The sequence below is a fragment of the Nocardia sp. NPDC057668 genome (genome assembly GCF_042799795.1).
GTDB lineage: Bacteria > Actinomycetota > Actinomycetes > Mycobacteriales > Mycobacteriaceae > Nocardia.
This window is the reverse complement of sequence record NZ_JBHVIC010000009.1, coordinates 57,672-115,342: the sequence shown is the minus strand read 5'-3', so window position 1 is coordinate 115,342 and position 57,671 is coordinate 57,672. Positions and strand designations below refer to the sequence as shown.

The following is a 57,671-nucleotide window of genomic DNA, read 5'->3' as shown; positions in this document are numbered from 1 at the left end:
ATTCGGTGCGCCCGCCGAGCCGAACCCCCAGCGCCCCGGCCATACTCGCCTCGGCGACACCGGCATTGGGGCTCGGATGCTTGCCCGCGTCCCGCCGCCAGGCTCGCCACGCGTCGCGCGGCCGCCCGCCGATCACCGGCGCGAGCGCCACGGTCAGCAGTCCTGCCACCCGAGCCGCCCCGAGGTTGGCCACGTCGTCGGTGCGCGCGGCCGCCCACCCGAATCGTGAGTACCGCTCGTTGCGGTAGCCCACCATCGCGTCGAGCGTGTTGATCGCCCGGTACGCCAACAGCCCAGGAGCCCCCGCGACCGCACCCCAGAACAGGGGCGCGACGGTCGCATCGGAGGTGTTCTCCGCGATGGATTCGAGCGCTGCCCGCGCCAGCCCGTCGGCGTCCAGCAGCTCCGGATCCCGCCCGCACAACGACGGCAGCAGCGCCCGCGCCCCCTCGATGTCCCCGCCCTCGAGCAGGTCCGCCATCTCCCGCCCGGTCTTCGCCAAGGTCGTCCCGCCCAGCACGGTCCAGGTGGCGGCCGCGGTCACCAGCACCTGCCCGAAGGCCCGCGCCCCGGCGACCTCGCCGCGCCCGCGTCGTCCCCCGCCGGCCACCCGACGCGCGCCCGCACCGATCCCGGCCGCCCCGCCCACCAACACCAGTTCGTGCACCACGCCCGCCCACCGCCCGTCGCGGTAGGTCACCCGTTCCAACCGGCTCGCGACGTTCCCGAAGCCCGCCACCGGATGCCCTCGCCGCGGATCTCCCAACGCACGATCGACCGCGAACCCGAGCACCATCCCAGCCGCAACGGCAGACCCCATACGCACCCGCCGAGGCTAATCCACTGCTCCGAACCACTCCCGCGCAAGGCTCAGAGCGGACTTCGCCCCACCCGTCCTCCCCATCCCGCCGTGGCATGGTGGCTTCGTGACCGACGACATTTCTTCGCCCGGCCCGGAAGATCGTGCGCGCGAACGTCAACTGCTCGCCGACCTGACCGCAACCGTCGCGGCGTTGCGCGCACGCAGCGGAAGCTACTGCGAGGACGGATTGCTGCGCTACTTCGAACCCGCCCTGGCCGCACTCGAAGAGGTGCTCGAGCGGGACCGCCCCATCGACGAGCGGTCAGCCGTTCTCGCCAGAATCCGGAACCCGTTCGGCGGCGGCATGGGCAGCCCCATCAACGACTGCACGTTCCCCGCGGAGCTCGACGACCTGCTGCGAAAGATCCGGGCCAACTACGACATCTACCGCTGAGGCGCACGTCGTCCGCTGAACCTTCGCGGCGAGTGGGTGGGCCGGGACGGAGTGTTCGGACTGGTGAGCCTGCGGGTCGGGCCACGCGTGTGGTCTCGGGCGAGACCGCCCGATGTCAGTTGCGGGTGCCGCCGTAGCGGTCGGCGAGGCGGGCCTCGTTCGTTTGAGGTTTGGGCGAAGCGGCCGGTGCGGCGGGCTCGGTGGCCGGTGCGGCGGTGGGTGCCGTTGCCGCCGGGGCGGATTCGCCGCGTTCACGGCGGCGGGCGCGCATCTCGGCGTAGACGAAGTAGCCGAGGCCGAGGGGGGCCATCACGCCGAAGGCCAGCCATTGCAGGCCGTAGGAGAGGTAGGGGCCGTCCTCGAGCTGGGGCAGGGCCACGGGGGTGAAGACGCCGGGCTGGTTCTCGTCGAGCTGGAGGTAGCCGGGGCGGCCGGTGGTGGGGACCGTGGTCAGGGGCAGGTTCAGGAACGTCGAGAGCTGGGTGGTGTCGATCGAATAGACCTGGCGGTAGCCGTCTTCGGTCATGGGCGGCTTGTCGGCGGGGACCCCTTCGGAGGCGCGGACGCGGGCTTCGAGGGTCTGCTCACCGGCGGGGGGCTCGGGAACCCGGGGCGCGCGCGTGCCGTCGACGGCCGCGATCAGGCCGCGATCGATCAGCAGGGTGCGGCCGTCGTCGAGGCGGAACGGCGTCAGCACCGCGAACGCCGGCGCCGAGGACAGGTGGCGCAGGCGGACCAGCACCGTGGACTCGGGCACGTAGGTTCCGGTCGCGGTGACCCGGCGCCACTCGGTTTCGGACCCGGAGCCGTCGAGCATGCCGCGCACGTCGACCGGCGCGGCATCGACCGAATCCTCGATGCGCTGATTGCGTTCGGCGGTCGAGGTGTTCTTGCCCAGCTGCCAGGGCGCGAGCACGGTGAAACACAGGTAGGCGAACCCCGCCACGACCACCGCCAGAATCAGCCAGCTGGGCCGGAGCAGGAAGGTCAGCCGGCGCAGGGCCGCGGACTTCGAGGAGCTCATACGTCCGCACCCAGCTGCGCGCGCACCCAGTCCAGCAGGCCGGGCACCGCCGCCTCGATCTGCTCGCGAACGAGCTCGAAATCGGATCGGTCGCCGTAGTACGGATCCGGGACGTCGGGCCCGTCCGCGTCCGGGTCGAAACTCCGCAGCAGCCGCCGTCGCTCGGCGGGCACCCCGAGACGCGCCAGCGCCCGCTCGTGCCCGGTGTCCAGCGCGATGAGCAGATCCGCGTCCAGGTGGTCGTCCCCGATCACCGCGGCCACGTGCCCGATCGGATAACCGTGCGCCCGCAGTTCGTCCGTGGTCCGGTAGTCGGCGTCGTCCCCGACGTGCCAGCTCCCGGTCCCGGCACTGCTGACCCGGACCCGATCGCCGAGCCCCGCGCGCTCGAGGTGCGCGGCGAAGATCTTCTCGGCCATCGGCGACCGGCAGATATTGCCCGTGCAGATCATCGACACATGCAGCTCGCCCACGACAGCCATTGTGTCCGGTAGCCCTCGAGCCCGGCCACGTAGGGTGTTCGCTGTGCCGGAGACCAGCGGTGTGGACCATACGAAATTGCGGCATCACGGCGATGCCGAGGTACACGCGGGCATGGTGGACTTCGCGGTCAACGTGCAGGGCAGCGGGCCGCCGGAGTGGTTGCGGGCGCGGCTGGCGGCGCGGCTGAGCGAGCTCGGGAAGTATCCGGACGCGGGGGAGGAGCTCGCCGCACGGCACGCGGTCGCGGTCCGGCACGGCCGCCGGCCCGAGGACGTGCTGTTGCTCGCGGGGGCGGCCGAGGGGTTCGCGCTGCTGCCGCGGCTGGGCGCGCGGCAGGCCGCGGTGATCCACCCGTCCTTCACCGAACCGGAGCTCGCGCTGCGCGAAGCCGGGGTTCCCGTCGAACGGGTCGTGCTCGAACCGCCCTACGTCCTGGATCCCGCGCTGGTGCCGGAGTCCGCGGACCTGGTCGTGGTCGGCAACCCCACCAACCCCACCTCGGTGCTGCACCCGGCCGGGACACTGCTGGCGCTGCGGCGTCCCGGTCGCATCGTGGTCGTCGACGAGGCGTTCGCCGACGCGATCCCCGGTGAACCGGAATCGCTCGCCGCGCTGGACGCCCCCGACGTACTGGTGCTGCGCAGCCTCACCAAGACCTGGGCGCTGGCCGGCCTGCGCTGCGGCTACCTGCTCGGCGATCCGGAGCTGCTCGCCCGCCTGAATCACGGTCGCCCGCACTGGCCGCTGGGCACCCTGCAACTGGAAGCCATCATCGCCACCAGCGGCGTGGCCGCGGTCGCCGAATCCCAGCGTAAGGCGCACGACATCGCCGCCGACCGCGCCGCCATGATCCCGCGCCTGCGCGCACTCGGCGTCGAGGTGCACGAGCCCGCCGCGGGCCCATTCCTGCTGATCCGCGTCCCCGACGCCGAACTCTTACGAAAACAGCTCGCCGACAAGGGAATCGCGGTCCGGCGCGGTGATACCTTCCCTGGATTGGAATCGGGATTCCTGCGGCTGGCCGTGCGCCCCGCAGCGGAGGTCGATCTGCTGATCGCGGCCGTGGAAGAACTGGGATTGTGACGGTGCCTGTGGCGGAGGAGGTTCGGTTGTGGTGACTGTGCGATTGGCCGATGTCGTGGCGGCGCTGGACGCGGCGTACCCGCCGCGCCTGGCCGAGTCCTGGGATTCGGTCGGCCTGGTCAGCGGGGATCCGGCGGACGAAGTGGGCCGGGTGCTGTTCGCCGTCGACGCCACCGCCGCGGTGGTGGATCAGGCCATCGCCTGGGGCGCACAGGCATTGGTCGTGCATCACCCGCTGCTGCTGCGCGGGGTCGACACGGTCGCGGCCAGCACCCCCAAGGGCGCGCTGGTGCACCGGTTGATTCGCGCGGGCTGCGCGCTGTTCACCGCGCACACCAACGCCGATTCCGCCGATCCGGGCGTCTCCGATGCCCTGGCCGCGGCCGTCGGGATCACGGTGACCGGCCCGCTGGAGCCGAAACCGGTTGCCGCCCTGGACAAGTGGTCGGTATCCGTCCCGCGCGCGCACACCGAGGCCGTCCTCGCCGCGCTGTTCGCCGCGGGCGCCGGCGCCACCGGCAACTACGGTGACAGCGCGTGGCTGGCCCCGGGCGTCGGCCAGTTCCGCCCCCTGGACGGCGCGAATCCCGCGCTGGGATCCATCGGCGAACTCGAGACCGTGGACGAGGATCGCATCGACGTCGTTGCCCCGCCGGCCAAGCGGGCCGCGGTCCTGGCCGCGCTGCTCGCGGCGCACCCGTACGAGGAACCCGCGTATCACGTCACCGAACGCGCGAAGTTGCCCTCCACGCTGGGCATCGGCCGCGTCGGCGAGCTCGAGGCCCCGGAAACCCTGCGCGAGTTCACCGCTCGCGTGCGCGCCGGACTGCCCGCCACCACCTGGGGCGTGCGCGCGGCCGGCGATCCGGACCGCCTGATCCGCACGGTCGCCGTCTGCGGCGGCGCGGGCGACTCGTTCCTGAACACCGTCGCGAAACTGGGCGTCGACGCCTACGTCACCTCGGACCTGCGCCACCACCCCGCCGACGAACACCTGCGCGCGGGCGGCCCCGCCCTGATCGACGCCGCCCACTGGGCCACCGAATTCCCCTGGTGCGCACAGGCGGCAGGCGTCGTGCGCGCGGCGCTGCCGAGCGTGGAGACCAAGGTGTCCGACATCCGCACGGACCCATGGAGTTTGGGCGCGGCCGACTGCTGAGCGCGACCGTCCCGAATTCCTTACGCCCCGGTGACTTCGATCGTCGGCTCGTGGGTGACGGGGAAGTTCACCGAGTTGGCGATGAAGCACTTCTCGTGTGCGACCGCATGCAGGGCAACGGCCTTGTCCACCATGCTCGCGTCCCGGACGGTGACCTTCGGCCGCAGCGTGACGTGCTGGAACCGCACGTCATCCATCACCCCGACGGCCGTGTCGTGATACCTCGTCACCACCACCCCCGCCTCCGCGCACAGGTGCAGGAACCAGAGCATGTGACAGTCCGACAGCGACGCGACCAGCAGCTGCTCCGGATTCCACCGGTCGGTGTCACCGCGGAACTTCGGATCCGAGGTGGCCAGAATCGGCGGCCGCCCGGCCGTCAGCAGCTCGTGATTGCGCGAGTACGACCGGTAACCCGTGGTTTCCCCGGACCATGTCACCTCGATCTCGTAAACGTGACCCATATCCCGACCCTAGTCACATTCCGGCGGGATCCAACCGGCGATTCTTCGCCCGGTCACCCGCTATCGGCGGGCGAATGTCCAGGTTGCCGTGGGGTTGGGCGGCGGGTGCGCCGATGGCGGCTAAGCTTGGCGTCTTGATCCGTCCATAGCGTCCAGGAGACCTTCCGCGTTGAATGCCGAACCTTCGATCCAGTCCAAGCTGCTCGACCTCGCCGCCGTCGACGCCGAACTGACCCGGATCGAGCATCGCCGCAAGGTGCTGCCCGAGGAGCAGGAGGTGCGCGGGCTCGAGGCCGAGCGCACCGCGCGCAAGGACGAGGCGGTCAAGGTCGAGATCAGCATCGACGATCTGGACCGCGACACCCGCAAGCTGGAAGGCGAGATCGACGCCGTCCGCAAGCGCGAGGACCGCGATCGCGGCCTGCTGACCGGCGGTTCGGTCGGCGCCAAGCAGCTCTCGGAACTGCAGCACGAGCTCACCAGCCTCGAACGCCGTCGCAAGGTCCTCGAGGACGAACTGATCGATGTGATGGAGCAGCGCGAGGCCGCCTCCGCCGCACACGATCACGCGGGCGCGAACCTGGACAAGGCGCAGGACGATCTGGTCGACGCCGAACGCCGCCGCGATGACGCCGTCGCCGATCTGGATGTGGCCCAGCAGCGCTGCGAATCCGATCGCGCAGCCCTCACCGGTCTGTTCCCCGCCGACCTGCTCGCCGTCTACGACAAGCAGCGCCTGGCCAACGGCGTCGGCGCGGCCCTGCTGCAGGCCCGCCGCTGCGGCGCGTGCCGCATCGAACTCGACCGCGGCGAGATCTCCCGCATCGGCCAGACCGCCCCGAACGTGGTCGTGCGCTGCCCCGAATGCAGCGCGATCATGGTGCGCACCAAGCACTCCGGACTCTGACCGTGGACAAGGTGATCGTCGAGGCCGACGGCGGTTCGCGGGGCAACCCCGGGCCGGCCGGGTACGGCGCGGTGGTGTTCGACTCGCATCGCGGCGTCCTCGCCGAGCGCAAGGAATACCTCGGGGTCGCCACCAACAATGTGGCCGAATACCGCGGTCTCATAGCGGGTTTGGAAGCCGCCGCCGAGCTGGGCGCGCGCGAGGTGTCCGTGCGCATGGACTCCAAACTGGTGGTCGAGCAGATGTCCGGGCGCTGGCAGGTCAAGCACGCGGCCATGATTCCGCTCGCGGACCGCGCCCGGCGCCTGGTCGCCGGATTCGACCGGGTGAGCTTCACCTGGATTCCGCGCAAGGAGAACTCACACGCCGATCGGCTGGCCAACGACGCCATGGACGACGCGCACCTCGTGGGAGAGGTCCGGGACGCCCTGGCCGACAATGCGGTTGCGGCCGGCGGTGCCGCGATCCGATCGGCGTCCGCTGTCGAATCGGCCGGTGTGGACGCGGTTTCGGCCGCCGATGACGCCCTCTCGAATCCGGCGCCGGCCGCCGCCGCGGTGACGGAAACCCCGCGCGCCGCCAAGGATTCGGCCCCGGGCTGGACCGGCGCCGTCGGACGCCCCACCCGCCTGCTGTTGCTGCGCCACGGCCAGACCGAACTGTCGGTGGCCCGCCGCTACTCCGGGCGCGGCAATCCGCCGCTGACCGCCCTGGGCCGCGAGCAAGCCGCCAACGCCGCGAAAATGCTGGGGGGCAAGGGCGACATCGCCGCCATCGTCTGCTCGTCGCTGGGCCGCGCCCGCGAGACGGCCGAGGCCGCGGGCAAGGCGCTCGGCCTGCCCGTGCGCGTCCTGGACGGCCTCATCGAAACGGATTTCGGTGCGTGGGAAGGACTCACCTTCCTCGAGGCCCGGGATCACGATCCCGAGCTGCACGCCCGCTGGCTGGGCGACCCGTCGGTGCCCCCGCCCGGCGGTGAGAGTTTCGACGTGGTCCGCGAGCGCGTGGAGGGGGTGCGCCGCGACCTGGTCGCGCTGTACCCGGGCGCGAATGTGCTTGTGGTCAGCCATGTCACGCCGATCAAGACGCTGCTGCAACTGGCGCTGGGCGTCGGCCCGTCGCTGCTGTACCGGCTGCACCTGGACCTGGCCTCGCTGTCGATCGCCGAGTTCTACCCCGACGGCGGCGCTTCGGTGCGGCTGGTCAACGACACGTCGTACCTGTAGCGGCCGGGCATTCGATCGGGCTCGGCAGCGAAACCGGCCGCGACGCGTTTCTCGCGCTCCCGCGGCCGGTTCCGCCGAACGTGGACTACGGTCGCAGGACGGCCGTCAGAAACTCGATCTGATCGTGCACGGCCTTCTCGAACCATTCATCGAAGTAGATTTCGAAATGGCCGATCGGATACTGCTTGACCACAGCGTGTTTGGTGCGCTCGGCGGCTTTGCGGGTCGGCCCGGCCGGTGCGACGCTGTCGTTGTCGCAGATGGCGTAGAAAACGGGCGCCTTGATGTCCTTGGTGTGCCGCGCCGGTGCGTCGAACAGGGTCGACAGTCCCACTCGCGCGGGAACTTTCGGTCTGTACTGCGTGCTTTCCTCGGCCAGTCTGCCGAATCCCTCGGGTACGTCGGCCGCGCTCATCAGCGCCGCCGAATGCTTCTTTCCCGCCAGTCGCGCGGTGATCGGCCGGCGAATGATCGGGCCGATCAGCAAATCGGTCAGCGCCAAAGTGCCGGTGCGCGTGAGACTGATCGGTCCCTTCGCCATCGCCGAGGACCACCCGCTGGTGAACGGGCACTGCGCGACCACCGCCGCGATGTAATGGTCGTCCGGCGCCACCGACAATGCGTGCCCGCCGCCGAAGGAACTGCCCCACAGCGCGATCCGGGTGGCATCGATACCCCGCAGCGTGCGTGCGTACGCAATTGCGGCGTGCCAGTCCTCGCGCTGTCGTCCGATATGAATCAGCTGGCGCGGTTCCCCGCCACTGGCGCCGAAATGCCGGTAATCGAACGCCAGCACCGCCATTCCCGCTGCCGCGAAACGTCGCGCATACCTATCCAATCCCATTTCCCGGTCCGCCCCCAGCCCGTGCCCCATCACCACGAGTGCACGCGGCCGCGGCGGTCCATCCGGCAGATACAGCCATCCCGCACACTGCTCACCACCAGAAGGGAACCCCACCTCGACACGCTCCATGGCGGTCTACGGTACCTTGGTGCCCGCGGACGAGTCGGTTGGGCGGCCGCGGCGATGGGAACGGGTACGCGAGTGCCGCCGCCCGTCGTCGAGGAAAGTCCGGACTCCACAGAGCAGGGCGGTTGTTAACGGCAACCCGGGGTGACCCGCGGGACAGTGCCACAGAAAACAAACCGCCGGCGGCGCAAGTCGCCGGTAAGGGTGAAACGGTGCGGTAAGAGCGCACCAGCGCGCCGGGTGACCGGTGCGGCTAGGTAAACCCCGCCCGGAGCAAGGTCGAAGGCCGCACTCGCGAGAGTGCGGCTGCGCAGGTGTTCGAGGGCTGCTCGCCCGAGCTTGCGGGTTGACTGCTCGAGGCACCCGGCAACGGTGTGTCCAGATGGATGGTCGCCACCCGATGCGAATCGGGTACAGGATCCGGCTTACAGACCGGCTCGTCCGCCCCCGGAAGCTCATTTCCGGGGCGCGGGCTATTTTTCGCCGCCGCTTTTCCTCGGGTTTCTCCGGCCCTTTCCAGGTCGTGCGGTCGCGTCGCGTTCGGGAACGCCGCGCACCCGCACACGCCGTCGATTGATACCCGATTGCTCTGACCTCGCGCGCGCCCGCGAGAATTGCGCGCGCGAATCCACGCCCCGTCCGGGCACCGAAAGAATTTCGGGCGCACCCGGACCCGGGCGGCGTGAGCTACACCGCTCGCGCCGTTCCGTGCACAATCCGCCGTGTTCGGTAAGAATGGCCACGCATGACATGGCATGCGTCGGCGCGGCTCGGCGTGTCGTAGAGATGATCGCCGCCGAACTAGCATTGAACGTGATCGACGTCATAAAGTGTTGCGCGTTGGAAAGTTCCGTCGCGGTGGTGTGACGGTTCCCCAGACTCCTGACAACAACGAACGCCGGAAAGCAGGTCTCGTCTATATGCGAATTGCTCGCAAACTGGCAGCTGGTGCGCTCCTCGCCGCTGCCGCTTCCGTCTCGGTTGTGCTCGGTGCCGGTTCTGCCTCGGCGCTGGCGATAACGCCGCTCCCGGGTGGGGTGCAGGTGGATCTCACTCCGGCGGATACCGCGTGGGTCGCGAACTCCCACATCGGGCAGGCCATCGCGGGGCTGCCGCACCCCTCGGCCGCCTCCTTCGGCCAGTCGCTGGATTCGGCGGCGGCTCTGTCCTCGACGTACCCCGGCGGCCGGGTCGTCTTCACCGTCTACGGGCCGTTCGATCAGCTGAACGGCACCATGCTGGCCCTGCAGTAGGGTCCGCGCTCCCCGGTGGAACTGCATCAAAGGATCGTGTCGGCGCCGATTGACTTCGGCGCCGTCCGAACCGAATTCGGACTGGCCTCGGACTATCCGTCCGAGGCTGTTTCGGAGGCGCGCGGCGCGGTGGACGCGTTCGCGAGCGAGCGCCTCGACCGCACCGACATCCCCCTCGTCACCATCGATCCCCCCGGCGCCATGGATCTGGATCAGGCCCTGTGCCTGGAACGGACGGCGACGGGATTCCTGCTCCACTACGCCATCGCCGATGTGGCCGCGTTCATCGCACCCGGCGGGCCGCTCGCGCTCGAGTCTCTCGCGCGAGGACAGACTTTCTATCTTCCCGACGGCACGGTGCCGCTGCACCCGCATGTGCTGTCCGAGGGCGGCGCGAGCCTGCTGCCCGACCAGGATCGGGCCGCCGCGCTGTGGACCATCGAACTCGACGAACGGGCCGAACCGCTGCGCGCCACGGTCGTTCGCGCGCTGGTGCGCTCGCGCGCCCGCCTGGACTACGCGGGCGTGCAGGCCGATGCCGACGCCGGGCGCCTGCACCCCTCGATCGCCGCGCTGCCCGAGTTCGGGCGGCTGCGCATCGAGTCCGGCCTGGCGCGCGGGGCGATCTCGCTGCGGCTGCCGTCGCAGGGGATCGTGCGCGCCGATCCGGCCGGGGCCGGCGCGGCGGGCCTCGACCATTGGCAGCTCGTGCTCGAACCGCGCACCGACGCCGACGACTGGAACGAGCAGGTCTCCCTGCTGACCGGTATCTCCGCCGCGCGGATCATGCTGGATGCCAAGGATTCCGACCATCTGGGTCTGCTGCGCACCATGCCCCCGCCCGCCGCGGCGACCGTGGAATCCATGCGCCGCACCGCCGTCGCCGTCGGGGTGGACTGGCCCGCGGACGAGTCGGTGGGCCGCATGCTCGCCCGCCTGGATCCCAACACCCCCGCGGCCCTGGTCCTGATGTCCGAGGCCACCACGCTGCTGCGTGGCGCGTCCTACACGGTCCTGAACGGCCAGACCCCGGAGTCGGTGCAGCACAGCGCGATAGGCGCCCCCTACGCCCACGTCACGGCCCCCCTGCGCCGCCTCTCGGACCGCTACTCCACCGAGATCTGCCTGGCCCGATGCGCCGGAACCCCCGTCCCGCAATGGGTCCGCGACGGCCTGACCGCCGCCGCCGAGTCGATGCGCCGCACCGACGCGATAGCGAACAAACTCGAACGGGCCTGCGTGGATCTGACCGAGTCCACCCTGCTGTCCGAACGCGTCGGCTCGGCCTTCGAGGCGATAGTCCTGCGCGAGTCGACCCGGACCCGCCCCGCCGAGATCTTCATCCCCACTCCGCCGATCCTGGCGACCTGCCTGGGCTCCCCGCCCGAAGGCACGACGGTAACGGTCCACCTCCTGGAGTCCGACCCCCAAACCCGCACCGTAACCTTCGCCTACCAGGCCCTACCGCCGGATTAGAAGCCGTGGCCGCGAGACGGTTTCCGCACTCACAACGATGCACCGTGAGCGGCTCGAGCTGAGCGTTCCGTTCCCGATGGACATCGACCTCACGGAGATCGACTCGCTCTGAGCGCGGGCAGGTCGGCGCACCTGACCTCGAAAGGTGGGTGCCCAGCCGGGGAGATGAGAGCTGCGCCGAGCGATTCGCCAACTGCGCGTGCGGCCTGTTGGTGCGGCTATCCCTGACCGGTGATGGGCTCGACTATCGGAGGGTAGGCATCGGGTGTTGGAGCGATTGGCCCGCTGCCCCGCTGATCTGCCGAACCGGATCCGTTGTGGGTCGGCCCGTTGCGTGCTGCTTCGGGCCGACCCTGACCGTCGGTGGGGCTACAGGGGTTTGTGGCGGAGGAACTTGGTGGTGGCGGGGTAGTTCTTCAGGGCCTCGGCGGCCGCCGATTGTTCCGCGGCGGTGAGGTGCTGGTAGGTGGGTTCGCCGGTGGCCTCGGCGTGGGTGCGCAGGGTTTGCAGGGCCTCGATCGCGTCGCGGTGGTCGCCGAGGACGGTCTGCAGCTGCTTCGCGTGCTTCGCGAGGTCGGCGGCGGGAGCGCCCAGGACGGCGGTGGCGGCATCGGCCGAATAGCGCAACCGCTTGGCGGACTTGCGGATATCGTGCAGCAGCTCGATCCGCTCGGCCTCGGGCAGCTTCGCGCCGGTCTTGGCCTCGGTCCGGACCAGCCGCCGCAACCGCTGGAAGTCCCGCCGCAACACCTCCCCGAACACCTTCTTCGCCTTCTTCCGAGCCTGCTTGCGCCGCAACGCCTTCTTGCTCGTCAGCACGCCCAGATGCTCGATGAGCCGCCGATACCGCCGCCCGTCGAACGCCGCGATGGCCTCCTGCAACGCCGCCGAGTACCGCGCCCGCTCCTCGGCCACGAGCCGCTTCCCGAACTCTTCCCGCGCGGCGTCCTTCTTCCCCGACCGGCCTTTCTCGTCCCCCGAAGATTTCTCTTGCGCTTGGGATTTCGCCGGCGCCGCGGCTTGCGTGGTTGCAGGGGTTGCGGTGACCTCGGCGGGGATCGGCTCGGCGGTCGATTCGGCTGCCGCCTTCGTCGCAGTCGCCGCGGTGACAGCCGCGGCCTTGTCGGTGGCGGCCCGCGCGGGCTTCGCGCGCTTCGCGGTTACCTTCGCGGCGGTCGCTTTGGCGGTGGTGGACTTTCGGGGCGTGGTCTTCTTCGCCGGGGCGTGGCCGACCAAGCCGGTGGCGGGATCGTCGGCGACGGCCCGGAGGATGGTGGGGCGCTTGGCCGGTGTCTTCTTCGGGGCGGGGGACTCGGTTGCCGAGTCCGGGGCCGGCTTCTCGGCCGCGACCTTCCTGGCCGCCTTCTTCGCGGGCTGATCGGCAACGGCTTTGAGCGGAGAAGCCTTCTCGGCCACCGCCTTTTTCGCGGGGGCCGCCTCGGTCGGCGGCTTCGGTGCGCGGGCCTTCCGGGCCGTCGTGCGCTTCGCCGTCGCACTCGCGTCCGGTGAAACCGGAGGCTGTTCGGTGCCCGCCGCAGACCCGGCCTTCTTCGCGGTCGCCTTGGCGGCGGTCGCCTTGGCGGTGGTGGGCTTTCGGGGCGTGGTCTTCTTCGCCGTAGTCTTCTCGGCGGCCGGATCGTCGGCGACCGCGTGCAGGACGGTGGCCTTCCTGGCCGCCGTCCTCTTCGAAACCGCCTTCTCCGCAACAGCTTCGAGCGGGGGAGTGGCAGCCTCCGGCGCGTCGGCAACGATCGTCAGCGCCGAGCGCTTCGCAACGGCGGCCTTCTCGTCCGGCTCGTCGGTGGGCTCGGTCAGCACCGCCCGCAACGGAGCGGGCGCGGCGGCGGGCTTCTCGGCAGCCACTTCACCGACCGGCTTCGGGGTCGTCGTCGCCTTCGGGTCAACCGGCTTATCGGTGGCTGCCTTCGCACCGGCGGCCTTGCGATTCGGTTTCCCCGTGGCGTCCTTCCCCTCGAGCTTCACTGCAGCCACGGTGCTATCGGCCTTCCCGGGAACCGCTTCGTCTTTCGACTTCGCGACCGCGGCTTTGCCTCGGGTCTTCGCGTCGGCCGCGTCGCCATCGGCCGCCTTCTTCGCGGAGGTTTTCTTGCCGCCGGATTTCGGCGCGGCCTCCTCGGCAGGCTCGGAGACGGGCGAGCCCCCGCGCTCGCCCAGCAGCTCCTCGAACCGATCGGCCCGCACCTCCGCGTCGCGCGCGACGCCGAGTAACCCGGCCAGCCAGCGTAATTCGTCGGCGACCTCGTCCACGTGTTTGCGGCGCAGGGCGCGGCGGTAGGACTTCAGGAGGCTGCGCAGTCGGCGGGTAGCCACCCGCATCTGGTGGACCGAATCGGGAATGTCCCGGCGGACATCGGGTTCGGCGGACCGCAGCCGGTCCACATCGGCGGTGAAAGCGTCGATCAGGGCGGGACCGGCTGAGGTGCTCATCTAGTTCCTGTACTTGTCCGTTGCTTCTACGAGGTGATGGGTGATGCCCGGTTCGGCGGCGGCATGACCGGCGTCGGCCACCAGGTGCAGTTCCGAACTCGGCCAGGCGCGATGCAGATCCCAGGCGCTCACCGCCGGGCACACGATGTCGTGGCGGCCCTGCACGATAACCCCGGGAATGTGTGCGATGCGGTCGATATCGCGCAACAGCTGCCCCTCCTCGAGAAATCCACCGTTGACGAAATAGTGGTTCTCGATGCCGGCGAAGGCCAGCGCGAAACGCGGATCGGCGGTCTCGGACACCCGATCCGGTTGGGGCAGTAGGGAACTCGTGGCACCCTCCCAGGTGGACCACGCGACGGCCGCGTCGGTGGCGAGCTGCTTGTCGGGGGAGTTCAACAGGCGGTGGTAAACCTGCACCAGATCACCGTCGCGCTCGGCGGCGGGCACCGGCGCCAGGAACTTCTCCCATTCATCGGGGTACACGTACCCCGCAGCGCCATTGTAGTACCAATCGATTTCCTTGCGGCGCAACAGGAAAATTCCGCGCAACACCAGTTCGGTGACCCGCTCCGGGTGCGCCTGCGCGTACGCCAGCGCCAGCGTCGACCCCCACGACCCGCCGAACACCTGCCACCGCTCGACCCCCAGATGCGTTCGCAGCGCCTCGATGTCGCGCACCAGATGCCAGGTGGTGTTGGCTTCCAGACTCGCCCCGTCCGCGATGTGCGGCTCGGACCGCCCGCACCCGCGCTGATCGAACAGCACGATGCGGTAGGCCGCCGGATCGAAGAACTGCCGATGGAACGGCGCGGTCCCGCCGCCCGGCCCGCCGTGCAGGAACACCACCGGTTTGCCGTCCGGGTTCCCGCTGCACTCCCAGTACAGCCGCTGCCCGTCCTCGACCTCGAGCATGCCCTGCTCGTACGGTTCGACCGGCGGGTAGAGGGTGCGCATCAGAAGGCCAGCCCGGTGGCCAGATTCGGGATCTCCAGCGCCTGTATCGCCTGATCGCGGACATCGGAGCAGTTCGCCTTGGTGATGCGGTCGACCACATCCTTGTCCCCGAGCACCTGCACGTTGATCCCGCCGTTGCGCAGCGCCCAATCGTGCACGGTCGCGTTGTAGGCGATGCCGCCCAGCGTCGGCCCCTGCACCCGCCAGTCCGACAGCTGCGGCCGCAGCAGATCGCACAGCTGCTTGGCGGCCTCGTCGGACACGGTGACCTGCTGCCCGGTGCCCTGCCCGCTACCGCTGCCGGTCGAGGTCTTGGGCCCGGCCGAGGTGCTCGACGGCACGGTCGTGCTGCCCTGCGGCGACGAGGACCCGGTGGGCGTGGTGCCGCCACCGCAGGCTGCGGTCACGGCGATGACCGCGCCCAGCCCGGCGAACAACGACGCCCGCCGAACCCGGCGGGTGCTGATCCAACGGCGATGCGACATGAATTCCCTTTGGTCGTTCCAGCTCATCGCCCCCCACTCTGCCACCAAAATCTGGCGAAAGACTATGAAGACCACAGGGTATAGCCGCGTGATAGCCACAGGCTATGAATGGCGATCGGGTGTCCCCGCCAACCGACGGGGACACCCGATGTCGAAATGCCGGAGAACCCGATCCGCCGCGGCGCCGGGTGTTCTCCTCCCTAGAAGCTGTGCTCCGGGCCCGGGAACACCCCGCGCCGCACCTCATCCGCGTAAGCCGCTGCCGCGCCGCGCAATTCGTCACCGATATCGGCGAAACGCTTCACGAACTTGGCGGTCTTGCCGCTGGTGTACCCGGCCATGTCCTGCCACACCAGCACCTGGGCGTCGCAATCCACGCCCGCGCCGATGCCGACGGTGGGAATGGTGAGCTTGCGGGTGACCTGCCCGGCGATCTCGGCCGGCACCATCTCCATGACGACGGAGAACGCGCCCGCCTCCTGCACCGCGATGGCGTCCGCGATGAGCTGCTCGGCCCCGTCGCCGCGCCCCTGCACCCGGAACCCGCCCAGGGTGTTGACGCTCTGCGGCGTGAAGCCGATGTGCGCCATGACCGGGATACCGGCCGCGGTGATCTTGGCGATGCTCGCGGCCATGCGCTCGCCGCCCTCGAGCTTCACCGCCTGCGCGCCGCCCTCCTTCATGAAGCGCACCGCGGTGGCCAGCGCCTGCTCGGGCGAGGACTCGTAGCTGCCGAACGGCAGGTCCGCGACCACCAGGGCGTTCGGCGCGCCGCGCACCACGCCGCGCACCAGCGGGATGAGCTCGTCGGCGGAGATGGAGACGGTGGTGTCGTAGCCGTACACCACGTTGGCGGCCGAATCGCCGACCAGCAGGACCGGAATACCGGCCTCTTCGAACAGTCGAGCCGAGGAGTAGTCGTAGGCGGTGAGCATGGACCAGCGCTCACCCTCGGCCTTCATCTGCTGCAAATGCTGCACGCGCGTCTTGCGCTTGGCGGGCTTTGCGGCAGGTGCGGCACCGTAAGCAGGGGTTTCCGCATCAGATACGGACATCATCGTCCCTTTCGTCGTGTCCTCGAGGCCCACACGGGGTCCCCGGGTTTAGCTGACGCCCCTCAGTCTGCCATTCCGGCCGGATACGCCGTCAATGCAATTGCTCACAGTATTCGGAGCACAGGAAGTTCATCCCGGAGCAGCGATTGACCCCGCTGGTGGCGAAGTAGCGGTACTGCGACCGCGTCGAGTGGGACGCTCCCGCAATCGGGTCGGATCGCACCGCCACTGCGTGGTGAAGTCTCGATCCAATTGCGCGAGTACCCGATTCCCGGACCACGGCAACCAGCCACCCTGTACTGCGGAACGTCCGAGCACATTGCGGGCGGCATTGATGTCGGCCAGGAGTCTTCTACCGCAGAAACGACATGCGAAACGCTGTTGTGAGATCCGATTACGACGGTCGACGTAGTGGCAACTCGAACAGGCTCGCGACGTGTGGGCAGGATTGACCCTGGTCACCGTGATCCCCGTCGCCTCGGTGAGAGATGTCAGTTTCGCTCTGACCGCGCCTCGGCCGGCCCGGGTCGCGATCCGGTTCATTCGCCTGCTCAGCCCGCCGTGCCGGAAGTCGAGTCTCTCGACCACTATTTCCCGAATGTCCTGCCTGGCAAGCCGGTTCAGTATCCGGCCGATCTCGTTGCGAACATAGGCGCGGATGCGAGAGTTGAATGCCCGGAATCGCTTCGACTCAGAAGGCTTGATACCGCGCCGCTGTAGCTCGACCGTCAGCGCCGTCAGCTCGCGGTCTCGTTCGACCAGCCAGGTATAGAGACGCTGTCCCAGGATCTGGCCGCTGTCGGTGGTGAATATGTTCGCTACACCCCAGTCCAGTCCAACGGCGCCGCCGGATTCACGCATCGGCGCAGCCGCCGAGTTCTTCACCAGGGCAAACGAGAACTCGCCGGTAGTCGATACGGTGACCTGGCAGAAGTTTCGGACGTCTCCGGCCGCGCTGCGGAAGTACTCGTAGCCGTGCAACGGGATCCGCACCGGGTGTCGTGCACTGCGGGTGGTGATTCGAACCCAGTAGTCGGCGTGTTTTCCACGGCCGGCTTCAACCGTTGCGATCGGTCCGTCCATTGCCATGGTGCGGACCGTGCTCAGGTTGGGAAACGGGTGCCGTCTCAGCTGCAGTCCCGATCAGCTCTCGAGCTCTCGACAAACCTTCCGCGGTGGCCTCGGCGCCGGTCGCTGTATCCAGGATCAGCCGCTCGCACCACCAGCCACGGCGAACGTTGATTCGATACAGCTCCGCTCGCAGCTCTTCGTCTACGTCGAGAGCGCGAATGAGGTTGCGAACTCCGTCGACTGCGGCGGTACGCCAGCCTTCCAGCGCTGCGTTGACCTGGTTGACTACCGACTTCCACTGTCGCGCCGACAGATACGACGGTAACTCCCGCGCCGACGAGCCGCCCAGCCAACCCAGCGTCTGGTTCCCTGCGCGAAGCCGCCGCACCTGGAGTAGTTGCACGTGAACGAGTCCGCGCTGCCACCAGGGCAATAACTCTGCGACCGCATCGAGCTTGCGCTGTGTGGCTGTATGGGGCAGTGGATACGAACGCATCATCGCAGACAGTCCCTGCATCGCGGTGTTGTAGCACTCGGCTCAGCGGCCCAAGCCTAGTTTCGAAGTCGAGTCGACAGGCCGAGAGAACCGGAGTCTTTGTCCGGCACGGCACCCAGCCTGGGTTGTTCGGTCCCCGAATCCACGTCATGACTCCACATCTGAACCCCGCCGGAGCCGGGCGGGAACGGCGGATAGGGCACGATCGCTCTATGGCGTTGATGCGAAGCGGCCGCGTTGTGCTGGTGACGGCGGCGTTGGTGATGACCGTGGCGGGGTGCGGGTCGGTGGTGGACGGGAACCCGGTGCCCGAGGCGCCGGCCGGGTTGGGGAAGTTCTACAGCCAGAGCCTGGAGTGGACGAGCTGCGCGAAGTTCGGCGAGGAGATGCCGTCGGGGGCGGAGTGCACGCGGGTCCGGGTGCCCGTCGACTACGAGAACCCGGACGGCGACACCGCCGAGGTCGCGCTCTCGCGCATCAGGGCGACGGGCGACAAGATCGGCTCGCTGCTGTTCAATCCGGGCGGTCCGGGCGTGCCCGGGTTGTCGATGGTGAGCATCGCCGACCGCACCCAGCTCGCCGAGCGCTTCGACCGCGTCGGCTTCGACCCGCGCGGCATCGGCGCGTCGCTGCCCGCCATCGCCTGCCTGTCCGCGGCCGAGAACGACGCCGAGCGCGCCGAACCCCCGCTGGACAACTCGCCCGCGGGCATCACCGCCGCCGAGACCGAGAACAAGGACTACGCCGCCAAGTGCGTCGAACGCACCGGCAAGGACTTCCTGGCCCACGTCGGCACCCGGGAAGTGGTGCAGGACATGGACATCATCCGCGCGGCGCTGGGCGACGCGAAGCTCAGCTACGTCGGCTACTCCTACGGCACCCGCCTGGGCTACACCTACGCCGAGAAGTTCCCGGACAAGGTGCGCGCGCTCGTCCTGGACGGCGCGCTGGACCCGCAGCAGGACCCGGTCAAGGAGTCGGTGCTGCAGGCGGCCAGCTTCCAGAAGGCGTTCGACGCCTACGCCGCCGATTGCGCGAGCAAGGCCGATTGCCCGCTGGACCAGGAGCCCGCGCAGGCCACGGCGCGGTTCCGGGCGCTGGTGGATCCGCTGTGGACCAAGTCCGTGCCCACCGACGACCCGCGCGGACTGCACTACGGCGACGCCATCACCGGTGTCCAGCAGACCCTGTACTCCAACCGCTTCTGGCCCGCGCTCACCAAGGGCCTGCGCGAACTGGCCCAGGGTCGCGGCGACACGCTGCTGGCGCTGGCCGACATGTACGACGGCCGCCGCGACGACGGCACCTACGACAACAGCGCCGACGCCTTCAATTCGATTCGCTGCGTCGATGATCCGGCCATCACCGATCGCTCGATCGCGGCCAAGCAGGATTCGGAATACCGCCGGGTCGCGCCCTTCCTGGACGACGGCCACGGCGGCGCGGCGGCCCCGCTCGAACTGTGCGCGAGCTGGCCGGTGCCCAATACCAGCACCCCACACCGCATCTCGATCCCCGGCCTGCCCAAGACCGTGGTGATCTCCACCACCGAGGATCCGGCCACCCCGTACCAGGCCGGGGTGGATCTGGCCGAACAGCTGAACGCGGCCCTGATCACCTTCGAGGGCACCCGGCACACGGTGTCGCTGTCCGGGGTCGAGTGCGTGGACGACCCGGTGATCGCGTACCTGGTCGATCTGAAGGAACCGGCCCAGCCGCTCACCTGCTGAGAACGCCCGGCCGCCGCGCGGGGGTTCGGCTCGGCGTGAATCCGATTCCCGGGCCGGGCGAGTGCGCGCCCGGGCCGGGTCCCCGCGGCTGTTTTCACGTGCTCAGGGGCGATTTGCCCGGGTCGAAACACCCTTTCCGCGGATCTCTCCGCGGTCTCCTGAAGTTCGAGCCCCGCACGTAACATGGATTTAACGCCGGGTGCTTACGCTCGCGGGCATGGACCGTCAGAAGGAATTCGTCCTCCGCACGCTCGAAGAACGGGATATCCGCTTCGTGCGCCTCTGGTTCACCGATGTACTGGGCTATCTCAAGTCGGTGGCGATCGCACCCGCCGAGCTCGAGGGAGCTTTCGAGGAGGGCATCGGTTTCGACGGTTCGGCCATCAACGGCTTCGCCCGGGTTTCCGAGGCGGACATGGTCGCCCGGCCCGACCCGTCGACCTTCCAGATCCTGCCGTGGTCCACCTCCAAGGGGCATCAGCACTCGGCGCGCATGTTCTGCGACATCGCCATGCCCGACGGTTCGCCGTCCTGGGCCGATCCCCGGCACGTGCTGCGCCGCCAGCTCAACAAGGCCGCCGATCTGGGCTTCAGCTGCTACGTGCACCCCGAGATCGAGTTCTTCCTGCTCAAGCCCGGTCCGCACGACGGTTCGGTCCCGATCCCGGTCGACCAGGGCGGGTTCTTCGACCAGGCCGTGCACGACGAGGCGCCGAACTTCCGCCGGCACGCCATCGACGCGCTGGAGTCGATGGGCATCTCGGTCGAGTTCAGCCACCACGAGGGCGCTCCCGGGCAGCAGGAGATCGACCTGCGCTACGCGGACGCGCTGTCCATGGCCGATAACGTCATGACCTTCCGCTACCTGATCAAGGAAGTGGCCATCGACGAGGGCGTGCGAGCCACCTTCATGCCCAAGCCCTTCGCCGAGCATCCGGGTTCGGCCATGCACACGCACATGAGCCTGTTCGAGGGTGAGCAGAACGCCTTCAGCGATCCGGACGACCCGAACAACCTCTCGGGCACCGCGCGCGCGTTCATCGCGGGCATCCTCGAGCACGCCCACGAGATCAGCGCGGTCACCAACCAGTGGGTGAACTCCTACAAGCGCCTGATCCACGGCGGCGAGGCCCCGACGGCCGCCTCCTGGGGCCGGTCGAACCGTTCCGCGCTGGTGCGGGTGCCCATGTACACCCCGAACAAGTCGTCCTCGCGGCGCGTCGAGGTGCGCAGCCCCGATTCGGCCTGCAACCCGTACCTGGCCTTCGCGGTGATCCTCGCGGCCGGTCTGCGCGGTATCGAGAAGGGCTACACGCTGCCGCCCGAGGCCGAGGACGACGTGTGGTCGCTGACCTCCGCCGAGCGGCGCGCGATGGGCTTCCGCGAACTGCCCGCGAGCCTGGACGAGGCGCTCAAGAACATGGAGAAGTCCGAACTGGTCGCCGAGACCCTGGGCGAGCACGTGTTCGACTTCTTCCTGCGCAACAAGCGCCGCGAATGGGCGGGCTACCGCAACCAGGTGACGCCTTACGAGCTGAAGGAATACCTCGGCCTGTAAAGGTTCGGTGAACCCTTCTCGGCCCGTGCTTTCCGGCACGGGCCGAATTCGTATGGGCGGGCGGCGACGGCCCGGTGGGGTCGTGTCCCGCGCCGCGAGGCATCGTTCCGCAACCTCCGGTGCGAGACACGCGGGCGAATCGCCGTCGTTGTCCGATATCGGAGGGTTCCGCCGGGGACCGTCCGGGATGTGACATGTAATTTGATGGCATGGTCCGGCCCCCGACTGTCCGTTCGGCTGTTCCCGGTGTGGGACGACTCGGTTTACTCGAGCCGTCGGCCGCCGATTCGCTGCGAGAATTGGCGTGGGACAACGTCGAGAGCGTCCCGCTGCTGTGGGCGCTCTCGCGCTCACCCGACGCCGATCTGGCGCTCACCACGCTGATGCGGCTGCGCGAGCAGCTCGGAAGTGATTGGGCCGCGCTGGATTCGACCCTGCGCGCGGACACCTCGCTGCGCGGGCGGCTGTTCGCGCTGGTCGGCTCCTCCAGCGCCTTCGCCGATCACCTGGTGGCCGATCCGCAGGCGTGGCGACTACTGCTGCGCAAGGAACTGCCGACGGCCGACGAGGTGCTGACCGAGATCCTCGAGGTCGTGCAGGCGCAGCCGGAGGAGGGCGAGTTCGCCGGCCCCAGGCTGTTCCGCGCGGGCATCGCGGGTCCCGAGGCTATCGCCCTGCTGCGCAAGCGGTATCGCGATCAGCTCATGCTGCTGGCCGCCATCGACCTGGCCGCCACCGTCGAGAACGAACCGGTGCTGCCCTACCAGCAGGTGGGCAGGCATCTCACCGATCTGGCCGACGCCGCGCTGACCGCCGCGCTGTCGGTGGCCGTGGCCAGGGTCTGCCCGGATCGGCCGGTGCCGGGCCGGCTGGCCGTCATCGCCATGGGCAAATGCGGTGCGCGGGAACTGAACTACGTCTCGGACGTGGACGTCATCTTCGTCGCCGAACCGGCCGACACCACGGCCACCCGCCTCGCCGCGGAGACCATGACCGTGGGTGGGTCCGCCTTCTTCGAGGTGGACGCGGCGCTGCGGCCCGAGGGCAAGGCGGGCGCGCTGGTGCGCACGCTGGAATCGCACGTGGCCTACTACAAGCGCTGGGCACGCACCTGGGAGTTCCAGGCGCTGCTCAAGATGCGGCCCGCCACCGGCGATCTGGAACTCGGCGGGCAGTACCGCGACGCGCTCATGCCGATGGTGTGGGCGGCCTCCGAACGCCCCGACTTCGTCGCCGACGTGCAGGCCATGCGGCGGCGAGTGGAGGATCTGGTGCCCGCGGATCTGCGCGAGCGCGAACTCAAGCTCGGGCACGGCAGTCTGCGCGACGTCGAATTCGCGGTGCAGCTGCTGCAATTGGTGCACGGCAAGGCCGACGAGACCCTGCACACCCAGGGCACGGTGGAGTCGTTGACGGCCCTGGCCGCGCGCGGTTACGTGGGCCGTGACGACGCCGCCAACCTCACCGCCTCCTACGAATTCCTGCGCCTGCTCGAGCATCGCCTGCAGTTGCAGAAGCTCAAGCGCACGCACACCCTGCCCGCGCCCGACGACGAGGAGGGCATGCGCTGGCTCGCCCGCGCCGCCCATATCCGGCCCGACGGCAGGCAGGACGCGGTGGGCGTGCTCACCAGCGAGATTCGGCGCAACGCGGTGCGGGTGCGGCGACTGCACGCCAAGCTCTTCTACCGGCCGCTGCTGGAATCGGTTGCGCGCCTGGACGCGGACTCGCTGCGGCTGAGTCCGGCGGCGGCGGTGCGCCAGCTCGCGGCGCTGGGTTACGCGGCCCCGGAGAACGCGCTCGGGCATCTCAAGGCGCTCACCAACGAGGTGGGGCGCAAGGGCCGCATTCAGGCGCTGCTGTTGCCGACGCTGCTCGAATGGCTCGGGGAGACACCGAATCCCGACGCCGGGCTGCTCGCCTACCGGCGGGTGTCCGAGGGGCTGGACAACGAGATCTGGTTCCTGCGCGAACTGCGCGACGAGGGCGCGGTCGCACAGCGGCTGATGATCGTGCTGGGCTCCTCGGCGTACCTGCCGGATCTGCTGATCAACGCGCCCGAGACCATCCGCATGTTCGCGGACGGGCCGAACGGGCCGCTGCTGCTGGCACCGGACACCGCCGATGTTTCGCGCGGAATCCTCTCCGGGGCAAAGCGTTACGACGATCCCCGGCGGGCGGTCGCCACCGCGCGGTCACTGCGCAGGCACGAGCTGGCGCGGGTCGCCTCGGCCGATGTGCTGGGCATGCTGGATGTGCCGCGGGTGTGCAAGGCGCTGTCCTCGGTGTGGATCGCGACCCTCGAGGCCGCGTTGCAGGCGGTGATCCGGCGCAGTGAGGTCGAACTGGGCGGACCCGCGCCTGCGGATTTCGCCGTCATCGGCATGGGCAGGCTGGGCGGCATGGAACTGGGCTACGGCTCGGACGCCGACGTGCTGTTCGTCTGCGATCCCCGGCCCGGTGCGGACGAGACCGTGGCGGTGAAATGGGCCATCGGGGTCGCCGAGCAGGTGCAGAAGCTGCTGGGCGCGCCGAGCACCGATCCGCCGCTGCAGGTCGACGCCGGGCTGCGGCCCGAGGGCCGCAACGGCGCGCTGGTTCGCACGCTGGCCGCGTACTCCGCGTACTACTCGCAGTGGGCGCAGTCCTGGGAGGTGCAGGCGCTGTTGCGCGCCCGCCAGGTGGCCGGTGATCCGGAACTGGGGGTGCGCTTCCTGCACACCGTCGACCCGGTCCGCTACCCGAACGGCGGCATGTCCCCCGAGGGGGTGCGCGAGATTCGCCGCATCAAGGCCCGCGTCGACTCCGAGCGCCTGCCGCGCGGAGCGAACCCCGCCACCCACACCAAACTGGGGCGCGGCGGCCTGGCCGACATCGAATGGACCGTGCAGCTGCTCCAGCTCCAGTACGCCCACCGGGTCCCGGCCCTGCACAACACCTCGACCCTGCAGTCCCTGGACGCCATCGAAGCCGCGGGCCTGGTCGACGCCGAGGACGTCGAGCTCCTGCGCGACGCCTGGATCACCGCGACCAAGGCGCGCAACGCCCTGGTCCTGGTGCGCGGCAAACCCGCCGACCAGCTGCCCGGCCCCGGCAACCTGCTGTCCGCCGTGGCCCGGGTGGCGGGCTGGCCCAACGACGACGGCAGCGAGTTCCTCGACAACTACATGCGCGTGACCCGTCGCGCGAAAACCGTGGTGGAGAGGGTCTTCGGCGGCGAGTAGCCGCGCCGGCCGCACGTGCCGGCCCACTTCGCCCTGCACCCGGGGTCAGTCGCGCACCGGGTGCGCGGGAGGCGCTGGACGACGTGCGGCCCCGGGCCGCGCACGTGCCCGCGCCGCGCGAGCGGCTGCTGGCGAAGATCCCGGACCGGGGTGCGGCCGCGGTGCTGGAGGTCACCTTCGGCGAGGTCACCCGCCTGCTGGAACCGATGCGCGCCGAGGTCGGTGTGGCGGCGATCGAAGGCCCCCGCTCGATCACGGTCGCGGGCGATCTGCGCTACGTGGACAACCTCATCCGGCGCGCCCACCGCCGCGCCATTCCGGCGCGCCGGGTGGCGGCCCGCCGGACCTCCCGTTTACCGTCCGGTGGGTGGATCGGCCGAAGTGTGATCGGTGCGGGTGAGATCTGTTCGGGCCGAAGGTATTTCGGAGCCGATCACCGGCGGCATACAGGGCGGCGGGGACCCGAGGAGTTCGGATTCGCGGTTTCTGATCAGCCAGGCCGGGGTTTTGTGGTCCGCGTCGGCATCGGCGCCGGTGCGCGCGCCGGGCGGGTACATGCCGGGCATGAAGCCCATGGGCTGTGCGGTGGATCGAACCGCGGCGGCGGAGTGGGTCGATGGTGCTGCGACAGAAGGGAATCCGCCGGAGTTCGGTTGTGGGAAGCTGCGGCCCGGTCCGCCGGACGGCGGTGAACCCGGGCCGGAGCCACCCGGTGCGAGCGGTTGGCCGGGCGTCGACCGGTGGCCGGGTGCGGCGGGGGAGACGGGCACCGTGGGCGAGCCGGGTACGGATGAATTCGGCCCGGGAATTGACGGATTCGCCTCGGGGACGGATGGATTCGCGGCGCGGCCGGGACTCGGGCGTTCCGAGCGCTCAGCGCTGCCCTCCCCGGTGGACGCGAACACCGGGCGGCTCTGCTCGTGGACCTGCTGTCCGGCTGCGCTTTCGGCAGCGGTCTCGGCACCGGATCTCGAGGCCGCTTCTCCCGAATAGGCAGGTTCCAGGCCATCGGTCGCGGATTCCGCACCGACGAGCGCACTTTCGGTGTCCCGGGGCGCGGTCGCCTCGCTCCGCTCTCCCGCGGCGGTGGCAGGGGGGAGCTGTGCCGCCACGACCTGCCCGCTCGGGCCGCCGCCGCCCAGCAGCCGGTTGCCGGCCCCCTCGGTCCCCGCATCGCCGATGCCAGGCGCATAAACCGCGGAGAAGGCCGGAACCCCCGATCCCGCAGCCGGATACGTCGGCACGTAGTTGGCGTCCAGCGCCGCGAGCGCCTGCAGGTACAGCTCCTTCCCGCGCGCTTCCGGGTCGTGCGCGCCCCCGGCCTCGGCTCCGATCATCGTGGCCACGTGCGGAGCGGTCGCCGCCCAGTCCTGTTCCAGCGGTGGCGGCACGCTCCGCCGCACGGCCTCCGCGCCGTAGGCCGCCGCGGTGATCCGATGCCCGGTGCTGTGCGCGACCCCCACCACATCCATTGCGTCCAAGACGAATTCACGAACCGCGAGCATGGCCGCGTCCGCGATCCGCCCCGCCATTCCCTCCCCGATGGCGGCCTCGGTGGTAGCCCCCACCGCGAACACCGCCCCCGACAACCCGTCCGCGACCTCGACCCACCCGTCGGCCAGCTCCCGCATGGCCCCCGGATCCATGTCCCGCACACCCGCGTAGATCTCCGCATGAGACAACCCCGGAAACCACTCCAGCCGCTGAATGTAATCCGGGTCCACACCCCCGCCCCGTACTCGCCCCTGCTCCCGCTCGGCCCCGGCCTGCGCCCGCCGCGCTCGCTCCCGCCACCCGTCCTCCGCCACGCCACCCTCCCCACACCGGTTCCATCACCAACTAGGACGCGCCCCACACCCGCCGGGTTCCCCATCAACCCGGTGTTTCGTTCACGACCCCAACCGCGGACTTCCTTGCGCCGGCCACCTCTGCGCCGACAGCGTCGGGCGACCCGGGGCGCGCCCATCCAAACGGTGGTGCATGTACGAAGGTCGTTCGCGAACTGCGAACCAGCCACTCATGTCCGACGGTATCGCCGAGTTCGGTCAGCTGTGCTGACCACCGTGCCCGGCCCGGTCACCACGGCGAACAGATCGCGCGGCAGTCCGGGCGGCCGGTAGTTCGGCATTGGCGAGCGAGGAGTGGCACCGGCGAACCGGGCCCACGCGAACGGCTGGACCGTGTGCGCCAGTTTTCAGCGGCACAACCGGAGTCAGGTGATCGTCGAAGTCGGAGGGCTGGCCAAGGGGCGGCAGCGTTCGGATTATCCGATAGCCGTTGCGGGCAGCGGAATTGCCGAGATCGGTGCCGTGGGAGGTCGGCTGGCGCTGCATCACCGCCCGGCCGTCACTCCTGTTCGAACGGTGTGCCGATCCGCAGGCGGTTGCCGTCGGGGTCGGTCAGCTCCACCTCTCGTGCCCAGGGTGCGGTTTCGACCGGCACGCCGAACTCCGTTGCCACCGTGTCGATATCGCGGACGCGGAGGTAGACCAGGGTGTTCGGGCGGGCGTCGCCCTCGTGTTCGGAGAGGAAGAGTTTGACCGGGCCGCGGGCGACCTCTACGAAGGCGGGGAACGCGGGTTCGAAGCGGTGCTCCCACCGGAAGGTGAAGCCCAGACGTTCGTACCAGCGCACCGCTGCCGAAGCGTCGGCCACGCGCAGAACCGGAATTGCCTCCTCGTGCATGGGGAGAATCCTCGCACGCGCGGGCGCTGTTCCGGCATGCGCGGACCTGCGCCCGTGGTGCCACAGCGCCACCGCCGCACGCTGATCGAGGAATGGGTGCCGCGTCGACGCCCGATTCGAGGGAGTAGGCCCGGGCACCCGGCCGATCGGTCGATGACCAACGGCGCCGGCGGCGCAGCGGTCGATCGGCCCGCGGCAGCAGAACGCGGGCGGGGGTAATGCGGCGATCGGACACCGCGAGATGGGTCGCGCACCTCGGCCGCGGTACTTCACGCGCAGGTCAGTGCCCGGGCTGTGCAGTAGGGTGGGGCGGCGATCAGGTGGAGGTGTTGCGGTGGGACGGGTGCTGGCGCAGGGTCAGGTATTCGCCGGGTATCGAATCGAGCGGTTGATCGGGGCGGGCGGGATGGGGGAGGTCTACCTCGCGCACGACCGGGACCTGCCGCGCATGATCGCGCTCAAGGTGCTGGGTCCCGCCGTGTCCGACGACGCCGATGTGCGTTCGCGTTTCCTGCGCGAGGCCGACACCGTGGCGCGGTTGTCGCACCCGAACATCGTGGCCGTCTTCGCGCGCGGGGAGGAGGCCGGGCAACTGTGGATGGCCATGCAGTACGTGGACGGCACCGACCTGTCCGCCGTGTTGTCCGCGGGCCCGGTGCCGCCCGAGCGCGCGGTGCGCATCGTCACCGAGGTCGCCAAGGCCCTGGACCGCGCCCACGCCTCCGGTGTCCTGCATCGTGATGTGAAGCCCGCCAACATTTTGCTCGCCGCGGGCACGGGCGCGGAGGTGTTCCTCGCCGACTTCGGCATCGCCAAGGTGCTCGACCACGTCGGCGAGGCCACCCGCACCGGCCAGCTCTACGCCAGCCTGCGCTACGCCGCCCCGGAGCAATTCGAAGCTCGCACCGCCGTTTCCGCCCGCACCGATGTCTACGCGCTCGGCGGCACGCTCTACCACCTGCTCACCGGCAACCCGCCCTACGCGGGCGAGAGTCCGGGCCAACTGCTGCACGGGCACTTGAATCTGCCCGTCCCGCAACCCACTTCCAGCCGGTCCGAGCTTCCCGGCGGCTTCGACACCGTCGTGACCACCGCCCTCGCCAAGGACCCGGAGCACCGCTTCGCCTCGTGCGGCGAGCTGGCCGCCGCGGCCCAGCAGGCCCTGGCAGGACTGCCGATCGCGGGTGTTCCGGATGCGGCGCCCCGGCCGGCCGCCGACGCGGACAACGCCGCGATGACGACCACCGTTCTGCCCAGGGTGGGCGCGGAACTGGTTGCCGCGCACGCCTTCTCGGGCGGAGGCAGCCGCTGGCCCGCCGACGCGCCGACCGAGCGTGCCGACGTGGGCGGCCCGGCCGAACCCCCGCCCGCGCCGCCCGAGAACCCGTCCCGTCGCCGCGGCATTCTCGCCCGGACGGCCCTGGTGCTGGGCTGGCTCGCCCTCGTCATCGGCGTGACCGGCATCGTCCTGCACTACACCTCGTGGCGTTCCGAATACGTTGTGCTGGCAGCCTCGTTCGCCTCCTTCTTCATGCTCGGCTCCGTCGTGGCGGTGGCGCTGTTTCTGGCGGCGCGGCAATGGCGCACCGCGGCGGGAGCTTTGGCCGCCGTCGCCGCCGCGCTCTGGACGCAGTTCCCGATGCTGGTGCCCGACGGCACCGCGCCGCCGGGTATCGACGTCACGGTGATGCAGTCGAACATCCTGTTCGGGCACGCCGACGCGGACGCCATCGTGCGCGAGGTTCGCGAGAACGGCGTCGAGGTTCTGACCCTCGCCGAACTCACCCCCGAGGCCCTGGCCCGCCTCCAAGCGGCGGGCCTGGAAACCGAACTGCCCTACTACTACGTGGAACCGGCCGCCGGCGGCCAGGGTTCGGGCGTCTACAGCAGGTACCCGCTGCAGGACGCGAGCAGGCTTCCGCGGTTCTCCCTCCACAGCATTCGCGCCACCATGCTGCATCCGGAGCGCGGGCCGATCACCGTGTTCCAGTTCCACCCGGTCCCGCCGAATCTGAACTACCCCGCCTGGCAGGCCGAGATGCGCGAACTGCGCGACGTCCTCGATCAGCAGCCGGGCAAGGTCATCGTCGGCGGTGACTTCAACGCCACCTACGATCACACCGCGTTCCGGGATCTGTTGCGCGGCAGGTATGCCGACGCCGCCGAACTGGTCGGCGTCGGCGCGATGCCGACCTGGCCGGACAATCAGGCGTGGGGTCGTTTCCCGCTCATCGGCATCGACCGGGTGCTGGTCGCGGACGGCCATGCGACCGAGGTGCATTCGGTGAGCATTCCCGAGACCGACCACCGCGCGGTCATCGCGAAACTGCGTCTCTGAGAACGAAACCCGCCCTCGCACGATGAGACTTCGCTCTCGAGTATTGCGAGATCGCGCATTCGAGTGACTCCGGGGGCGGATACTCGTAATCGGGGAGGCGGCCGAACCCCGCCGTCTCGAGATTCGGACCATACGGTCCGGGGCTTTCCTCGGGAGGCGAGATGCGCGTATCGCGTTGCCGGGCGGCCCTGGCCGCGGTCCTGCTGCTGGCGGGGCTGGCGCTCACCGGCTGCGAGTCGGTGCGAGTTCCAGGCACACAACGGGTTTCGGATCGCGTGGACAATCCCTTCGAGCTGGACGGCGCCGCCTCGGCCACCGGACCCAGCGGCCCGCGCTCCGGCGTGCAGGACGCGACCCTCACCGCCGCGAACGGCGACGGCGGCCCGGTCGATCAACTCGTCCTCAACACCCTGTCGGATCTGCGGGAGTACTGGGAGCGCGAGTACGCCAGGACCCTGCCCGGGGCGTTCACCCCCGTCGGCAAGTTCCTGTCCTGGGATGCCACCGCCGCCCGCGCGCAATCGCCGACCTTCTGCCGCGACAGCACTTTTCAGCAGATCAACGCCGCCTACTGCGGGGTCGATCAATCCATCGGCTGGGATCGCGGCGTCCTGCTCCCGGAGCTGATCCGCAAGTTCGGCCCCATGTCCGTGGTGATGGTGATCGCGCACGAGTACGGGCATTCGCTGCAGGACCAGGCCCGCCTCAACGGCATGCTCACCCCGACGGTGGTGCGCGAACAGCAGGCCGACTGCTTCGCCGGCGTGTTCATTCGGCATGTGGCGGAGGGCGATTCGCGCCACTTCACCATCAACACCACCGACGGGCTGAACAACGTGCTCGGCGCGACCATCGCGGTGCGCGATCAGGAACCCGGCGGCGCGGGCGACGAACACGGCACCGCCTTCGAACGCGTCACGGCCGTGCAGATCGGCTACACCGAAGGCGCGGACGCGTGTAAACGCATCTCCCGCGAGGAATTGGCGCAGCGACGCGGCACCCTGCCCACCAGCTTCCTGCCCGGCGAACAGGAGACCCAGTTGCCGGTGAACCGGGCCTCGCTGGATCTGCTGACGCAGTCGCTGGCCCGGGTGTTCCCGCTCGGCAAGGCCCCGGTGTACGACTACGCGGGGGTGAGCGGGCGCTGCTCGAATACCACCGCGACCGAACCGGTGTCGTTCTGCCCGTCCACCAACACCATCGGCGCCGACGTTCCGGAGCTGGCCAAGCGCGCCCGCGACCGGGACGACGGCGGACTGCTGGCCTCGACGGTCGTGGGCGACTACAGCGCCTTCGTGGTCTTCATCTCGCGGTACACCCTTGCGGTGCAACAGGATCGCAAGCTGGACCTCACCGGCGCGGAGACCGCGGGCCTGCGCGCGGCATGCCTGTCGGGGGCCTTCACCACCAGTCTGAGTCAGCCCGGCAACGACCTGCGGCTGTCCGCGGACGATCTCGACGAGGCCGTCTCCGGCCTGCTGGCCGACGGGCTGGCCGCCGCGGACGTGAACGGTTCGGTGGTGGCGAGCGGATTTGTCCGCCTGGAGGCTTTCCGCACCGGCGTCCTGGACGGCGATGCGGCCTGCCTCAGCACGTACGGGTAGGTCGCGCGGCGCGTACCGAAAGTATCGATATGTCAACGGATCACGCACACGAGGCTGCCGCACGACGAACAGCGGTGACTCCTACGGCAACCTCGAACCCGCCCTCCGCGAACTCGCGGGTCCGGCCCGCGCCCGGCTGCGCGAGGCCACCGGCCGGCGCGGTCGGCTGCCCGAGCGTTCGGATGGCGCCGCACACTCGACTCACCGCCGCCGGGTGTCCGGCCCGGCGGGTGCCGTCCGGGTGCGTCGAGCACCCGAACAGCGTTGCCGCACAGGGTAGAAACCTCAGGCGGGCAGGTGCGCCTCGAGCCACTGCACCGTATCGGTGAGCACCTTGTCCTGCTCCGGCTCGTTGAAGATCTCGTGGTACAGCCCGTCGTAGCGCAGCACCGTCTTGTCCGCCGAGGCCGCGCCCCGCTCGACCAGATCCGCGCCGACGGGGGAGACCAGCCCGTCGGCCAGCCCCTGCTGGAGCAGCACCGGCACGGTCAGCCGGTCCAGGTGCGCCTGCACGAATTCCCCGGCCTTGAGCATCTCGGTCGCGGTCCGCGCGGGCACGCTGCCGTGGAACACCAGCGGATCGGTGTCGTAGGCGCGCACCACCTCCGGGTCGCGGCTCACCAGCGACGAATCCAGCTTCACGACCGGCAGATTCGGGGCCAGCTTGGAGATCACGGGGGCCAGCAGCTTCTGCACGGCGTTGCCCGCGTCCACCACGATCGCGGGCGCGGACAGCACGATGCCGTTCACCTCGACGGGCGCGCGGGTGGCCCAGTAGGCCACGGTGAGCCCGCCCATGCTGTGCCCGATGACGAAGCGCGGCAGCCCCGGATGTTTGTCGGTGGCCAGCCGCAGCAGCGCCCCGACGTTGTCCGCGGCCCCGTCGAGCGATTCGACGTTCGCCTTGCCGCCGGCCGAGCGCCCGTGCCCGATGTGGTCGAGCGCGTACACCGCGAACCCGGCCTCGTTCAGGCGCGCCGCGACGTGGGCGTACCGCCCGGAGTGCTCGGCGTAGCCGTGCACGATCACCGCCACCGCGCGCGGCTCGCCCTCGGGCAGCCACGCCTGCCAGTACACGCGCCCGCCCGCGCCCTGCAGCTCGCCGGTCTCGTTCCGGGTCATCCTCGTCCCTCTCGGTTCGGTGGTCGCCGCCGCCGGCCCGCCCATCGGCGCGGTTCGCCCGATATGTCGTTCCCGGCCGAGCCATTCTCGCGCACTCATCCCCGAACCACCGCCCAACCGCCCGCACTCGCCGAACCCCACCCGAGTGGTCAGCGCCGACGGGCTGGAGATCCGGTTTCCGGTGCGACACCCGCCAGGGCCGGTCCGGGGCGAGGCCGGCCGGTCGATCGGCAGCCGGGTCAGTCCCGGGGCGCGGCGAGCCGGTCGATCAGGAGCCGGTTGAAGGTGATCAGGCGGGCGTAGTTCGCGCGGGAGATGCGTTCGTCGCTGCCGTGGATGCGTTCCAGGTCCGCGCCGGTGAGGATGATGGGCGCGAAGTTGCAGCGGGTTCCGGCCAGGTCGTCGTAGTGCCGGGAGTCGGTCGCACCCGGGACCAGGCCCACGGTGACGGCGATGCCGGGCACGGTGGCTTCGGCGACGGCGGCGACCAGGTCGAAGACCGGGCCGGCGGAGGGGGTGGCCGAAGGCTCGGAGGACGCGCCCGCCAGTTCTACGGTGATCTCCGGGTCCCGAATCACCTTGCGGCAGTGCGCCAGTACGTCGGCGACCGAATCACCGGGCAGGATGCGGAAATTCACGAAGGCTTCGGCCTTCTGCGGCAGCACATTGGGTTTGACGCCGCCGCGGATGACGGTCGGGGCGGTCGTGGTGCGCACCAGCGCTTCCGACTGCGGACGCGCGGCCATGATGCGGGTCACCGCGGGCGCGACGAACCGGGCGATCGAGAGCAGGCTGCGGCGCGGCTCCTTCATGACATCGCGCAGCCGCGTGAGCATGTCGAGGGTGACCGGGGTGAGCCGCAGCGGGAACGGATGGTCCTGCACCCGCGCCACCGCCCGGGCCAGCTGACCGACCGCGGTCTGGCGACCGGGCATCGAGGAGTGCCCGCCGATCGCGGCGATCGAGAGCCGCACGGTGGCATATCCCTTTTCGCCCACCATGATCGTGGCGACCGGGGTGTCCACCCCGTCGGCGACCCCGGTGGTGATCACCCCGCCCTCGTCCAACAGCAGTTCCGCGTGCACCCCGGCCTCGCGCAGCCGCGCCGCCATCCGCACCGCGCCCTGATCGCCGAAGACCTCCTCGTCGTGCCCGAACGCCAGATACACGGTGTCCCTGGGCTGTACGCCCGCGGCGAGGGCGGCTTCCACCGCCTCCAGGATCGCGAGCACCCGGCTCTTGTCGTCGATCGCCCCGCGCCCCCAGATGAATTCGGCGTCCACGGTCCCGGCGAACGGCGGATGCGTCCATCGATCCGGGTCGTCGACGGGCACGACGTCCATGTGCGCCAGCAGAATCGCCGACGTGCGACCGGTGTCCGCGCTGCCCGGCCAGCGATAGAGCCTGCTGTGGCCGAACAGTTCGCACTCGAGCCGCGCGTGCACCAGCGGGAACGACTCCTCGAGATGAGCCGCGAGCCGGTCGAACTGGGTGTGGTCGGTCGCGGAGTCGTCCTCGCGCGAGACCGTCACGCAGCGCAGCGCGACGGCCAGGCGTTCGGCGGTGGCGTCGTCCACGGTGGTGGCGGCGGGAGCGGTCCGGGTCATCTGTCACCTGTCCTGGGCGGGAAGTCGGCGGTCACCTGAGTATTCGCGATGAGGTCCGGTGCCAGTGTGACCGCCTTCTCCGCGCGCCACTTGGGAATGCCCTCCGCCATGGTGCCCGGCAGATCCGCCGCGCGCGCCGTGCCCAGCAGCGGCAGCCGTAGTTGCGCGGCGGTGACCGTCACCCGGGACAGGGTCGGCGTGTGGGTCCACATGTCGTCCACCACGTCGGTGATCCGCACCCCGATCCGGTGCCCGGCCGCCAACGGCCAGTCCTGGGCGAGCATGCGCACCTGCGCGGTCGGGGTGACCGGCGCGATGCCGCGGGTGATGACGGTGGCCCGCCCGGCGGGGTCGATGTCGTACAGCTCCAGCGCGACCGTGGCTCCGCTCGGCCCGTCGAGGCTCACCGTCGCCGAGGCCGCGCCCGCCAGGTGCTCGTCCCGCGCCAGCGGCTGGGTGACGGTCCAGATCTCGCGATCGGGCCCGGTCACGAAGCCGCGGTCGAGGTAGCTGCCGGTTTTCAGATCGACGGTCACCGAACGGTTGTCCGCCGGGGGCCACGCGGTTTCCGACCGCCAGCCGCCGTCGAACTGCCCCACCGTGATTCGCGGTCCGGGGACCGTCACGTCCTTGCCCGCCACGTGTTTGTCGAAGAAGGCGAGCAGTTCTTCGTTGAAGGTGGACCGCCCGCATTTGGCGGCGCAGTCCCGATGTCCCCACTGCCCGAACCAGGCCTTGTGCTCACCGGGCCCGAGCGCGTTCCACACCTCGAAGACGCGATCGGCCCGGGTGTTGTAGTCCAGGAATCCCTGTCCGAGGAACAGCGGAATGGTGTTGCCCCGCAGGCGTTCCACCATGTCGCGATCGCGCCAGAACTCGGTGGCGCCGTCGTGGTTCATGATGCCGTCTAGGTAGCCCTGATAGCAGCTCGGATCGATGGTGACGGCGTTGGTGCGGTATTCGGCCGAATCCTCCCAGTGCGCGGGCGTCGTGGCGATCAGCAGATGTTCGATGCCCGCGAGATCGCCGGGCCGGATGCCGGTTTCGGTGATCGGCTTGCCCGAGAACTTCCACGCCTGACCCTGCATGTACAGGTAGGAGTACGGATCGACCACCGGCGCGAAGGACGCCACCGCGGCCAGGCCCACGGGCTTCTCCACCAGTCCCATGAACCCGGTCCAGCCCTCGTAGGAGATGCCGTGCAGGCCCACCTTGCCGGTCGACCAGGGTTGTCCCGCGGCCCATTCCACCGCGGTCTTCACGTCCTGCCGCTCGCCCGGGCCGCCGTAGTCGGGGCAGCCGTTGGAGCCGCCGAAGCCGCGCAGGTCCGCGATCACATAGGTGTATCCGGCGTCGAGGAACGTATCGACCTGGAGGTTCTCCACCGACGGCCCGCCCTCGGGACGCGGCAGGGTCAGGTAGGCCAGGTGCGCGCGGTACGGACTCACGGTCATGATGACCGGGGTCCGCACGTCGTCGGCGATGCCGGCGGGCCGCAGCACGTCCACGTGCAGTCGTGTCCCGTCCGGGGTGGTGATGTACTCCTGACGCCACTGGTAGCCGGGTTCGGCCGCCGCCTGCCCGGGCGCCACCAGTGCCCCCAGCACCAGTAACAGTCCGACCAGGGCGCGCCACAACACCATCCGCATGATCACCATCTGACCCTGCCGGTTCCCGGGGCCGCGAACCAGCCCCAGGAATCGGGGTGCCGGGCGGTTACACCGGGCGCAGGTTGATCATCTTGCGCAGGCGGGCGCGGTCGCGCTCGAGGCGACGGGCCTCGTAGGCGATGGGGAAGTAGCGGACGCGTTCGGGCAGGTGCGGCACGGTGCGGCCGATGACCCAGCCCAGCGCCTTGAGCTTGCGCTCATCGCTCGCGGTCCAGGTCAGGCCGAGCTTCTCGCGAATGATCTCGGGGGTGGTGCCGACGGTGAAGAAGTACTGCATCTTGCCCAGCGGGGTCGCCGCCACGTTCCACAGCGGGTGCAGCACGGCCGGAACCTGCTTGGGCGGGGCCAGGGTCTGAATGACCTTCAGGTAGTCGTAGGCCACGTTCGTCACTTCGAGATGGTTCTCGACCTGGTCGTAGAACCACGGCTCCCACTCGGCGTAGGTCGCGGGAATCTCCTTGGGCGCCACCGAGAAATTGCGCATGAGCTGTACCACCTCGCGGTAGTACGACTCCTTGTCGGCGTCGGTGAGCTTGTCGTCGGAGAAGTACTTGTTGCCCTCGACGAAGGCGTGCACGGCCGTGTGCAGCACCCAGGCCCACGGCCCCGAGGCCAGCGCCTGGTGCTTGCGGCCCTGGCCGTCGGTGGAGTTGAGGGTGGCGTGCATGGTCCGCAGTCGCGCGGCCTCGGCCAGCGCCTCCTCCCCGCCGTAGATCCACATCATCACCGAGGCGACGCTGCGCGCGGCCCGGCCCAGGGCGTCGGTGCGGAAGCTGGAGTGCTCGTCGACGACGGCGGCGATACTCGGTTCCATCGTCTGCAGCAGGAAGGCCGACCCCGCGGTGAGCGAGAAGGTGATCAGCCCGGTGTCCTCCCACATGCGAGTTCCGGGGGTGAAGACCTTGCGCTCGGGGCGGCCGGCCCCGGACGCGTGCTCGATCGGCGCTACGGCGGCGGTCATGGTGATCTCCTTTGATCACGGTCCTGCCGGAGCGCCACGCTCCGGCGGGACCGGTCTCCGACAAGATGAGAGGGATACGGTCGAATCTTCTCATCATCTCGGCGCGGTGGCAACCGTCACAGCCGACTCGATTCGATCACCAAGCGCGCCAGAACTATTCGGTGCCCCGGATGATTCGACGGCGTAGGATCGCGGCGATGAACAGAACGAGCGCGATGTGACCACCGAATGGGACGCGTTCGCGCTGGCACTGGCACGATGTCTGGCGCAATTGCCGTCCCGGGCCACGCTGATCATCGCGGCCACCGGAAATCGCTACGTGCAATTCCAGCAGTTCGATATCAAGCTCTCCGCCGAACTCACCGGCAATTACTATCTCGCGGAACCGATTCCGGAAGCCGCCGCGCAGAAACTCCGCGACCTGGGCTGGTCCGCGCCCGCCCTGCGCCGCGAAATCGAGAACTGGCGGCGCTCGCTGCTGTGGCCGATCTCGCGCGGGCGACTCGAGGAGCTGGCCCGCTCGGTGGTGATCGGCCTGCACGACGCCCTGGGCATCGAATCCCCGGGTCAGCTGCGGGCCGTCGGCTGGACCGAAGCCTCCGATGACCTGGACCTGAGCGCCTTCGACTCCATCGTGCCCCGGGGGATCGGCTGACACCTTCGAACCGCGAGCAAGTTTCGACTTGACAGTTACTGTCACAAAGGGAGATGCTTGCACTGCGCGGCTCGTCGTGGACGGCAACCAACTCCACGGTCGCGCGACAGCGACAAGGAGTGCCGATGTCCCTGCGGGAGCGGCAACGACGACAGATTCGGGCCGACATACAGCGCGCGGCCTTCGAACTGTTCGCCCGGCGGGGTTTCGACGAGGTGACCACCGAACAGATCGCCGCCGCCGCCGGAATCTCACCCAGTACCTATTTCCGTCACGTCCGCAGCAAGGAAGATCTGCTGCTGGACCCGGTCCGCGAGGGTGGCGCGGGTATCGCCGCGCTGCTCGAGGAACGGCCGAGCACCGAATCCGCCGACGTGGCGCTGGCCCGGGCGATCGAGATCCGATCCACCACCCTGGCCGCCGCCGAACTCGAACAGTGGCGCGCGGCCTTCGCCACCGCGCCGCACCTGCTGGACCGCGTCGCGCTCATTCCGCCGGAGCATCGCACCCGGCTGGTCGAGCTGGTCGCGCAACGTATGTCGCGCGATCCCGCCCTGGACAGCAATCCCGGACTGCTCGTGCACCTCATGCTGGCGGCCGCCGAATACGGCTACCTGCAATGGCTGCGCGCCACCGGCAATCGCGAAGCCTCCCTGCTGGTGTGCGTCGAAGGGGCCCTGGCGGCCGTTCTCGACGAGCGCTGGCGCGCCTGATCCACATCTCGTCCTCTTCACCTTTCACCACCTGAAAACCCTGGGGGTTCACCAGTCATGCAGCACAACGATGCGGACGCCTACGACGTGATCGTCGTCGGCTCCGGCGCGGCCGGAATGGCGGCCGCGCTGGCCGCCGCACACCACGGCCTGTCCACCCTCGTCGTCGAAAAGGCCAGGCACTGGGGTGGTTCCACCGCACGTTCCGGCGGCGGCGTCTGGATTCCCGGCAACTCGGCGCTGCGCCGCGACGCCCCGGCCGACAATCTCGAGGACGCGCGTACCTACCTGCACCACATCGTGGGGGACAAGGTCGACCCCGCGCGCATCGACACCTACATCGACCGCGGACCCGAGGTCTTCGACTTCCTGGTCGAGCACGCGGGACTCCGGATGCAGTGGGTGCCGGGCTATTCCGACTACTACCCCGAAGCGCCCGGTGGTCGTGCGCACGGCCGTTCGGTCGAGCCGACGCCGTACAACGGCAAACAGCTCGGCGCCGAACTCGCCAATCTGGAGCCGGATTACATTCCGGGACCGCGCAATTTCGTCGCCACCCAGGCCGACTTCCGCCAGATGCACCTGGGCCTGCGCAACCCCCGCGCGCCCTTCCGAGGCGTGAAGATCGCCGCCCGCTGGCTCAAAGGCAATGTGCTGCGCCAGCATCTGCTCGCCCGGGGCCAGGCGTTCAGCGCCATGCTGCGCGCGGGTCTGCAGCGGGCCGAGGTGCCGGTGTGGCTCGACACCCCGCTGGTGGAACTGCGCGCCACCGACGGCCGGGTCACCGGGCTGGTCGTGCTGCGCGAGGGCGCCGAACTCGAACTCACCGCCCGGCGCGGAGTCATCCTCGCGGCCGGCGGATTCGAGCACAACGAGACCATGCGCAAGCAGTACCAGCGCCAGCCCATCGGCGTCGACTGGACCGTCGGCGCCAAGGCGAATACCGGTGACGGCATTCGCGCGGGCCAGCAGCTCGGGGCGGCGGTCGAATTCATGGACGACGCCTGGTGGGGTCCCTCGATTCCGCTGCCGCGCCAGCCCTGGTTCTGCCTGGCCGAGCGCAATCTGCCCGGCAGCATCATCGTCAACGAGCACGGCGAGCGGTTCATGAACGAGTCGCTGCCCTACGTCGAAGCGACCCATCGCATGTACGGCGGCGAGAACGGGCAGGGCGAGGGCGTCGGCGAAAACCTGCCCGCCTGGCTGGTTTTCGACCAGCGGTACCGCAACCGGTACCTGTTCGCGGGGCAGGCGCCGCGCCAGCCGCTGCCGGGTCGCTGGTTCAAGGAGGGCGCGGTCAAGCGGGCGGCGACCCTCGAGGAGCTCGCCGAGCAGATCGGGGTGCCCGCGGAGCGGCTGCGCGCCACCGTCACTCGCTTCAACGGTTTCGCCGAGCAGGGCAGGGACGAGGACTTCGGCCGCGGCGACAGCGCCTACGACCGCTACTACGGCGATCCGCGCAACGCGCCGAATCCGAATCTCGGTGCGCTGGACAAGGGTCCGTTCTACGCGGCCCGGATGGTGCCCGGCGATCTCGGCACCAAGGGCGGCCTGGTCACCGACACGGTCGGCCGGGTGCTGCACACGGACGGCTCGATCATCGAGGGACTGTGGGCGGCGGGCAACGCCAGCTCCCCGGTCATGGGTCACACCTATGCCGGTCCCGGCGCGACCATCGGACCCGCGCTGGTGTTCGGTTACCTGGCCGCGCTCGACGCCGCCGGGGTCTCGAAGGTGAACTGACCCGAGCGGAACGGGCCCCCGCACGCCGTGCGTGCGGGGGCCCGTCGTGCACTGTGATCGGTCAGGAAACCAGGTTCTTCCGCAGTTTCACGATGGTCCAGGCGTCCAGTCCCAGACCGTCGGTAAGGAAGTCGCCGAAGTCGCCGAACTGCTCCTGCACCTGCGCCACCGCGATATCGAGGTACTCGGCTCGCACCTCCTGCAGCGGAATCAGCAGATCCGGGTTCTGCATGATCCCGCCCTGCTTCAGCTGCGCCCGCAGCGCGGCGTCGGCCGCCGCCCGGTACTGGTTCGACAGCAGATAGTCCTGGCGCGCCACCGATTCCGGTACGCCGACCGCCCGCAGCACCACGTAGGACAGCCAGCCGGTGCGATCCTTGCCCGCCGTGCAGTGGAACAGCGTGGCGGTGCCGGTGTTCGACAGGTCCTTCACGGTCTGCCCGAACTTGGCCAGCGAATCGGCGTCGAAGAAGCTGCGGTACATGTCGCGCATGATCTGCTCGGCCTTGCCGTCACCCAGTAGCGCCTGCTGCTGTACCGGATCCTTCGACTGAATGGCCTGGTACATCTTCGCGAACATGCCGTTGTCCTGGATGGGCCGGGCCACCAGGGGCACCCCGGCGGGCAGCCGGTCCGCGCCCAGGGCCTGCACCTCGGTGGGCACCCGCAGATCGATGACGGTCTGCAACCGCAGCGTACCCAGCTTCTGCACGTCCGCGTCGGTCAGCTTCCCGAGCGCGTCGGCCCGGATGATTTTGCCCGCCTTGACCTTTGCCCCGTCGTAGGTCCGATATCCCCCCAGATCCCGTACGTTCACCGCCCCCTGGAGATCGATGCGCGCCGGGCCCCCTGCGGCGGGCGCGCCCCCCGCCGTGCCGCCCACCCAGACGGCGGCCAGTCCGATGGTCACGAATAATACGAACAGCATTTTGCCGAGCGAGAATCTCGCCCGCGAATCAGAAAAATTCCTCACCCGCGAGACAGTATGGGCGGCTTACCAGCCCACGGCCGATACCGGGTAATGCCTCCGCTCAGCAGGACTCGCCAATCACTCACCGAGATTGGCTCTGGTGCGGCAATAACTCGACGACTGTGCGAAAACAATTATGGTTCAGCATATTTCGGACAGGAATAGAATATACCGGTGTTCCCGTGCGCGCCCGGCGGTCTAGGTGCAGGCCGGTGAGGTGGCCCCGGTGTTCGTCAGCATCTGGCAGGCCCAGGCCAATTGCAGCTTCCAGCGCCCGTTCTCGGCGACGAAGGGGATGACGGCCTCGCCCTCGACGGGTTTGCCGTTCAGGGACAGGGTCGCGGTGGCCTCCATGAGGCCGTTGCCGGCGTAGCGCACGCTCGTAACGGTCATCTTCACCCCATTGCTCACCCCGGCCTGCGCCATCTTTGTAACCAGCTCGGGGTCGGCATTCGAACCCTGGACCACGTCCAGGGCTTGGGCGCGTGGCGAATTCGGGTCCAGGGCCAGCGTCAGGCCCAGGTTCAGATCGGCGACCCCGGGCAGCGGGATGGGCGGCTGGTCGGTGACCGGCGCCGCGCTGGATCGGGTGACCGGTGTCGCGGACTCGCCCGAATCGCCGCACGCGGTCACGCTACCGGTCACCGCGCACAGGGCCGCCGCCGCGATCACAACCCGCACTCGAAGAGATCTGACGCGAAACATGTTTTCCCCCTGTGTCATTCGATGCTCACCGCATCGATGATATTGAGCCGGGCCGCACGCACGGCCGGCGGAATCGAGCCCAGCAGACTCAATCCCACCGCACCGGCCGCGAAGGCCAGCGCGAGCGGGCTCGGCCGGTAGGCCACCTCGAGATTCATGATGTTCGGGGTGAGGGCGTCGAAGAAGTACTGACTCGCCAGGCCGAACCCCAGCCCGAGCACCCCGCCGACGACGCCGATGCCCGCCGCTTCGGCGAGCACCATGCGCAGCGTGCGACGCCGGCTCGCGCCCATGGCGCGCAGCACCCCGATCTCGCGCCGGCGTTCGAGCACCGACAGCGTCAAGGTGTTCAGCAGGGCCACCGCGGCGATCAGGACGATGATCATCCATACGGCGTTCGATACCGCCATACCCTGCTTGGCCGAGTTCTCGACATTGGCCAATGACGTTGCGCCGGAATAGACATGGATGCCCGGCGGCGCCAAGGCCGCGACCGATTCCAGCAGCCGATCACCGTCCGTGCCGGGGACGCCCTCGATCTGCAGGATGGTCGAGCCGGGGCGGTCGAACCACTGCCGCATCTGGTCCAGGCCCATGCCGACGGTCCCGGTCATCGCCGAGAAGTACGACACGACGCCGACGACGCGGGTGCGCTGCGGTCCGCGCGGGGTCTGCACGGACAGTTCGTCGCCGACGCCCACGCCCAGCCCGCGGGCCATGTCCCGGGACACCACGATGCCGTGCCCGGCGACCACCTCCGCCCGCAGCGCCGCGTCGAGCCCCTCGTACAGCGGGTTGACGCTGCCGGTGGCGAGTCCATACAGGATCACCTTCTCCGCGCCGATTGTCGCGTAGGCGACCTGTCCCTCGTTGACGCTCGCCACCTCCGGGACCGCGCCGATGCGCGCCGCCAGATCAGCGGGCAGCGCCGGGCCGGTCGGGAACTCGTCGGGCGGATGCGAGGTCACCCAGACGTCGACCGTGCCGGTCGATCCCAGGGAACCGCGAATCGCGCCGAGGAGATCGTTGTTCGCGCCGGTGATCGTCACCGTCACCGCCACCGCCATGAACACCGTCATCAGGGTGGCCCACACCCGGCGCGGGGCGCGTTCGAGCGAGGTCGCGGCCAGCTCGCCCGCCCGGCCGAAGCGCCGCGCGACCCACGAGGTGGCCGCGACCAGTGACCCGGTCAGGGCGAAGCACAGCATGAGTCCGGCTCCGAAGAACAGGCACAGGGCCACGCCCGAGAAGACGAAGGCGTCCAGGTGCAACCGCACCAGGATGATCGCCACCGTCATGTTGAAGATCGCGGCCCACGCCGCGAACAGGCGCAGCAGCAGCGGAACGCGGTCGGCGACACCGGCTCCGACCGGGGCCAGCGCCTCGACCGGGGACACCTTGTACACCTGGTACGCCGCGACGCCCGAGGCCAGCATGCTGGTGCCCGCGGCCGCCGCGATGGCGATCGGAATCGCGTACAGCGGCAACGAATACGTCATGCGCGCTTCGATCGACTGCATGAGCGCCAGCGGTAGCGTATCGATCGCGGTGCGGCCCAGCAGCACGCCCAGCGCCGAGCCGGCCGCACCGCCGATCACCCCGATCACGGCGGCTTCGACGAGTAGATCGGTGACGATGGTGGAACGCCGGCCGCCGACCGCGCGCAGCATCGAAATGACCGGTCGCCGTTGGACTATCGCCATACTCATGGCGGTGTAGATGAGGAACGCCGCCACGATGAACGCCAGGGCGGCGCCCATCAGGGTCATGTAGCGCAGCATGCGCAGGGCGCCGCCGGTCTGCACGGCTCGCAGGCTCGGCTCCGCGACCAGCGCGCGGTCCGCGACCGCCGCCGTGATCGCGGCCTTCAGATCATCCGAATTCGCCTGCAGTGCAGGAACTATGAGGACGGAGTCGAGTTGCTCGCTGCGATTGGTGACCCGCTGTGCGACCGCGAGCGAGGTCAATACGTAGTGACCGTCGTTGAGCTGCTCCAGTTTCGGCCCGGACAGCACGGCGGCGACGGTGACCTCGCCGGAGCCGATCCGGAACCGTTCGCCCGCCGCGACGCCGACGCCGGGGCCGACCAGGGCTCCGTTGGCGGTGGTCATCAGCGTGCCGAGGTGACGCTCGACCGCTTCCTGCAGGTCGCTTTCCAGGGCCGCGGCACTCGGATCGGCGCCGAGCAACAGCATGGGACCCGCCGCACTGGGCACCTTGGCGCGCAGCATCGGCACCGCGTGCGCCACGCCGGGCACCGCGGCGATGTCCGCGCGCACCGCGGCGGGCAGGCCGGAGTCGGTGACCCCGGAAACCTCCAGCGTCGCCCTGCCCGCGAGGCCGTCGATCAGCTGATTCACCGATCCGGACAGGGAACCGAAGATGCCGAACACCGCGACCAGGAACGCGGCGGACACGGCCATCACCGTGGTCGAGGCGAGGGTTCGCCCGCGATGAACGGCGAACTCGCGCACGCTGAACAGTCGCCAGCGATCTATCAGTGCCGTCATGGGTGACCCACCGCCGCCGCGGCGGGTTCCGGTGCGCCGAGTGCGGTCCCAGCGCTCTCATCACGGACGATGCGACCGTCACCCAGGGTGAGGACGCGGTCGGTGGTGCTCGCGGCTTCCGCGTTGTGTGTGACCATGACCACGGCGTGATCGCCGTGTGCGATATCGGCCAGCAGCGCCATGATCGCGGCGCCGGTCTTGGAATCGAGGTTACCGGTGGGTTCGTCGGCCAGGATCAGCGGTGGATCCATGACCAGGGCCCGGGCCAGTGCCACCCGTTGCATCTGCCCGCCGGACAGTTCGCCGGGCCGGTGTTCGGCCCGGCTACCGAGGCCGACCAAATCCAGCAATTCCAGTGCCCGGGGCTTGGTCGCGCGTAATCCGGTGCCGTCCAGCAATTTCGGGATCGCCACGTTCTCCCAGGCGGACAGCGTCGGCAGCAGATTGAAGAATTGGAAGACGAAACCCACGTGCTGCCGCCGGAATTCGGATTGCTCGTCATCGCCGAACGCGCCGATCTCTCTGCCCCGGAATCGAATCGATCCCGAACTCGGGACATCGAGTGCCCCCAACACATGCAGGAGCGTGCTCTTGCCCGCGCCGGACGGGCCGACGACCGAGACGAATTGCCCGCCGGCGATGTCCAGGCTGATACCGTCCAGCGCCCGCACCGTCTCGCCGCCGATGCGGTACTCGCGCACCACATTCGCGAGTTCGAGCAGCGGCGCATTCGCGGTCATCAGGCTTCTACCTGCGACAACGTCGCCAGCTTGCTCATGGAATTGGTCAACTGGCTGTGTGCGTCGCGCTCGATCACCTGCTCGAGCTGAGCATTGAGCATCGCGCCGGTGAAATTGCCGGCGATGGTCAGCTGCGAGCCGCCCGGACGGCGCTCGATTCCGAAGGTGAATTCGCAGACGAGCCCGATCTCGCTGCGCCCGCACAGGGTCAGCTGCATCGGCGGCTTGAACGCGGTGATGGTCAACTCGAGCTTGTGCGACATGCCCAGCATGCGAATGTTCTGCACCAGTGTGGAATTCACGGCCATCCGCTCGGGCGGCTGCTCGAGGAAGCCGTCGTGCATCAGGAACCACTCCTGCCACGTGGATGTGTTCGCGATGATCGAGTACAGCTGCATCGGGCTGGCTTCCAGCGCTCTCGTGACCTCGAATTCGGCCATTACCCCTCCTGAAGAACGCGATCAGCAAACCTGTCGCGAACCAGCTCGCCCGCCTGTGAACGGACGCGAGCGCCAAGCGCCCGGGCCGTGTCGGCCTGGGCGTGGCAGCGAGCTTCCATCATCCGGCCGTGATTTGCAAGTGATTCCGAGTTGCGTGTACTTCAGATTAACTGAGATCTGTTGCAGCCCCTCCCGGTATGCGGTACCTTCTCGCTCGTCGGCGCAATGACCATCTGGCAGAAGCGCTTTGGGTTGCCGCAGGGGCACTGGAAACTCTCTAATTCTGAATCCCGTTCTAATGCAGAACGGGACATCTCTACCCGCATGGGGGCAGTCGTGGCTGATCACGTTCTCGTTGACGATCCGATCGCGGTCGTCGGTATGGCGTGCCGTTTTCCCGGTGGCATCGATTCACCCGAGGCGCTATGGCGCTTCCTGATCGACGGCCAGCATGCATCCAGCAAGTTCCCGGCCGACCGGTCGATGACGGAGCTGGCCGATATGGCATCGCCCGAGGTGGCCGCCGCCATGGCGCCGATGGGCGGGTTCATCGACGAGCCGGGCGAATTCGATCCCGAGTTCTTCGGAATCAGCCCCCGTGAGGCCAAGGCAATGGATCCGCAACAGCGGATGGTGCTCGAAACCAGCTGGCAGGCACTGGAATCGGCGGGCATAGACCCGACGACGCTGCAAGACACCGATACCGGTGTCTACATCGGCGCGATGGGCGGCGATTACGCGTACCTGATTCCGGGCCAGAAGGACCTGGACCCCGGTTACGTCGCCATGGGCGTGAGTCAGAGCGTGCTCTCGGGCCGGGTCTCCTACATCCTGGGTCTGCAGGGCCCGACGATGAGCATCGACACCGCCTGCTCGTCCTCGCTGGTGGCCATGCACCTGGCCGCGCAGGCGCTGACCGCCGGCGAATGCTCGCTCGCACTGGTCGGCGGGGTCTCGATCATGTCGACGCTGACCGGCTTCTTCGCTCTCGGCCAGCACGGCGCGATCTCCAAAGCCGGTCGCAGCAAGCCCTATTCCGCCGACGCCGACGGATTCTGCATGTCCGAGGGCGTCGCGGTGCTCATCCTGGAGCGACTGTCCGACGCCCGGCGCCTGGGCCACGAGGTGCTCGCGATTCAGCGCGGCGCGGCCGTGAATCAGGACGGCGCCACCAAGGGCCTGACCGTTCCCAGCGCGGTCGCGCAACAGAAGCTCATTCGCGCCGCCCTGGCCGCGGCCGGCCTCGCGCCCACCGACATCGATGTGGTGGAGGGGCACGGAACCGGCACGCCCGTGGGTGATCCCATCGAACTGGAAGCGCTGTTCGACACCTACGGCCGGGACCATTCGGCCGCCGAGCCGTTGCTGCTCGGCTCGATCAAGGGCAACTTCGGGCACACCCAGGCCGCCGCGGGCATCGCCGGCGTGATCAAGATGATCCAGGCCATGCGGCACGGGGTCGTGCCGCCCACGGTGAACGTCAGCGAGCCGACCACGGCCGTGGACTGGTCCGCCGGGACGGTCGATCTGGTCACCTCGAGCGTGCCGTGGCCGGACCGCAACGGGCCGCGCCGGGCCGGGGTGTCGTCCTTCGGCATCAGCGGCACCAACGCCCACGTCATTCTCGAACAGGCGCCCCCGGCGCAGCCGATCACTCCCGTCGAGCCCGGCCGGCAAGTGCCGCTTGCCATCTGGCCGATATCCGGCAAGACCCCCGAGGCGCTGGCCGAACAGGCCGCCCAGCTCGCCGAGCACGTCCGGGCGAACCCGGAATTCAGCTCGCGCGAGATCGGCCACGCCCTGGCCACCACCCGCGCCACCTTCGATCATCGCGCCGTGGTGCTCGGCGGCAATCGCGTCGACCTGCTGGCCGGGCTGGCCGCGGTCGCCGACGCCGCACCGGTCGGGCCGATTCGCGGCCAGGCCGCCGAACGGCAGGTCGTCTTCGTCTTCCCCGGCCAGGGCGCGCAGTACGCGGGCATGGCCGCGCAGCTGATGACCGAGTCCCCGGTCTTCGCCGGTCTCATCGCCGAATGCGAGGCTGCGCTGTCGGAATTCGTCGACTGGTCGCTGACCGACGTGCTGAACGAGGTGCCGGGCGCGCCGTCGATCGAACGCGTCGACGTCGTGCAGCCCGCGCTCTTCGCGACGATGGTTTCCCTTGCGGGACTGTGGCGTTCGCTCGGCATCGAACCCGACGCCGTGCTCGGGCACTCGCAGGGCGAGGTCGCCGCGGCGTACGTCGCGGGCGCGCTGTCGCTGGCCGATGCCGCCCGCATCGTGACCCTGCGCAGCAGGCCGCTGCGCGAACTGGCGGGCACCGGCGGCATGGCCTCGATCAACGCCCCGGTCGCGCGGGTGCGCGAACTACTGGCGGGCATCGACGACATCTACGTCGCCGCCGTCAATTCCCCGTCCACCACCGTGGTCGCGGGCGGCGCGGACAGCGTGGCCGCGGTGCTCGCGCGGTGTGAACGGGACGCGGTGCGGGCGCGCCAGGTTCCGGTCGACTACGCCGCGCACACCTGCCACGTGGACGTGCTGCGCGAGCAGCTCGAGGCCGCCGTCGCCCCGGTCACCGCGCGAGCCACGGACATCACCTTCTTCTCGACCGTCACCGGCGACGTGCTGGACGCCGCGGAGCTGGGCCCGGACTACTGGTTCGGCAACCTGCGCGAGGCGGTGAACTTCGAGGGCGGCTTCCGGTCCGCGTTCGAGTCCGGCTACAACGCCTTCATCGAGATGAGCGTGAACCCGGTCCTGACCGCCGCCATGCACGAATCCCTGGGCGGCTTCGCCGATTCCTGCCTGATCACCGGCTCGCTCAAGCGGGAGGACGCCGGCATCCGGCGCCTGCTGACCTCGGTGGCCGAAGCGCACGTGCAGGGCGTCTCACCGAACTGGCAGGCGATCTATCCGGCCGGCTCGGTGCGCTCGATTCCGTTGCCCACCTACGCTTTCCAGCGGCAGAAGTACTGGCTGGCCAGTGTGTCCGGCTCGGGCGGCGGCAAGCCGAGCGGGCTGGGCCTGGCCGAGGCCGGGCATCCGCTGCTCGGTGCGGTCGTGGAACTGCCCGGCGCGGACCGCTTCCAGTTCAGCACCCGCATCGCCCTGGCGACCCACGCCTGGATCGCCGATCACGCGCTGCACGGCAACGTGCTGCTGCCCGGCGCGCTGCTGCTCGAGCTGGCGTTGCACGCCGGTGACCGGCTCGGTGCGCCGCAGGTCGAGAAGCTGACCATGTACACCCCGGTCACGCTGCCCGCCGAGGGCGCGATCCACCTGCAGGTCGTGGTGGGCGAACTCGTCAAGCCGGGGCGGCGTTCGGTGGCCATCTACTCGCGGCCCGAGGACAAGGACGGCGCGCCCGGCCAGAGTCAATGGAGCCTGCACGCCGACGGCCATCTCACCGCGGTGCCCCGCACCGAGGACACCGACACCCAGGGCCTCGAACTCTGGCCGCCGGTCGGTGCGGTCCAGGCCATGGAGCCCGGTCCCGCCTACGAGACCCTCGCCGCGCTCGGCTACCAGTACGGCCCGGTCTTCCAGGGCATGAAGGCGGTCTGGCGGCGCGGGGACGACATCTTCGCCGAGGTCGCGCTGCCGGACGCGGTGGCCGATGCCGACAAGTACGGGCTGCATCCGGCCCTGCTCGACGCGGCCATGCAGACCGGCTCCGCGGCGGCCGCGCTGATCCCGTCCGAAGCCGGCGCGATCCGGCTGCCGTTCGCGTGGGAGCGAGTCGAGCTGCGCGCGGTGGGCGCGAAGGCGTTGCGTGTCAAGCTGACTCCGGCCGGCACCGATCGCCTGCGCTGGGTGCTTGGCGACAGCACCGGGCGCATCGTGGCGGCGGGCACGCTGCAGGTGCGCACCATCTCGACCACCAAGCTCGCCACCCGCGGTCTGTCCGGACGCCAGGACTCGCTGTTCGGCGTCGACTGGCTGACCGTCCCGGTGCAGCGGGCGCGCTACTCCGGTCGCCCGGGTGACTGGGCCGTCGTCGGCGGTCAGCCACTGGGCGTACACGGGGACGCGCTTCCGGTCACCTACCCGGATCTCCGAACCCTCTATGCGGCAATGGATGTCGAGGGCGCCGAGCCGCCCAAGGTGGTCGTGCTGTCCCGGGTCGCGGACTCGGCCGGCGCCGAACCGGGCGCGCATCCGAGCGCGGCGGTGCGCGCGGAACTCGCCGACATGCTCGGCACCATCCAAACCTGGCTCGCCGACGAGCGTTTCGCCGAGACCAAGCTGGTGGTGCTGAGCCGCGGCGTCCAGGCGGTCGCGGCCGCGGAGGACGTCTCGGATCTGGCCGGGGCCACGGTGTGGGCGCTGGTGCGCAGCGCGCAATCCGAGCATCAGGACCGGATCCTGCAACTCGACCTCGACGAGGCCGGCATCAGCCTCGACCAGCTCGCCACCGCGCTGCACACCGACGAACCCGAACTCGCGCTGCGCCGCGGCGAATTCTTCGGCAGGCGAATCCGTTCCGGCCTCGACGCGGCGGCGACCGCGGGCGCCAAGCTGTCCGGTTCGTGGCGGCTCGACATTCCGGCCTCGGGCAATCTCGACGACGTGGCGCTGGCGGAGGTCGCCGACGACGACACCCGCGCGGACCTCGCGCCCGGCACGGTTCTGGTCGAGCAGCGAGCCGCGGGCCTGTCGTTCCCGGTCGCGCTGACCGGGGTCGCCGCCGGCACCGGCACCCCGGCGCGACTGGTGCACGAGGCCGCGGGCGTGGTGCGCGCGGTCGGCGCGGGCGTGACCGGATTCGCGCCGGGCGACCGGGTATTCGGCCTCTTCGGCGAGATCGCCGCCACCGCGGCCGCCGATCATCGGCTGCTCGCGGCGATGCCCCGGGCCTGGTCATTCGCCCAGGCGGCGGCCGCACCGGTGGCGTATCTGACCGCCCTGCACGGACTTCGCGATATCGCCGGCGGCCGTTCGGGGGAGCGGGTGCTGGTGCACGCCGCCACCGGCGGCGTCGGCACGGCCGCGGTGCACGTGGCTCGGCACCTCGGCCTGGAAGTGTTGGCGACCGCGAGCAAGCCCAAGTGGGATGTGCTGCGGGGCATGGGGTTCGCCGAGGATCACCTCGCCGACTCCCGCTCCGCCGCCTTCGCGGAGCGGTTCGCGAGCGAGCGCGGGGTCGACATCGTCCTGAATCTGCTGCCCGACGCCTTCACCGGGGACTCGCTCGGGTTGCTCGCCGAGGCGGGCCGCTTCGTGGAGATCGCCCGGGACGCGGTGCACGACCCGGCGACGATCCGGGATCAGCACGGGGTGTCCTACGCGTCCTTCGAACTCGGCGCACTGGAACCGAACGTGCTGGGCGGCTTGCTCTCCGAGCTGTCGGCGCTGTTCGACGCCGGCGTCCTCGCGCCGCTGCCACTGACCCGTTTCGACGTGCGGCACGCCGCCGCGGCGCTGCGCCATCTCGGTGAGGCGCGCCATGTCGGCAAGGTGGTGCTCACCTGGCCCACGGCGTTCGATCCGGAGAGCACGGTCCTGATCACCGGCGGTACCGGCAAGATCGGCGGCATCATCGCCCGTCACCTGGTCACCGCCTACGGGGCCAGGAACCTGCTGCTCACCAGCCGCAGCGGCGCCACCGCGGGCGGTGTGGACGAGCTGATCGCCGAATTGGGCGCGGCCGGTGCGACCGTGCGCGTGGCCGCGTGTGACGCGGGTGATCGCGACGCCTTGGCCGCGGTGATCGCCGGTGTGCCCGAGGCGCATCCGATCGGGGCGGTCGTGCACCTGGCGGCCACCCTGGCCGATGCCACCTTCGCCGCGCTCACCACCGACCACCTGGACGCGGTGCTGCCCGCCAAGGCCAACGGCGCCTGGTACCTGCACGAGCTCACCCAGCACCTGGATCTGTCGATGTTCGTGCTGTTCTCCTCGGCGGCAGGCACATTCGGCGCACCCGGTCAGGCCAACTACGGCGCGGCCAACGTGTTCCTGGACAGCCTGGCCCGGCATCGCTACCACCGCGGGCTCCCCGCCACCGCGATGGCGTGGGGCTGGTGGGCCGAGGACACCTCCAATACCGGCGGCATGGACGAGAAGGACCGCGCCCGCCTCGGCCGCATGGGCATCACGCCCATTCCGACCGCGGAGGCACTGGGTCTGTTCGATTCCGCGCTACGCACCGGAGCGCCGTACGTCCTGCCCATCGGCATGGATCTCTCGCTGCTGCGGGTGGCCCAGTCGGTGGCCGAACTGCCGCCGTTCTTCCGGGCGCTGCTGCACGCCCGGCCGCGCGCGACCCAGCAGCTCGGTGATCCGACGCAGCTGGCCAAGCGGCTGGCCGGGCTCAGCCCGGCCGAACAGCACGAGACGGTCGTCGAGCTGTTGAAGACGCCGATCTCGATGGTGCTGGGGTACTCCTCGCCCGATGCGGTGCAGCCGGATCGGGAGTTCACCGAGATGGGCATCGACTCGCTCAGCTCGATCGAGCTCGGCACGCATCTGCGGGCCATGACGGGCGTCAAGCTCGCCAACTCGGTGATCTTCCAGTACCCGACGGTCAGCCTGCTGGCCCGGCACGTCCTGGACCAGATCACCCCGCAGGACGCCGAACTCGCCGATCCGATCATCGCCGAGGTCGAGATGCTGCTCGAGCGCCTGTCCGCCATTCACGACGGCGGCCCGGTGCCCGCGGAGCTGATGGCCCGCCTGAGCGGTTCCATGGGCAGGCTCGGTGCGGCGGTGGGAGCGGCAGAGGGCGCTGCGTGAGCGGCGTCGGGCACGGCCTGAGCGGTGGTGGACACGGCGTGAGCGGCGACGGGCCGGCGCTGCTGGCGGTCAGTGATCTGCACGTGAGCCACCTCGGCAATCGCGAGGTGGTCGAGCAGATCCGGCCGAACACGCCGGGGGACTGGCTGATCGTGGCCGGCGACGTCGCGGAGAAGATCGAGAGCGTCCGCTGGGCGCTCTCGGCCCTGCGCGAGCGGTTCGCCAAGGTGATCTGGGTGCCGGGAAACCACGAATTATGGACCACGGCACTGGATCCCGGACATCTGCGCGGTACGGGCAAGTACAACGCCCTGGTCACGGCCTGCCGCGAGCTCGACGTGGTGACGCCGGAGGATCCCTATCCGGTCTGGGAGGGCCCGGGCGGGCCCGCCGTGCTGGCCCCGCTGTTCCTGCTCTACGACTACTCCTTCCTGCCGCGCGGAATCGACACCAAGGCAGCGGGTTTGGCGCTCGCGGAAGCCAGGGGCACCCTGGCCACCGATGAGCACCTGCTCGCCTGCGACCCCTACGACTCGCGGGAGCAGTGGTGCGCCGAGCGCGTGCGCTACACCCGCGAGCGGCTGGACGCCGTGGACCCCAAGCTGCCGCTGGTACTGATCAATCACTTTCCCCTGCTGCGCACTCCGACCGATCGGCTGTTCCGGTCGGAGTTCGCGATGTGGTGCGGCACCGAGCTCACCGCGGACTGGCATCGCCGGTACAACGTGGCCTGCGTGGTGTACGGGCACCTGCACATCCGCCGCACCGATCATTTCGACGGGGTGCGCTTCGAAGAGGTGTCGATCGGCTATCCGCGCGAATGGCGGCGGCGCGGCCTGCCCGATCCGCTGCTCTGTCAAATCCTGCCCGCCCCCGGCGATTTCGCCCGCAACAACTCGATCGGGCGGCGCACCGTGGATCGCGCGATGCGATTGGCGGTTTCGCTGGCCCGCCAGGTCCCCGGCGACAAAGGACGGCTATCACGATGAATTCGACCACGGACCCCCGGGCAGTTCTGGAACAGGAACTCGGGGCTCGGCTACCCGCCCTGGCGGCGCTCTCGCAGGAGCAGTGCGCCGACCTGCTGTCGCTGCTGCGCACCGCGCCGCAGCGCGACCGCAGGCTGGCGCGCAAGGAGCTGGCGGCCAAGAACGCCGCCCGCCCCCGTCCCGTCCGCGCGCTCGTGGGCGCGGTGCTGCTCGGGCGGCGCGCATGAGCGAGCGCGCGACCCGAATCCAACTGGGCAAACTCGCCGACGCGCTGCACGTGGACGCGGCGCGCATCGACTACCTCGAAGCACTGGACGCCGAGGACCTCTCGGAGCTGCGGGACCGGCTGGTCGCCACCCTGCACGAGCGCTACGCCGTCGAATACGCGCGACTGACGCGAATCGGCCGGCTCGCGCCGCTGCGGGTGGCGGTCCCGCTCGCCACCGGCGTGCTGCCGCCGCGACTGCTGGGCCGTTCGCTCAGCGCGGCGCTGCTGGACAACCGGACCGACCGATCCATGTCGATGCTCTCCAAGATCGACCCGGTGGCGGTCGCCGACGCCGCGCCGTTCATGAACCCCAAGGTGATGGGTGAAGTCGCCGAGCGGGCCGATCCCGAACTGCTGGGCGCGGTGATGGACGAGTTGCTGGCCCGCAAGGACTTCGCCACCGCCGACCTGTTCGCGGACTACGCCGCCGCGATGTTCATGGCGCCCGACTCGGGCGTGGACCTCGCGGTGGCCCCCGCGCCGCCGCAACCCCGGGTCCGTCGCATCACCGTGCTCGGCAGGGCCTTCGCCCGCCGTGTCCGCGAGTTCGTCAGGAGACGACAATGACCGACAATGACAGTCTGCTCGAGGTAGCGGTCATCGGCGCCGGATTCTCCGGCATCTGCGCCGGGATCAAGCTGCGCCAGGCCGGGATAACGAATTTCGCGCTCATCGAGCAGGCCGAGGACATCGGCGGGGTGTGGTACTGGAACACCTATCCCGATGTGGCCGTGGACATTCCGGTCTGGGGATACAGCTTCTCCTTCGAGCGGAATCCGGACTGGGAGTACGCGTACGCCCGGGGCCACGAGATCAAGGCGTACGCCGACAGGTGCGTGGACAGGTACGGGGTCCGGCCGCATCTGCGGCTGAATACCGAAGTGCTGGCGGCCACCTGGGACGACACCGAGCACCACTGGCGGCTGGACACCACGCAGGGGCCCATACACGCCCGGTTCATCATCATCGCCTACGGCGGCCTCGGCCGGCCGAAGTACCCGGACATCGAGGGACTCGACAGGTTCAACGGCCGGGTGATCCACAGTGCGCGCTGGGATCACGAGCACGACATGACGGGCACCCGGGTCGGGGTAATCGGCACGGGATCCTCGGCGGTGCAGGTCATCCCGGCAATGGCCAAGATCGCCGAGCGGGTGCACGTCTTTCAGCGCACGCCGATCTGGGTGCTGCCCAAACCGGACTTCCCGCTCCCGGCGCTGCTGCGGTTCGGCTACAAGATCCTGCCCTTCATGATGTTCATTCCGCGCTGGATAGCGGTCTTCTGGCTCGAAGTCCTCTACAACGCGGTGTTCCGGTACAAGATCCCCGCGTCGGTGACCTTCCTGGAATCGATCATCAAGTTCGCGCTGCGGCGCTGGGTGCCGGACCCCGAGACCCGGGCCAAGCTCACCCCGAACTACCGGTTCGGCTGCAAGTTCCTGTCGATGTCGAGCACGTACTACAAGGCTTTCGCCCGCGACAACGTCGATCTCGTCACCGCCGACATCGCCGAGATCACCGAGACCGGTCTGCGGACCGCGGACGGCGCGCACCACGAATTCGACACCCTCATCCTGGCAACGGGTTTCGAGACGCTCGACGAGACCAATCTGCCCCGCTTCAAGACCACCGGGCGCGGCGGGCAGGACCTGCGCTCACTCATCGTGGCCAACCGCAAGGGACAGTACGAGGGCCTGACCCTGCCGCAGATGCCGAACAACTTCACCGTCCCCGGTCTCTACGCCATGACGGGTTCCTTCTTCGTCACCATCGAGAGCAGCGTCGACCACGTGGTGCGCTGCATCCTCGAAGCGCGCCGCCGGGGCGCCACCTCCGTGGAGATCAAGCCGGATCCCTACCGCGAGTTCGTGGCCGAGATGATCGAACGCCAAGGGAAGACGCTGTTCTACCGTTCGCACTGCGAGCGCACGCACAGCTGGTACTTCGACGAGAACGGCGATGTGCCGCTGTTCCGGCCCACCAGCACCGTCGAGGCGGCCTGGCGCACCCGGCATTCCCCGATCGAGCACTACTCGTTCACCTCGATCGGGGACACCGCGGCCTCATGACCGAATCGCTCATGCGTGACGTCTCGGACACCGCCCGCTGGGTGGCGGGGTTCCGGGCGATCGAATCGGCTCGTCCCGACGCGCTGTTCCGCGACCCGCTCGCGGCGGCACTGGCGGGCCCGCGCGGTGCGGCCATGGCCGCCGCGACGACCATGTGGCCGACGGTGGTCCGGACCAAGCTCCTGGACGATCTGATCCTGGACACGCTGGCCCGGGGCTGTGATCGGGTGATCAACCTCGCCGCGGGCCTCGACACCCGGCCCTACCGGCTGCCGATCCCGGCCGAGATCGACTGGTACGAAGCGGATCTGCCCGCGCTGAGCGCCTACAAGGAATCGGTGCTGGCCGGCGAACGGGCGCACTGCCGCCGCGTCGTCGCCCAGGTGGATCTCACCGATTCCGGCGCGCTGACCGACTTCCTGGTGGAGGCGACCGCCGGGGCCGGCCGGGTGCTGGTTCTGACCGAGGGCCTGCTGCCGTATCTGACAGCCGATGCCGTCGGTCGGCTGTCCACGCTGCTGCGGCGGCCGCCGATCCGCTGGTGGCTGATGGACCACTGGTCACCGGGCGTGCGGTACGGCGTCAACCGCACGCTCGGTCGCGAACTGGGTTCCGCGAAATGGCATTTCGCGTCCAGCCTCGACTTCTTCGAGGGCTGGTCCGTCGACGCGGCGCACTCGACGTTCCGCGCTGCGGCGCGCTGGCGGCGTTCACCGCTGCCGCTGCGCGGTTCGGCGTTGCTGCCCGACCACGCGATCGGCCCACTAGAGCGCTCCAGGCTGTGGAGCGGGGCCGTTCGGCTCACGCCCGCCGGGGCGCAGGAGCCGCCGGCGCACAGAACTTCTCAGGAGACAGAACGATGAGCGACCCCGAGCCCACCCGCGTAGAGGTCGCGGTGATCGGCGCCGGCTTCGGCGGCATCGGCGCCGGAATTCGGCTGCGGGACGCGGGCATCGAGGACTTCGTCATCCTCGACCGGGCGGACCGGGTGGGCGGGGCCTGGCAGGCCAACACCTATCCCGATGTCGCGGTGGATATTCCGATGTGCAGCTACGCGTTCTCCTTCGAACCGAACCTGCTCAGCACACGCACCTATCCCACCGGCGACGAGATCCAGGCGTACGCCGAGAGCTGCGTCGACAAATACGGGCTGCGCGCGCACCTGCGCCTGAACACCGAGGTGACCGGACTCGCGTTCGACGAGCGCGAGCACATGTGGGACGTGCGGACGAGCGCGGGGCCCGTGCGGGCCAGGTTCGTCATCGTGGCGCACGGCCCGCTCGTGCAGCCGCGGACCCCCGACATCGAAGGCCTGGACTCGTTCGCGGGCACGGTGATCCACACCGCGCGCTGGGATCACGACCATGATCTCGAGGGCGCCAGTGTCGGAGTGATCGGTACCGGATCCTCGGCGGTGCAGCTGATTCCGCCGGTGGCCGAGCGCGCCAAGCGGCTGCACGTCTTCCAGCGCAGCGCGGTGTGGGTCGTGCCGAAGCTGGACCTCCCGGTGCCCCGCGCCCTGCGGTGGGCCTTCCGGATGCTGCCGCTGATCCTGCGGGTGATCCGCTTCCAGATCGATGTGATGCACGAGCTGATCGCCTATTTCGCATTCCGCCGCAAGCTTCCGGCGACGGTGCGGCTGATCGAGCGTCTCTCGCTGAACGCCATGCGCAAACAGGTGCCCGACGAGCGATTGCGCGCGCAGTTGACGCCGGACTACCGCTACGGCTGTAAACGTCCGTCGATCTCGAGCAACTACCACCGGACCTTCACCCGGGACAACGTCGAGCTCGTGACCGACCCCATCGTGCGCGTCACCGAGACCGGCATCCTCACCGCGGACGGCGAGCACCGCGAACTCGACACCATCGTGCTGGCCACCGGCTTTCGGGTCTTCGGGCGGGGAGCCAACCCGCCGTTCCCGATCCTCGGCCGCGACGGCGTGGATCTGGCCGACTACTACGAGACCAATCGCTCGGGGGCCTACGAGGGCGTGACCCTGCCCGGATGGCCCAACAGCTTCTCGGTCCTGGGCACCACGTATTCCTTCACCTCCCTGTACTTCCCGATGATCGAGAACTCCACCCGGCACGCCGTCCGGTGCATCCGGGAGATGTACGCGCGCGGTGCGACCTGCGTCGAGATCAAGGCGGAACCGCACGCCGAGTTCGTGCGGGACATGCGGCGGCGGCAGTCGACCTCGGTGTTCCTCACCGGCGCCTGCACCACCTCGACCTTCCTCGATCAGCACGGCGACTCACCGGTCTTCCGGCCCACGACCGCCTTGACCGCCCGGTGGCGATCCGGGCACTTCCCGCTCGAGCACTACTCCTTCACCACGAAAATCGCGACGGACCAGGGGTCTTCGCAGGATCGGAGCCAATCGTGACCGAACCGTCGATCCGCGATGTCTCCGACACCGCCCGCTGGGTGGCGGCCTACCGGGCGATCGAATCCGAGCGCCCGGACGCCCTGTACCGGGATCCTTTGGCGGCCAGGCTCGCCGGGCCGGAGGGCGTCTCCATGACCGCCACCGGGCCGAGCATGTGGCCCACGGTGGTGCGGACCAAACTCATCGACGACCTGATCCTGGATTCGATCGCCGCGGGCTGCGACCGGGTCGTGAACCTGGCCGCCGGCCTGGACACCCGGCCGTTCCGGCTGGCGCTGCCCGCCGAACTCGACTGGTACGAAGCGGATCTGCCCGAGCTGCTCGGATACAAGGAGTCGGTGCTGGCGGGGGAGACGCCGAACTGCCGTCGCATCACCCGGACGGTCGATGTCACCGACACCGCGGCGCTGACCGCCTTCCTCGACGA

At 69.6% G+C, this 57,671-nt stretch carries 45 protein-coding genes and 1 other RNA gene (2 of these 46 cut by a window edge); 24 read left to right on the top strand and 22 right to left on the bottom strand.

Translation table 11 applies throughout. The features are described from left to right. Window positions 1-796 carry the 5' portion of a cobalamin biosynthesis protein gene (locus tag ACFVBH_RS38550; protein ID WP_379012118.1) on the bottom strand. It extends 146 nt beyond the left edge of the window, so only the first 796 of its 942 coding nucleotides appear in the window; it begins with the start codon at window positions 794-796; its stop codon lies off the left edge, out of view. A gap of 130 nt (window positions 797-926) precedes the next feature. Between ACFVBH_RS38550 and ACFVBH_RS38545 the strand changes: the two genes are divergently transcribed. Further along, window positions 927-1,256: a hypothetical protein gene (locus ACFVBH_RS38545; protein ID WP_379011024.1), complete on the top strand. Its 330-nt coding sequence runs from the start codon at window positions 927-929 to the stop codon at window positions 1,254-1,256. A gap of 115 nt (window positions 1,257-1,371) precedes the next feature. On the opposite strand, the gene ACFVBH_RS38540 is transcribed toward ACFVBH_RS38545, so the two are convergent. Both ACFVBH_RS38540 and ACFVBH_RS38535 read right to left on the bottom strand, forming a co-directional pair. Further along, window positions 1,372-2,256 (bottom strand): SURF1 family protein, encoded by an 885-nt coding sequence (locus ACFVBH_RS38540; protein ID WP_379012114.1) that lies wholly within the window; start codon window positions 2,254-2,256, stop codon window positions 1,372-1,374. A gap of 20 nt (window positions 2,257-2,276) precedes the next feature. Continuing rightward, window positions 2,277-2,762 (bottom strand): low molecular weight protein-tyrosine-phosphatase, encoded by a 486-nt coding sequence (locus ACFVBH_RS38535; protein WP_354990613.1) that lies wholly within the window; start codon window positions 2,760-2,762, stop codon window positions 2,277-2,279. 43 nt (window positions 2,763-2,805) lie between these two features. On the opposite strand from ACFVBH_RS38535, the gene cobC reads away from it, so the two are divergent. Further along, window positions 2,806-3,846 carry an Rv2231c family pyridoxal phosphate-dependent protein CobC gene (cobC, locus tag ACFVBH_RS38530; RefSeq protein ID WP_354990614.1) on the top strand — a complete coding sequence of 347 codons (1,041 nt, stop codon included), beginning with the start codon at window positions 2,806-2,808 and terminating at the stop codon, window positions 3,844-3,846. Window positions 3,847-3,877: 31 nt separating this feature from the next. Beyond that, window positions 3,878-5,005, top strand: coding sequence for a Nif3-like dinuclear metal center hexameric protein (locus tag ACFVBH_RS38525; RefSeq protein ID WP_379011021.1), 1,128 nt, complete (start codon window positions 3,878-3,880; stop codon window positions 5,003-5,005). A gap of 20 nt (window positions 5,006-5,025) precedes the next feature. On the opposite strand, the gene ACFVBH_RS38520 is transcribed toward ACFVBH_RS38525, so the two are convergent. Further along, window positions 5,026-5,469 carry an OsmC family protein gene (locus tag ACFVBH_RS38520; protein ID WP_379011016.1) on the bottom strand — a complete coding sequence of 148 codons (444 nt, stop codon included), beginning with the start codon at window positions 5,467-5,469 and terminating at the stop codon, window positions 5,026-5,028. A 169-nt stretch (window positions 5,470-5,638) separates the two neighbouring features. Between ACFVBH_RS38520 and ACFVBH_RS38515 the strand changes: the two genes are divergently transcribed. Together ACFVBH_RS38515 and ACFVBH_RS38510 are read left to right on the top strand one after the other, a co-directional pair. Beyond that, the gene (locus tag ACFVBH_RS38515) at window positions 5,639-6,376 is read left to right on the top strand and encodes a zinc ribbon domain-containing protein (RefSeq protein WP_379011012.1); all 738 of its coding nucleotides are present in this window, start codon (window positions 5,639-5,641) and stop codon (window positions 6,374-6,376) included. Continuing rightward, a complete protein-coding gene (locus ACFVBH_RS38510; RefSeq protein ID WP_379011010.1) occupies window positions 6,334-7,602 on the top strand; it encodes a bifunctional RNase H/acid phosphatase in 1,269 nt (422 codons plus the stop codon). The genes ACFVBH_RS38515 and ACFVBH_RS38510 overlap by 43 nt, the downstream gene beginning before the upstream one ends. An 85-nt stretch (window positions 7,603-7,687) precedes the next feature. On the opposite strand, the gene ACFVBH_RS38505 is transcribed toward ACFVBH_RS38510, so the two are convergent. Then, window positions 7,688-8,575, bottom strand: coding sequence for an alpha/beta hydrolase (locus ACFVBH_RS38505; protein ID WP_379011006.1), 888 nt, complete (start codon window positions 8,573-8,575; stop codon window positions 7,688-7,690). A gap of 30 nt (window positions 8,576-8,605) precedes the next feature. On the opposite strand from ACFVBH_RS38505, the gene rnpB reads away from it, so the two are divergent. The 3 genes from rnpB to ACFVBH_RS38490 all read left to right on the top strand — a co-directional run bounded on the left by rnpB (window position 8,606) and on the right by ACFVBH_RS38490 (window position 11,301). Further along, an RNA gene (gene rnpB / locus ACFVBH_RS38500) (RNase P RNA component class A) lies at window positions 8,606-9,016 on the top strand. A gap of 599 nt (window positions 9,017-9,615) precedes the next feature. Beyond that, window positions 9,616-9,825 (top strand): hypothetical protein, encoded by a 210-nt coding sequence (locus ACFVBH_RS38495; protein WP_354990620.1) that lies wholly within the window; start codon window positions 9,616-9,618, stop codon window positions 9,823-9,825. Window positions 9,826-9,840: 15 nt separating this feature from the next. After that, complete coding sequence (locus ACFVBH_RS38490) at window positions 9,841-11,301, top strand: RNB domain-containing ribonuclease (RefSeq protein ID WP_379010996.1); 1,461 nt, start codon at window positions 9,841-9,843, stop codon at window positions 11,299-11,301. Between the two features lie 369 nt (window positions 11,302-11,670). Here ACFVBH_RS38490 and ACFVBH_RS38485 read toward each other — a convergent pair whose 3' ends face one another. The 6 genes from ACFVBH_RS38485 to ACFVBH_RS38460 all read right to left on the bottom strand — a co-directional run bounded on the left by ACFVBH_RS38485 (window position 11,671) and on the right by ACFVBH_RS38460 (window position 17,834). Further along, complete coding sequence (locus ACFVBH_RS38485; protein ID WP_379010991.1) at window positions 11,671-13,749, bottom strand: CHAD domain-containing protein; 2,079 nt, start codon at window positions 13,747-13,749, stop codon at window positions 11,671-11,673. Further along, window positions 13,750-14,706 (bottom strand): prolyl aminopeptidase, encoded by a 957-nt coding sequence (pip, locus tag ACFVBH_RS38480; RefSeq protein ID WP_379010990.1) that lies wholly within the window; start codon window positions 14,704-14,706, stop codon window positions 13,750-13,752. Further along, complete coding sequence (locus ACFVBH_RS38475; RefSeq protein ID WP_354990625.1) at window positions 14,706-15,218, bottom strand: hypothetical protein; 513 nt, start codon at window positions 15,216-15,218, stop codon at window positions 14,706-14,708. Before ACFVBH_RS38475 ends, pip begins: the two co-directional genes overlap by 1 nt. A 173-nt stretch (window positions 15,219-15,391) precedes the next feature. Next, window positions 15,392-16,246 (bottom strand): 3-methyl-2-oxobutanoate hydroxymethyltransferase, encoded by an 855-nt coding sequence (gene panB, locus ACFVBH_RS38470; RefSeq protein ID WP_354990626.1) that lies wholly within the window; start codon window positions 16,244-16,246, stop codon window positions 15,392-15,394. Window positions 16,247-16,375: 129 nt separating this feature from the next. Next, complete coding sequence (locus ACFVBH_RS38465) at window positions 16,376-17,335, bottom strand: zinc ribbon domain-containing protein (protein ID WP_379010985.1); 960 nt, start codon at window positions 17,333-17,335, stop codon at window positions 16,376-16,378. Further along, a complete protein-coding gene (locus ACFVBH_RS38460) occupies window positions 17,304-17,834 on the bottom strand; it encodes a hypothetical protein (RefSeq protein ID WP_379010982.1) in 531 nt (176 codons plus the stop codon). Before ACFVBH_RS38460 ends, ACFVBH_RS38465 begins: the two co-directional genes overlap by 32 nt. A gap of 191 nt (window positions 17,835-18,025) precedes the next feature. On the opposite strand from ACFVBH_RS38460, the gene ACFVBH_RS38455 reads away from it, so the two are divergent. From ACFVBH_RS38455 to ACFVBH_RS38445, 3 genes are all read left to right on the top strand, one after another. Continuing rightward, the gene (locus ACFVBH_RS38455; protein ID WP_379010978.1) at window positions 18,026-19,543 is read left to right on the top strand and encodes an alpha/beta hydrolase; all 1,518 of its coding nucleotides are present in this window, start codon (window positions 18,026-18,028) and stop codon (window positions 19,541-19,543) included. Between the two features lie 217 nt (window positions 19,544-19,760). Further along, the gene (gene glnA, locus ACFVBH_RS38450; RefSeq protein ID WP_354990627.1) at window positions 19,761-21,101 is read left to right on the top strand and encodes a type I glutamate--ammonia ligase; all 1,341 of its coding nucleotides are present in this window, start codon (window positions 19,761-19,763) and stop codon (window positions 21,099-21,101) included. A gap of 209 nt (window positions 21,102-21,310) precedes the next feature. Then, window positions 21,311-24,325, top strand: coding sequence for a bifunctional [glutamine synthetase] adenylyltransferase/[glutamine synthetase]-adenylyl-L-tyrosine phosphorylase (locus ACFVBH_RS38445; protein ID WP_379010960.1), 3,015 nt, complete (start codon window positions 21,311-21,313; stop codon window positions 24,323-24,325). Between the two features lie 353 nt (window positions 24,326-24,678). Here ACFVBH_RS38445 and ACFVBH_RS38440 read toward each other — a convergent pair whose 3' ends face one another. After that, window positions 24,679-26,133, bottom strand: a complete 1,455-nt coding sequence (locus tag ACFVBH_RS38440; RefSeq protein ID WP_379010953.1) for a hypothetical protein — start codon at window positions 26,131-26,133, stop codon at window positions 24,679-24,681. Between the two features lie 538 nt (window positions 26,134-26,671). Then, window positions 26,672-27,010, bottom strand: coding sequence for a glyoxalase superfamily protein (locus ACFVBH_RS38435; protein WP_354984965.1), 339 nt, complete (start codon window positions 27,008-27,010; stop codon window positions 26,672-26,674). 334 nt (window positions 27,011-27,344) lie between these two features. Here ACFVBH_RS38435 and ACFVBH_RS38430 point away from each other — a divergent pair, with 334 nt between their 5' ends. After that, window positions 27,345-29,348, top strand: coding sequence for a protein kinase (locus ACFVBH_RS38430; protein WP_379010943.1), 2,004 nt, complete (start codon window positions 27,345-27,347; stop codon window positions 29,346-29,348). A gap of 161 nt (window positions 29,349-29,509) precedes the next feature. Then, entirely contained in the window at window positions 29,510-30,952 is a 1,443-nt protein-coding gene (locus ACFVBH_RS38425) for a metallopeptidase (protein ID WP_379010935.1), read from the top strand. A gap of 285 nt (window positions 30,953-31,237) precedes the next feature. On the opposite strand, the gene ACFVBH_RS38420 is transcribed toward ACFVBH_RS38425, so the two are convergent. The 4 genes from ACFVBH_RS38420 to ACFVBH_RS38405 form a co-directional block, all read right to left on the bottom strand. Next, complete coding sequence (locus ACFVBH_RS38420) at window positions 31,238-32,074, bottom strand: lysophospholipase (RefSeq protein WP_354984968.1); 837 nt, start codon at window positions 32,072-32,074, stop codon at window positions 31,238-31,240. A 239-nt stretch (window positions 32,075-32,313) separates the two neighbouring features. Next, complete coding sequence (locus ACFVBH_RS38415; protein WP_379010928.1) at window positions 32,314-33,681, bottom strand: M20/M25/M40 family metallo-hydrolase; 1,368 nt, start codon at window positions 33,679-33,681, stop codon at window positions 32,314-32,316. Beyond that, entirely contained in the window at window positions 33,678-35,330 is a 1,653-nt protein-coding gene (locus ACFVBH_RS38410) for a CocE/NonD family hydrolase (protein ID WP_354984970.1), read from the bottom strand. Before ACFVBH_RS38410 ends, ACFVBH_RS38415 begins: the two co-directional genes overlap by 4 nt. A 67-nt stretch (window positions 35,331-35,397) precedes the next feature. Next, window positions 35,398-36,312, bottom strand: a complete 915-nt coding sequence (locus ACFVBH_RS38405; protein WP_379010917.1) for an oxygenase MpaB family protein — start codon at window positions 36,310-36,312, stop codon at window positions 35,398-35,400. A gap of 217 nt (window positions 36,313-36,529) precedes the next feature. Here ACFVBH_RS38405 and ACFVBH_RS38400 point away from each other — a divergent pair, with 217 nt between their 5' ends. From ACFVBH_RS38400 to kstD, 3 genes are all read left to right on the top strand, one after another. Further along, window positions 36,530-36,967, top strand: coding sequence for a hypothetical protein (locus tag ACFVBH_RS38400; protein WP_354984972.1), 438 nt, complete (start codon window positions 36,530-36,532; stop codon window positions 36,965-36,967). A 125-nt stretch (window positions 36,968-37,092) separates the two neighbouring features. Continuing rightward, the gene (locus tag ACFVBH_RS38395) at window positions 37,093-37,680 is read left to right on the top strand and encodes a helix-turn-helix domain-containing protein (protein WP_354984973.1); all 588 of its coding nucleotides are present in this window, start codon (window positions 37,093-37,095) and stop codon (window positions 37,678-37,680) included. 57 nt (window positions 37,681-37,737) lie between these two features. Beyond that, complete coding sequence (kstD, locus tag ACFVBH_RS38390; protein WP_354984974.1) at window positions 37,738-39,423, top strand: 3-oxosteroid 1-dehydrogenase; 1,686 nt, start codon at window positions 37,738-37,740, stop codon at window positions 39,421-39,423. Between the two features lie 61 nt (window positions 39,424-39,484). Here kstD and ACFVBH_RS38385 read toward each other — a convergent pair whose 3' ends face one another. From ACFVBH_RS38385 to ACFVBH_RS38365, 5 genes are all read right to left on the bottom strand, one after another. Then, window positions 39,485-40,396 carry a tyrosine-protein phosphatase gene (locus ACFVBH_RS38385; protein ID WP_354984975.1) on the bottom strand — a complete coding sequence of 304 codons (912 nt, stop codon included), beginning with the start codon at window positions 40,394-40,396 and terminating at the stop codon, window positions 39,485-39,487. Between the two features lie 195 nt (window positions 40,397-40,591). Continuing rightward, on the bottom strand, window positions 40,592-41,074 hold the full coding sequence (locus ACFVBH_RS38380; protein WP_379010887.1) for a hypothetical protein: 483 nt from the start codon (window positions 41,072-41,074) through the stop codon (window positions 40,592-40,594). 38 nt (window positions 41,075-41,112) lie between these two features. Then, window positions 41,113-43,608 (bottom strand): FtsX-like permease family protein, encoded by a 2,496-nt coding sequence (locus tag ACFVBH_RS38375; protein ID WP_379010880.1) that lies wholly within the window; start codon window positions 43,606-43,608, stop codon window positions 41,113-41,115. After that, window positions 43,605-44,348, bottom strand: a complete 744-nt coding sequence (locus ACFVBH_RS38370; protein ID WP_379010874.1) for an ABC transporter ATP-binding protein — start codon at window positions 44,346-44,348, stop codon at window positions 43,605-43,607. Before ACFVBH_RS38370 ends, ACFVBH_RS38375 begins: the two co-directional genes overlap by 4 nt. Then, window positions 44,348-44,788 (bottom strand): SRPBCC family protein, encoded by a 441-nt coding sequence (locus ACFVBH_RS38365; protein WP_379010868.1) that lies wholly within the window; start codon window positions 44,786-44,788, stop codon window positions 44,348-44,350. The genes ACFVBH_RS38370 and ACFVBH_RS38365 overlap by 1 nt, the downstream gene beginning before the upstream one ends. Window positions 44,789-45,124: 336 nt before the next feature. On the opposite strand from ACFVBH_RS38365, the gene ACFVBH_RS38360 reads away from it, so the two are divergent. The 8 genes in view from ACFVBH_RS38360 to ACFVBH_RS38325 are tightly spaced (at most 38 nt apart) and all read left to right on the top strand, a layout consistent with a single transcriptional unit that may run on beyond the window. Then, entirely contained in the window at window positions 45,125-51,526 is a 6,402-nt protein-coding gene (locus ACFVBH_RS38360) for a type I polyketide synthase (RefSeq protein WP_379010863.1), read from the top strand. A 38-nt stretch (window positions 51,527-51,564) separates the two neighbouring features. Beyond that, entirely contained in the window at window positions 51,565-52,515 is a 951-nt protein-coding gene (locus tag ACFVBH_RS38355; RefSeq protein WP_379012109.1) for a metallophosphoesterase family protein, read from the top strand. Further along, window positions 52,512-52,742, top strand: coding sequence for a hypothetical protein (locus tag ACFVBH_RS38350; RefSeq protein WP_354984982.1), 231 nt, complete (start codon window positions 52,512-52,514; stop codon window positions 52,740-52,742). The genes ACFVBH_RS38355 and ACFVBH_RS38350 overlap by 4 nt, the downstream gene beginning before the upstream one ends. Next, window positions 52,739-53,350, top strand: coding sequence for a hypothetical protein (locus tag ACFVBH_RS38345; RefSeq protein ID WP_379010857.1), 612 nt, complete (start codon window positions 52,739-52,741; stop codon window positions 53,348-53,350). Before ACFVBH_RS38350 ends, ACFVBH_RS38345 begins: the two co-directional genes overlap by 4 nt. Next, complete coding sequence (locus ACFVBH_RS38340; protein ID WP_379010854.1) at window positions 53,347-54,852, top strand: flavin-containing monooxygenase; 1,506 nt, start codon at window positions 53,347-53,349, stop codon at window positions 54,850-54,852. Before ACFVBH_RS38345 ends, ACFVBH_RS38340 begins: the two co-directional genes overlap by 4 nt. Continuing rightward, entirely contained in the window at window positions 54,849-55,715 is an 867-nt protein-coding gene (locus ACFVBH_RS38335; protein WP_379010848.1) for a class I SAM-dependent methyltransferase, read from the top strand. Before ACFVBH_RS38340 ends, ACFVBH_RS38335 begins: the two co-directional genes overlap by 4 nt. Further along, window positions 55,712-57,241 (top strand): flavin-containing monooxygenase, encoded by a 1,530-nt coding sequence (locus tag ACFVBH_RS38330; protein ID WP_379010843.1) that lies wholly within the window; start codon window positions 55,712-55,714, stop codon window positions 57,239-57,241. Before ACFVBH_RS38335 ends, ACFVBH_RS38330 begins: the two co-directional genes overlap by 4 nt. After that, window positions 57,235-57,671 carry the 5' portion of a class I SAM-dependent methyltransferase gene (locus ACFVBH_RS38325; RefSeq protein WP_379012104.1) on the top strand. Its footprint extends 406 nt past the window's final position, so only the first 437 of its 843 coding nucleotides appear in the window; the start codon lies at window positions 57,235-57,237; its stop codon lies off the right edge, out of view. The genes ACFVBH_RS38330 and ACFVBH_RS38325 overlap by 7 nt, the downstream gene beginning before the upstream one ends.

Coding starts and splice junctions, on each gene's coding strand:
- ACFVBH_RS38535 (WP_354990613.1), bottom strand. CDS start 2,762: ATGGCTGTCGTGGGCGAGCTGCATGTGTCGATGATCTGCACGGGCAAT.
- ACFVBH_RS38520 (WP_379011016.1), bottom strand. CDS start 5,469: ATGGGTCACGTTTACGAGATCGAGGTGACATGGTCCGGGGAAACCACG.
- ACFVBH_RS38510 (WP_379011010.1), top strand. CDS start 6,334: ATGCAGCGCGATCATGGTGCGCACCAAGCACTCCGGACTCTGACCGTG.
- ACFVBH_RS38505 (WP_379011006.1), bottom strand. CDS start 8,575: ATGGAGCGTGTCGAGGTGGGGTTCCCTTCTGGTGGTGAGCAGTGTGCG.
- ACFVBH_RS38485 (WP_379010991.1), bottom strand. CDS start 13,749: ATGAGCACCTCAGCCGGTCCCGCCCTGATCGACGCTTTCACCGCCGAT.
- pip (WP_379010990.1), bottom strand. CDS start 14,706: ATGCGCACCCTCTACCCGCCGGTCGAACCGTACGAGCAGGGCATGCTC.
- ACFVBH_RS38475 (WP_354990625.1), bottom strand. CDS start 15,218: ATGAGCTGGAACGACCAAAGGGAATTCATGTCGCATCGCCGTTGGATC.
- panB (WP_354990626.1), bottom strand. CDS start 16,246: ATGTCCGTATCTGATGCGGAAACCCCTGCTTACGGTGCCGCACCTGCC.
- ACFVBH_RS38465 (WP_379010985.1), bottom strand. CDS start 17,335: ATGGCAATGGACGGACCGATCGCAACGGTTGAAGCCGGCCGTGGAAAA.
- ACFVBH_RS38460 (WP_379010982.1), bottom strand. CDS start 17,834: ATGCAGGGACTGTCTGCGATGATGCGTTCGTATCCACTGCCCCATACA.
- ACFVBH_RS38455 (WP_379010978.1), top strand. CDS start 18,026: ATGGCGTTGATGCGAAGCGGCCGCGTTGTGCTGGTGACGGCGGCGTTG.
- glnA (WP_354990627.1), top strand. CDS start 19,761: ATGGACCGTCAGAAGGAATTCGTCCTCCGCACGCTCGAAGAACGGGAT.
- ACFVBH_RS38445 (WP_379010960.1), top strand. CDS start 21,311: ATGGTCCGGCCCCCGACTGTCCGTTCGGCTGTTCCCGGTGTGGGACGA.
- ACFVBH_RS38435 (WP_354984965.1), bottom strand. CDS start 27,010: ATGCACGAGGAGGCAATTCCGGTTCTGCGCGTGGCCGACGCTTCGGCA.
- ACFVBH_RS38425 (WP_379010935.1), top strand. CDS start 29,510: ATGCGCGTATCGCGTTGCCGGGCGGCCCTGGCCGCGGTCCTGCTGCTG.
- ACFVBH_RS38420 (WP_354984968.1), bottom strand. CDS start 32,074: ATGACCCGGAACGAGACCGGCGAGCTGCAGGGCGCGGGCGGGCGCGTG.
- ACFVBH_RS38415 (WP_379010928.1), bottom strand. CDS start 33,681: ATGACCCGGACCGCTCCCGCCGCCACCACCGTGGACGACGCCACCGCC.
- ACFVBH_RS38410 (WP_354984970.1), bottom strand. CDS start 35,330: ATGCGGATGGTGTTGTGGCGCGCCCTGGTCGGACTGTTACTGGTGCTG.
- ACFVBH_RS38405 (WP_379010917.1), bottom strand. CDS start 36,312: ATGACCGCCGCCGTAGCGCCGATCGAGCACGCGTCCGGGGCCGGCCGC.
- ACFVBH_RS38395 (WP_354984973.1), top strand. CDS start 37,093: ATGTCCCTGCGGGAGCGGCAACGACGACAGATTCGGGCCGACATACAG.
- kstD (WP_354984974.1), top strand. CDS start 37,738: ATGCAGCACAACGATGCGGACGCCTACGACGTGATCGTCGTCGGCTCC.
- ACFVBH_RS38375 (WP_379010880.1), bottom strand. CDS start 43,608: ATGACGGCACTGATAGATCGCTGGCGACTGTTCAGCGTGCGCGAGTTC.
- ACFVBH_RS38370 (WP_379010874.1), bottom strand. CDS start 44,348: ATGACCGCGAATGCGCCGCTGCTCGAACTCGCGAATGTGGTGCGCGAG.
- ACFVBH_RS38365 (WP_379010868.1), bottom strand. CDS start 44,788: ATGGCCGAATTCGAGGTCACGAGAGCGCTGGAAGCCAGCCCGATGCAG.
- ACFVBH_RS38350 (WP_354984982.1), top strand. CDS start 52,512: ATGAATTCGACCACGGACCCCCGGGCAGTTCTGGAACAGGAACTCGGG.
- ACFVBH_RS38345 (WP_379010857.1), top strand. CDS start 52,739: ATGAGCGAGCGCGCGACCCGAATCCAACTGGGCAAACTCGCCGACGCG.
- ACFVBH_RS38340 (WP_379010854.1), top strand. CDS start 53,347: ATGACCGACAATGACAGTCTGCTCGAGGTAGCGGTCATCGGCGCCGGA.
- ACFVBH_RS38335 (WP_379010848.1), top strand. CDS start 54,849: ATGACCGAATCGCTCATGCGTGACGTCTCGGACACCGCCCGCTGGGTG.
- ACFVBH_RS38330 (WP_379010843.1), top strand. CDS start 55,712: ATGAGCGACCCCGAGCCCACCCGCGTAGAGGTCGCGGTGATCGGCGCC.